Source organism: Eggerthella guodeyinii (assembly GCF_009834925.2).
Taxonomy (GTDB): Bacteria; Actinomycetota; Coriobacteriia; order Coriobacteriales; family Eggerthellaceae; genus Eggerthella; species Eggerthella guodeyinii.
This window is the reverse complement of the sequence record NZ_CP063310.1, coordinates 57672-113371: the sequence shown is the minus strand read 5'-3', so window position 1 is coordinate 113371 and position 55700 is coordinate 57672. Positions and strand designations below refer to the sequence as shown.

Annotated in this window: 53 protein-coding genes and 4 tRNA genes (2 of these 57 cut by a window edge); 24 read left to right on the top strand and 33 right to left on the bottom strand. The window is 62.7% G+C overall.

Translation table 11 applies throughout. The features are described from left to right. A protein-coding gene (locus GS424_RS00520) for a DMT family transporter (protein WP_160940748.1) crosses the window boundary here: on the bottom strand, window positions 1-537 show its 5' portion. 414 nt of this gene lie to the left of the window's left edge; 537 of the gene's 951 nt are visible here — the first part of the coding sequence; it begins with the start codon at window positions 535-537; its stop codon lies off the left edge, out of view. A gap of 214 nt (window positions 538-751) precedes the next feature. After that, the gene (locus tag GS424_RS00515) at window positions 752-2755 is read right to left on the bottom strand and encodes a DUF2207 domain-containing protein (RefSeq protein WP_160940749.1); all 2004 of its coding nucleotides are present in this window, start codon (window positions 2753-2755) and stop codon (window positions 752-754) included. Window positions 2756-2819: 64 nt separating this feature from the next. Between GS424_RS00515 and GS424_RS00510 the strand changes: the two genes are divergently transcribed. Beyond that, window positions 2820-2910 (top strand) — tRNA-Ser (locus GS424_RS00510). Window positions 2911-2940: 30 nt separating this feature from the next. On the opposite strand, the gene GS424_RS00505 is transcribed toward GS424_RS00510, so the two are convergent. From GS424_RS00505 to GS424_RS00495, 3 genes are all read right to left on the bottom strand, one after another. After that, on the bottom strand, window positions 2941-3306 hold the full coding sequence (locus tag GS424_RS00505; RefSeq protein WP_160940750.1) for a guanylate cyclase: 366 nt from the start codon (window positions 3304-3306) through the stop codon (window positions 2941-2943). A gap of 108 nt (window positions 3307-3414) precedes the next feature. Then, a complete protein-coding gene (locus GS424_RS00500) occupies window positions 3415-5397 on the bottom strand; it encodes a hybrid sensor histidine kinase/response regulator (protein ID WP_160940751.1) in 1983 nt (660 codons plus the stop codon). Between the two features lie 172 nt (window positions 5398-5569). Next, on the bottom strand, window positions 5570-6124 hold the full coding sequence (locus tag GS424_RS00495; protein ID WP_101721164.1) for a LemA family protein: 555 nt from the start codon (window positions 6122-6124) through the stop codon (window positions 5570-5572). Between the two features lie 207 nt (window positions 6125-6331). On the opposite strand from GS424_RS00495, the gene GS424_RS00490 reads away from it, so the two are divergent. Continuing rightward, window positions 6332-6895 carry a DUF308 domain-containing protein gene (locus GS424_RS00490; RefSeq protein WP_154332679.1) on the top strand — a complete coding sequence of 188 codons (564 nt, stop codon included), beginning with the start codon at window positions 6332-6334 and terminating at the stop codon, window positions 6893-6895. Between the two features lie 24 nt (window positions 6896-6919). On the opposite strand, the gene ispE is transcribed toward GS424_RS00490, so the two are convergent. The 3 genes from ispE to GS424_RS00475 are packed head-to-tail and all read right to left on the bottom strand — an operon-like array spanning window position 6920 to window position 9463. Beyond that, window positions 6920-7945 carry a 4-(cytidine 5'-diphospho)-2-C-methyl-D-erythritol kinase gene (gene ispE / locus GS424_RS00485; protein ID WP_160940752.1) on the bottom strand — a complete coding sequence of 342 codons (1026 nt, stop codon included), beginning with the start codon at window positions 7943-7945 and terminating at the stop codon, window positions 6920-6922. Further along, the gene (locus GS424_RS00480; protein WP_160940753.1) at window positions 7942-8445 is read right to left on the bottom strand and encodes a nucleoside deaminase; all 504 of its coding nucleotides are present in this window, start codon (window positions 8443-8445) and stop codon (window positions 7942-7944) included. The genes ispE and GS424_RS00480 overlap by 4 nt, the downstream gene beginning before the upstream one ends. Then, window positions 8438-9463 (bottom strand): LysR family transcriptional regulator, encoded by a 1026-nt coding sequence (locus GS424_RS00475; protein ID WP_244977627.1) that lies wholly within the window; start codon window positions 9461-9463, stop codon window positions 8438-8440. The genes GS424_RS00480 and GS424_RS00475 overlap by 8 nt, the downstream gene beginning before the upstream one ends. Before the next feature lie 212 nt (window positions 9464-9675). Here GS424_RS00475 and GS424_RS00470 point away from each other — a divergent pair, with 212 nt between their 5' ends. Further along, window positions 9676-11253: an FAD-dependent oxidoreductase gene (locus tag GS424_RS00470; protein WP_160940754.1), complete on the top strand. Its 1578-nt coding sequence runs from the start codon at window positions 9676-9678 to the stop codon at window positions 11251-11253. Window positions 11254-11413: 160 nt separating this feature from the next. Continuing rightward, a tRNA-Ser gene (locus GS424_RS00465) sits at window positions 11414-11501 on the top strand. 63 nt (window positions 11502-11564) lie between these two features. On the opposite strand, the gene GS424_RS00460 is transcribed toward GS424_RS00465, so the two are convergent. The 3 genes from GS424_RS00460 to GS424_RS00450 form a co-directional block, all read right to left on the bottom strand. Further along, entirely contained in the window at window positions 11565-12380 is an 816-nt protein-coding gene (locus GS424_RS00460) for a GSU2403 family nucleotidyltransferase fold protein (protein WP_160940755.1), read from the bottom strand. Continuing rightward, window positions 12377-13468: a type IV toxin-antitoxin system AbiEi family antitoxin gene (locus tag GS424_RS00455; protein WP_160940756.1), complete on the bottom strand. Its 1092-nt coding sequence runs from the start codon at window positions 13466-13468 to the stop codon at window positions 12377-12379. Before GS424_RS00455 ends, GS424_RS00460 begins: the two co-directional genes overlap by 4 nt. A gap of 548 nt (window positions 13469-14016) precedes the next feature. Continuing rightward, window positions 14017-15363, bottom strand: coding sequence for a citrate/2-methylcitrate synthase (locus GS424_RS00450; protein WP_160940757.1), 1347 nt, complete (start codon window positions 15361-15363; stop codon window positions 14017-14019). Window positions 15364-15671: 308 nt separating this feature from the next. Here GS424_RS00450 and GS424_RS00445 point away from each other — a divergent pair, with 308 nt between their 5' ends. From GS424_RS00445 to GS424_RS00425, 5 genes are all read left to right on the top strand, one after another. Beyond that, window positions 15672-17267, top strand: coding sequence for an ABC transporter permease/substrate-binding protein (locus tag GS424_RS00445; protein WP_244977626.1), 1596 nt, complete (start codon window positions 15672-15674; stop codon window positions 17265-17267). 1 nt (window position 17268) lies between these two features. Then, window positions 17269-18036 (top strand): ATP-binding cassette domain-containing protein, encoded by a 768-nt coding sequence (locus GS424_RS00440; protein ID WP_160940758.1) that lies wholly within the window; start codon window positions 17269-17271, stop codon window positions 18034-18036. Between the two features lie 215 nt (window positions 18037-18251). Then, window positions 18252-18890, top strand: a complete 639-nt coding sequence (locus tag GS424_RS00435) for a TetR/AcrR family transcriptional regulator (RefSeq protein WP_160940759.1) — start codon at window positions 18252-18254, stop codon at window positions 18888-18890. Continuing rightward, entirely contained in the window at window positions 18887-19807 is a 921-nt protein-coding gene (locus tag GS424_RS00430) for an ABC transporter ATP-binding protein (protein WP_160940760.1), read from the top strand. Before GS424_RS00435 ends, GS424_RS00430 begins: the two co-directional genes overlap by 4 nt. After that, window positions 19800-20597, top strand: coding sequence for an ABC-2 transporter permease (locus tag GS424_RS00425; protein WP_160940761.1), 798 nt, complete (start codon window positions 19800-19802; stop codon window positions 20595-20597). The genes GS424_RS00430 and GS424_RS00425 overlap by 8 nt, the downstream gene beginning before the upstream one ends. 46 nt (window positions 20598-20643) lie before the next feature. Here GS424_RS00425 and GS424_RS00420 read toward each other — a convergent pair whose 3' ends face one another. The 3 genes from GS424_RS00420 to GS424_RS00410 form a co-directional block, all read right to left on the bottom strand. Further along, the gene (locus GS424_RS00420) at window positions 20644-21072 is read right to left on the bottom strand and encodes a protease inhibitor I42 family protein (protein WP_160940762.1); all 429 of its coding nucleotides are present in this window, start codon (window positions 21070-21072) and stop codon (window positions 20644-20646) included. 60 nt (window positions 21073-21132) lie between these two features. Beyond that, a complete protein-coding gene (locus GS424_RS00415) occupies window positions 21133-21672 on the bottom strand; it encodes a protease inhibitor I42 family protein (protein ID WP_160940763.1) in 540 nt (179 codons plus the stop codon). A 165-nt stretch (window positions 21673-21837) separates the two neighbouring features. Then, complete coding sequence (locus tag GS424_RS00410; protein ID WP_160940764.1) at window positions 21838-22314, bottom strand: protease inhibitor I42 family protein; 477 nt, start codon at window positions 22312-22314, stop codon at window positions 21838-21840. Between the two features lie 246 nt (window positions 22315-22560). Here GS424_RS00410 and GS424_RS00405 point away from each other — a divergent pair. The 3 genes from GS424_RS00405 to GS424_RS00395 all read left to right on the top strand — a co-directional run bounded on the left by GS424_RS00405 (window position 22561) and on the right by GS424_RS00395 (window position 25581). Then, window positions 22561-22637 (top strand) — tRNA-Arg (locus GS424_RS00405). Window positions 22638-22907: 270 nt separating this feature from the next. Next, window positions 22908-24260 (top strand): magnesium transporter, encoded by a 1353-nt coding sequence (locus tag GS424_RS00400; RefSeq protein ID WP_160940765.1) that lies wholly within the window; start codon window positions 22908-22910, stop codon window positions 24258-24260. 4 nt (window positions 24261-24264) lie between these two features. Then, entirely contained in the window at window positions 24265-25581 is a 1317-nt protein-coding gene (locus GS424_RS00395) for an Nramp family divalent metal transporter (protein ID WP_160940766.1), read from the top strand. Between the two features lie 50 nt (window positions 25582-25631). Here GS424_RS00395 and GS424_RS00390 read toward each other — a convergent pair whose 3' ends face one another. Continuing rightward, entirely contained in the window at window positions 25632-26105 is a 474-nt protein-coding gene (locus tag GS424_RS00390; RefSeq protein ID WP_160940767.1) for an RrF2 family transcriptional regulator, read from the bottom strand. A 316-nt stretch (window positions 26106-26421) separates the two neighbouring features. On the opposite strand from GS424_RS00390, the gene GS424_RS00385 reads away from it, so the two are divergent. Together GS424_RS00385 and GS424_RS00380 are read left to right on the top strand one after the other, a co-directional pair. After that, on the top strand, window positions 26422-27081 hold the full coding sequence (locus GS424_RS00385; protein WP_244977625.1) for a 5-formyltetrahydrofolate cyclo-ligase: 660 nt from the start codon (window positions 26422-26424) through the stop codon (window positions 27079-27081). 103 nt (window positions 27082-27184) lie between these two features. Beyond that, complete coding sequence (locus GS424_RS00380; RefSeq protein ID WP_160940768.1) at window positions 27185-28612, top strand: helix-turn-helix transcriptional regulator; 1428 nt, start codon at window positions 27185-27187, stop codon at window positions 28610-28612. A 32-nt stretch (window positions 28613-28644) separates the two neighbouring features. Here the strand turns inward: GS424_RS00380 and GS424_RS00375 are convergent, their stop codons facing one another. From GS424_RS00375 to GS424_RS00320, 12 genes are all read right to left on the bottom strand, one after another. Beyond that, entirely contained in the window at window positions 28645-30192 is a 1548-nt protein-coding gene (locus GS424_RS00375; protein WP_160940769.1) for an FAD-dependent oxidoreductase, read from the bottom strand. A gap of 625 nt (window positions 30193-30817) precedes the next feature. Continuing rightward, window positions 30818-32476 carry a Na+/H+ antiporter NhaC family protein gene (locus GS424_RS00370; protein WP_160940770.1) on the bottom strand — a complete coding sequence of 553 codons (1659 nt, stop codon included), beginning with the start codon at window positions 32474-32476 and terminating at the stop codon, window positions 30818-30820. A 191-nt stretch (window positions 32477-32667) separates the two neighbouring features. Further along, window positions 32668-33669: a YdcF family protein gene (locus GS424_RS00365; RefSeq protein ID WP_160940771.1), complete on the bottom strand. Its 1002-nt coding sequence runs from the start codon at window positions 33667-33669 to the stop codon at window positions 32668-32670. Window positions 33670-33866: 197 nt separating this feature from the next. After that, window positions 33867-35405, bottom strand: a complete 1539-nt coding sequence (locus GS424_RS00360; protein WP_160940772.1) for a sodium:solute symporter family protein — start codon at window positions 35403-35405, stop codon at window positions 33867-33869. A 126-nt stretch (window positions 35406-35531) separates the two neighbouring features. Continuing rightward, window positions 35532-35726 (bottom strand): hypothetical protein, encoded by a 195-nt coding sequence (locus GS424_RS00355; protein WP_160940773.1) that lies wholly within the window; start codon window positions 35724-35726, stop codon window positions 35532-35534. Window positions 35727-35774: 48 nt separating this feature from the next. Continuing rightward, the gene (locus GS424_RS00350; protein ID WP_160940774.1) at window positions 35775-35918 is read right to left on the bottom strand and encodes a hypothetical protein; all 144 of its coding nucleotides are present in this window, start codon (window positions 35916-35918) and stop codon (window positions 35775-35777) included. A gap of 115 nt (window positions 35919-36033) precedes the next feature. Beyond that, window positions 36034-37275 carry a phenylacetate--CoA ligase family protein gene (locus tag GS424_RS00345; protein WP_160940775.1) on the bottom strand — a complete coding sequence of 414 codons (1242 nt, stop codon included), beginning with the start codon at window positions 37273-37275 and terminating at the stop codon, window positions 36034-36036. Window positions 37276-37485: 210 nt separating this feature from the next. Then, window positions 37486-38472 carry a diguanylate cyclase domain-containing protein gene (locus tag GS424_RS00340; RefSeq protein WP_160940776.1) on the bottom strand — a complete coding sequence of 329 codons (987 nt, stop codon included), beginning with the start codon at window positions 38470-38472 and terminating at the stop codon, window positions 37486-37488. 94 nt (window positions 38473-38566) lie between these two features. After that, window positions 38567-39163 (bottom strand): indolepyruvate oxidoreductase subunit beta, encoded by a 597-nt coding sequence (locus GS424_RS00335; protein WP_160940777.1) that lies wholly within the window; start codon window positions 39161-39163, stop codon window positions 38567-38569. Further along, a complete protein-coding gene (locus GS424_RS00330; protein ID WP_160940778.1) occupies window positions 39156-41141 on the bottom strand; it encodes a thiamine pyrophosphate-dependent enzyme in 1986 nt (661 codons plus the stop codon). The genes GS424_RS00335 and GS424_RS00330 overlap by 8 nt, the downstream gene beginning before the upstream one ends. Before the next feature lie 350 nt (window positions 41142-41491). Then, window positions 41492-41962, bottom strand: a complete 471-nt coding sequence (gene purE / locus GS424_RS00325) for a 5-(carboxyamino)imidazole ribonucleotide mutase (RefSeq protein WP_154332655.1) — start codon at window positions 41960-41962, stop codon at window positions 41492-41494. 61 nt (window positions 41963-42023) lie between these two features. Continuing rightward, window positions 42024-42662 (bottom strand): TetR/AcrR family transcriptional regulator, encoded by a 639-nt coding sequence (locus GS424_RS00320; RefSeq protein ID WP_160940779.1) that lies wholly within the window; start codon window positions 42660-42662, stop codon window positions 42024-42026. A 161-nt stretch (window positions 42663-42823) separates the two neighbouring features. Here GS424_RS00320 and GS424_RS00315 point away from each other — a divergent pair, with 161 nt between their 5' ends. The 3 genes from GS424_RS00315 to GS424_RS00305 all read left to right on the top strand — a co-directional run bounded on the left by GS424_RS00315 (window position 42824) and on the right by GS424_RS00305 (window position 46386). Then, a complete protein-coding gene (locus GS424_RS00315) occupies window positions 42824-43000 on the top strand; it encodes a twin-arginine translocase TatA/TatE family subunit (RefSeq protein WP_160940780.1) in 177 nt (58 codons plus the stop codon). 260 nt (window positions 43001-43260) lie between these two features. Next, entirely contained in the window at window positions 43261-46212 is a 2952-nt protein-coding gene (locus tag GS424_RS00310; RefSeq protein WP_160940781.1) for an EAL domain-containing protein, read from the top strand. A gap of 98 nt (window positions 46213-46310) precedes the next feature. Further along, window positions 46311-46386 (top strand) — tRNA-Phe (locus GS424_RS00305). A 120-nt stretch (window positions 46387-46506) separates the two neighbouring features. On the opposite strand, the gene GS424_RS00300 is transcribed toward GS424_RS00305, so the two are convergent. Together GS424_RS00300 and GS424_RS00295 are read right to left on the bottom strand one after the other, a co-directional pair. Next, on the bottom strand, window positions 46507-47748 hold the full coding sequence (locus GS424_RS00300; protein ID WP_160940782.1) for a tyrosine-type recombinase/integrase: 1242 nt from the start codon (window positions 47746-47748) through the stop codon (window positions 46507-46509). A 33-nt stretch (window positions 47749-47781) separates the two neighbouring features. Beyond that, on the bottom strand, window positions 47782-48939 hold the full coding sequence (locus GS424_RS00295; protein ID WP_160940783.1) for a hypothetical protein: 1158 nt from the start codon (window positions 48937-48939) through the stop codon (window positions 47782-47784). A gap of 158 nt (window positions 48940-49097) precedes the next feature. Here GS424_RS00295 and GS424_RS00290 point away from each other — a divergent pair, with 158 nt between their 5' ends. From GS424_RS00290 to GS424_RS00280, 3 genes are read left to right on the top strand one after another with little or no spacing between them, the layout of a single operon-like run. Further along, window positions 49098-49307, top strand: coding sequence for a helix-turn-helix domain-containing protein (locus GS424_RS00290; RefSeq protein ID WP_160940784.1), 210 nt, complete (start codon window positions 49098-49100; stop codon window positions 49305-49307). Continuing rightward, window positions 49300-49500, top strand: a complete 201-nt coding sequence (locus GS424_RS00285) for a helix-turn-helix domain-containing protein (protein ID WP_160940785.1) — start codon at window positions 49300-49302, stop codon at window positions 49498-49500. The genes GS424_RS00290 and GS424_RS00285 overlap by 8 nt, the downstream gene beginning before the upstream one ends. Beyond that, complete coding sequence (locus GS424_RS00280; RefSeq protein WP_160940786.1) at window positions 49497-50510, top strand: IS110 family RNA-guided transposase; 1014 nt, start codon at window positions 49497-49499, stop codon at window positions 50508-50510. Before GS424_RS00285 ends, GS424_RS00280 begins: the two co-directional genes overlap by 4 nt. A 250-nt stretch (window positions 50511-50760) precedes the next feature. Here GS424_RS00280 and GS424_RS00275 read toward each other — a convergent pair whose 3' ends face one another. Next, the gene (locus GS424_RS00275) at window positions 50761-51372 is read right to left on the bottom strand and encodes a hypothetical protein (protein WP_160940787.1); all 612 of its coding nucleotides are present in this window, start codon (window positions 51370-51372) and stop codon (window positions 50761-50763) included. A 301-nt stretch (window positions 51373-51673) separates the two neighbouring features. Here GS424_RS00275 and GS424_RS00270 point away from each other — a divergent pair, with 301 nt between their 5' ends. Then, window positions 51674-52600, top strand: coding sequence for a hypothetical protein (locus tag GS424_RS00270; RefSeq protein WP_160940788.1), 927 nt, complete (start codon window positions 51674-51676; stop codon window positions 52598-52600). A gap of 35 nt (window positions 52601-52635) precedes the next feature. Here the strand turns inward: GS424_RS00270 and GS424_RS00265 are convergent, their stop codons facing one another. Further along, window positions 52636-52866, bottom strand: a complete 231-nt coding sequence (locus GS424_RS00265) for a helix-turn-helix domain-containing protein (protein WP_160940789.1) — start codon at window positions 52864-52866, stop codon at window positions 52636-52638. A gap of 157 nt (window positions 52867-53023) precedes the next feature. Here GS424_RS00265 and GS424_RS00260 point away from each other — a divergent pair, with 157 nt between their 5' ends. Together GS424_RS00260 and GS424_RS00255 are read left to right on the top strand one after the other, a co-directional pair. Further along, complete coding sequence (locus tag GS424_RS00260) at window positions 53024-54004, top strand: hypothetical protein (protein ID WP_160940790.1); 981 nt, start codon at window positions 53024-53026, stop codon at window positions 54002-54004. Between the two features lie 11 nt (window positions 54005-54015). Then, window positions 54016-54450, top strand: a complete 435-nt coding sequence (locus GS424_RS00255) for a hypothetical protein (protein ID WP_160940791.1) — start codon at window positions 54016-54018, stop codon at window positions 54448-54450. 57 nt (window positions 54451-54507) lie between these two features. Here GS424_RS00255 and GS424_RS00250 read toward each other — a convergent pair whose 3' ends face one another. Both GS424_RS00250 and GS424_RS00245 read right to left on the bottom strand, forming a co-directional pair. Then, complete coding sequence (locus GS424_RS00250) at window positions 54508-54696, bottom strand: hypothetical protein (protein ID WP_160940792.1); 189 nt, start codon at window positions 54694-54696, stop codon at window positions 54508-54510. Window positions 54697-54912: 216 nt separating this feature from the next. Next, the gene (locus GS424_RS00245) at window positions 54913-55368 is read right to left on the bottom strand and encodes a hypothetical protein (protein ID WP_160940793.1); all 456 of its coding nucleotides are present in this window, start codon (window positions 55366-55368) and stop codon (window positions 54913-54915) included. Window positions 55369-55633: 265 nt separating this feature from the next. Between GS424_RS00245 and GS424_RS00240 the strand changes: the two genes are divergently transcribed. Next, a protein-coding gene (locus tag GS424_RS00240) for a transporter substrate-binding domain-containing diguanylate cyclase (RefSeq protein WP_160940794.1) crosses the window boundary here: on the top strand, window positions 55634-55700 show its beginning. The gene runs 2441 nt beyond the window's last position; only the first 67 of its 2508 coding nucleotides appear in the window; it begins with the start codon at window positions 55634-55636; its stop codon lies off the right edge, out of view.

Genomic DNA, 55700 nt, shown 5'->3' with positions numbered 1-55700 from the left:
CTTCGACACGTACACGATGTGCACCGCGAACAGCAGCGCCGACACGAGCGTCATGAGGTCGCCGTAGCCCATGCTGAGCTCGGCGAGCGAACCCTGCAGCGACACCATCCCGATGCCGGCCACCGCCATGACGGCCGCGCCGATGTTGAACACCGTCGGCCGCTTGCGCGCGATGACCCACCACGCGAACGGGACGATCACGCAGTACGTGGCCGTGAGGAACGCGTTCTTGCCGGGCGTCGTGTTGTCCAGCCCGATGGTTTGCACCCAGAACGCGAGGAAGCACAGCACGCCGAGGACGAGGCCCTTTACCAGGTAGTCTTTCGTGAACGCCAGCCGCATGCGTCGCCAGAACACCGCCGCCAGCACCGCGCCCGTAGCCAGGAAGCGGAACCCGATGAGGTACGCCGGCTCCAGCACGTCCACCGCGTCCTTCATCACGACGAAGCTGAGGCCCCAGATGACGGTAGCCACGACAAGCAGCAGCTTGTACACGCTCGCGGGGATGCTCCCGGCTCTGTTGGAAAATCCGCTCATGGCGAGTCAGTATAGCGCCCGCCGCAGGCTGGCGTATCGTTAATCGGTGAGTATCTTGGGGAAGAACGCGCCTATGTGCCGCGAACGAATGTTTCACGTGAAACATTTTGACAGCGGCTGCGGCCTTCTCGCGCGGGAGCGCGGGCGCGCGATCGGCGCGACGCAAGGCGCGGGGCGCCCCGAAGGACGCCCCGCGCGCACAAGGTGAGGTTGCTTATCGAGCGCCGCCTCCGCCGCCGAAGCCGCCTCCGCCGCCGCCGGAGAAGCCGCCGCCGAACCCGCCGCCGCTCGAGAAGTTGCCGCTTGCGCCCGAGATGGCCGCCTGGGCCGTCGACATCGTGTTCGCCATCGACGTGTGCAGCATGTCGCCCACCGAGGGCATCGCGGCGCCGGCAGCCGTGTGGCCGCCCGTGTACCAGAACCACCACGGCATGTACGTCATGCCCATCGAGCCGTCGTACTCGAACAGCTGCGGCATGGTGGTCTGCAGCTGCTTGATGGCCTGGTCGGCCACGCCGAACAGGTAGGCGTACACCATGAACTCGCCCCACACCTTCACGTCGGTGGGAGGACGCTCGTCAAGCGACGAGAAATCGGTCAGCCAGTTGCGCAGCGCCTTGCTCTTGGCGGTCAGCTCGTTGCCCTTCACGCTGCGGCGCGGCATGTAGTTCCCGATGACGCCCAACGCGATGGCCGTGGGAATCATGAAGATCAGCGGGATGAAGTTCGACATGAGCAGCCAGATCGCAACGCCGGCCACGGCCACCACCACGGCGAGCGTGATGAGGTAGCCCTGGTAGCGCCTGCCCTTCGCCTCGAAGAAGTCCTCGCGGTTCGTTGCCGCCGACAGGGCGCCCTGCCAACCCTGCATCGCGTCGACGAATTCCTGCGGGTTGTCCTCGCCATACTTCTTGATGGTGCCGAACCACAGCGCGTCGGCGCCGTTGGCGAAGCGGCCGAACAGCAACCCGAGCGTCTGCTGATCGATCGGATCGGTCACGTTGTCGGCAGCCGGCAGCCTCGTGAGGTAGTAGTCGTCCACGGTCTTCGTGCGGCCGAACACGCCGGGCTCCTCGTAGCTGCCGGAGTCGATGCGGATCGCGCCGATGTGCGCGAGGTGCATGAGCGTGGCCGTGAAGTCGTCCTGGCTCTCGCGATCCCAGCGCCACAGACGGCCGATGGCCGCCGGATGAACGGACGGATCGGGCACGTCGCGCCAGTATTCGCCGGTGAACGAGGGTTTGTATTCGCGTCCGTACTTGAAGTACGCGCGCAGCGCCCATGCGATGAGCAGCACGCAGATCACGCCGCAGCCGATGACGAACGCCAGCGACAGCATGCGGTTGCGGTTCGCCTCGTCGGCCCACGACTGCTCCTCTTTCAGCACCTCGTCCAGGCGGTTCTGGCCCTGGTGCAGCGCCGCGCTCTCGGCCGACAGGTTCGTCAACCACTCCACCGGGAACACGACGCGCGCCTCGGCGTACTGCCCCGCCGCCACATGGGGCACGGTGTACGTCACGGTGCCGTCGGCGTTCACGGTCACCTTGCCGTCGAGCGGGCCGTGGCCCCAGGCGCGCACGTTCTCGCCCGGCACCACCTCGGTGCCCTGCGGCACGGGCAGCGCCAGCGTCATGGTGACGTTGTCGGAATCTTCCTGCCATTGCGAGCCGATGTACTTCCAGTACACCTCGCCCACGTCGTTGTACGCCTGCGCCCCGTTCTCCACCGTGTAGTCAAGCTCGATGATGCGCCGATCGTCCGAGGCGTTGAAGAACACGTACACGCTGTTCATCGGCGCGTCGAACGAGTAGGAATCGTTCCCCGGGCCGCCCGAGTCGCGCCAGCTCAGCACGAACGACTCGCTGGGCAGCGTCGTCCAATCGCCCACCACCGCGCCGTCGGCATCGACGTTCGCCATGCGCACGCCGTTGATTTTGAGCGTCGCGTTCGACGGGAGGCCGTCGAACGTCCACCACACCGCGGTGAAGTCGCCGTCGAAATCGAAGGTGCGCTGCTCGGTCACCTGCAGCGCGCCGTCGGTTTCCACCTGCGCCTGGATATCCACCTTGGGCATGGTGTACGACTTCGCGTGCGCCTGCCCGGGGGCGAGCGCCACGAGCGCGCACGCGAGCGCAACGAGGACCGCGCAGACAAGCGCGGCGTTTCGCCGGGAAAAAGCGAAGGATTCGCGGAGTTGCGAACCGCTCATGTTTTGCATGATCATGCTCCTTGCAACTTGGAGGTGGTCACGGTATCATAGCAAACCGCACCTATTATACCGTGGAGAGCTGACCGAGAGGCCGAAGGTGCTCGCCTGCTAAGCGAGTACACCCCAAAAGGGTGTCTGGGGTTCGAATCCCCAGCTCTCCGCCACCGCATTTCAAACCCTCGCAAGAGGGTTTTTCATTTTCTGCGCCAGCGCTTCACGCGGGAGCCGGGCGTGGTCGTTTTCGCAGCTTTGATGCGGTACGCAGGGTTGTGCCGCAGGAACACGGCGCGGCAGATGCGCGTGACGACGAGCCCGATCAGCGCGGTCAGCAGGAAGCTGAACGCCAGGTCGAACACCGCCTCGTTGCGCTCGAGCCACGCGTACGCGCACACCAGCAGGAAGAACGCCGACACGCCGCCCGTGATGGCCGTGAACATCTTGATGAGCAGTTCCTTCGCCCGGTTCGGGGAGTAGCGCCACGCCGCCACGATGTACACGACGGCGGCCACCACGGCCAGCACGATGAGCATCGGAACGATACGCGACAGTCGAGCGATCACGTAGGGCACTCCTTTCCCAGGTCGGGATGCACGAGCATCCAGCAGCTTGCATTGTCCGCATCATACCAGACCCGCGCGCGCCGACGGCGCATCGACGCGAACAGCCATCTATTCGTCGCTCTTCTCGTCCACGAACGTCGTGAAGAGGTGGCACACCTCGCCCTTCCCGATGGGCTTCACGGCGAACCCGTCCATGCCGGCGTCGAACGCGCGCTGGCGGTCCTCCTCGTAGGCGTTCGCGGTGGTCGCAATGATGGGCGGCCGCACATGACCCGCCGCCCGGTAGCGCTCCACCACGATCTGCGCCGCCTCGAGCCCGTCCATGCCGGGCATCTGGATATCCATGAAGATGAGGTCGAAGCGATCCTCGGGCGCATCCTCCAGCAGGTTGACAACCTCCAGACCGTTCCAGGCGCGCTCCACCGTGGCCCCCGTCGACATGATGATCTCCTCGGCGATCTCGCCGATGATCTCGTTGTCCTCGGCAAGCAGCACGTGCACGTTCGGCCAGGTGCAGGGCTCCTCCGCCGCGACGGCGGCCGGGCTCTCGGCTTCGAGGCTCTGCTCCAGCCGCAGCTCGCACGCCTGGCCCGCGCAGGATTCGAACGGCAGCACCAGCGTGAAGCGCGATCCGCGGCCGCGCTCGCTTTGCACCTGCACGGTGCCGCCCATCAGGTCGGCCAGGTTCTTCACGATGGCCATCCCCAGACCCGTGCCTTCCACGGAAAACCGCGTGGGGACGTCTTCGCGTTCGAACGGGTCGAACATGCGCGACATGAATTCCTTCGACATGCCGATGCCGTCGTCCTCCACGATGAAACGGATCAGGCGCACGCGCATCTCGAAGCCGTCGTGATCGCTCGGCAGCAACGATATGCCGTGCTCCGCGGCGAATCCCTCGCGCTCGTCGCCTTCAAGCTCCTCGACGCCGAAATTCACCAGGCCGTTCGGTTCGGTGTACTTCACCGCGTTGCCCAGCAGGTTGATAAGCACCTGGCACACGTGCATCTCGTCGCCCAGCACGAGGCCGTCTTCCACGTCGACGTGCGTCACGCTGAACGTGAGGTGCTTCGAATCGGCCTGAGGACGCACGATGGAGCCGAGCGTTTCCACCACGCCGCGCACGTCGAACGGCTTGGACACCAGGTCGATCTGCCCGCTTTCGATCTTGCTCATGTCCAGCACGTCGTTCACGAGGTTGAGCAGGTGGTGCGATGACAGCTGCACCTTCTCCAGGCTCTCCATCACGCGATCCCGCTCGTCGGCGTGCTCGAGGGCGATGTCCGTCAGGCCCATGATGGCCGTGAGCGGCGTGCGGATGTCGTGCGACACGTTCGACAGGAAGCGCGATTTCGCCTCACTCGCCTCCTGCGCCGATTGCACCGCGCGGCGCAGGCTTTCCTGCAGCTCTTCCTGCTGCCGGTTCTTGCGCCTGATCACCACGAAGAACAGCACGAGCGACACCATCACGGCGGCCATGAGCACCGTAGCCGTGAATATGGCGTCCTGGCGCGTATCGTTGACCGTCGTGTACAACCGGTCGAACGACTGGGAAGCAGCGTCGATGATCTCGGTGTTGAGATCGAGCATCTCGTCGATGCGCGGATTCACGGCGGTGGCAAGGAACTCGGCGACGGTTTCATCGCTCGCATCGCTCAGGCTTATCGCGATGAGCTGCTCTTGCTGGGTGCAGAACTCCTTGTAGCTGCTGGCCAGCTCGTGCGCCTTGTCGGGGTTGCCGCGATGGCGCTGCTCGATCACCTCAATCGCCTGCCGCAGGTCCTGGTCGATGGAGGCGAATTCCGATTTGACGCTGGCGATGGTCTCGGGCGTGCGCGCGAACGCCAGGCGGTCGTCCAGCGTGCGCACCTGCATCAGCAGCGTTTCGGATCGGCCCGCCGCAACCGTCACCGCGTAGGGATGCTCCTTCAAGTCTTCCGTTTTCGTGTCGATGGCGTTCATGTTCACCAGCAACACGGCGTAAAACGACACGAGCAACGCCATGAGCACGAGGGCCGCGATGAGGTAGACCGGATCCGAATCGAGCACGCGCCCGAACCGGTCGTGCTTCCGCGATGAAACCTTCTTCATGAAACCGCTCCGATATACGGGCGCAGAGTCCACGGCAACGAGACGCCTCCGAGGCGAGCCGCGCGCGCATCCTTGCCCGCATGGTCCCCCATCGAGAGAGCGCAGCGAATCCTACGCGAAAGATTTTCACACGAGCGCCGTGCGCACGGACGCCGGCGCTCGTTGAGCATGCTTAGAACTGCACCTTGGGAGCGACTTCCGCACCGGCCGTCGCGTCGAAGCTGTCGCGCTCCTTGAAGCCCATCATGCCGGCTATCAGCACGGCGGGGAACGTCTGGATCGCCGTGTTGTATTTCATGACGGTGTCGTTGAAGCTTTGACGCATGTAGCTGATCTTGTCTTCGGTGTTGGAAAGCTCGGCCTGAAGCTGCTGGAAGTTCGTGTTCGCCTTGAGGTCGGGGTAGGCCTCGGCCACGGCGAACAGGTTCTTCAGCGCGCCGGTCAGGATGCCGTCGGCCTGCATCTTTCCCTCGGGCGTGGGCGCGTTCATGACGGCGGTACGCGCCTTGGTGACCTCTTCGAGCGTGCCGCTCTCGTGGGCGGCGTAGCCCTTGACGGTTTCGACGAGGTTCGGAATGAGGTCGAGGCGGCGCTGCAACTGCACGTCGATCTGCGCCCAGGCGTTGTCCACCATGTTGCGCAGTTTGACGAGGTTGTTGTACAGCCCGATCACGGCCACAACCAACACGACGACGATGACGAGGATGATGATCAATGGGATGCTCATAGCTCTCCTTTGCTATTACGTAGCTAGCATTCTACCATCGCACAAGCCTTTGAGGAAATACGCAACTATTCGGTAAACCAAACCGTAACACTTATATATCATCCCCCTGACGGAAGCTGCGCATTTCGAGGGTCTTCCCCCTGTTCGTGCTAGGTTCAGCGTACCACGTCGCACGCTCGGCGCGCATCCTCAATCGAAAGGGTCGCAATGTCCACCCCTCATATCGTCACCTCGTTCAAACAACGCAGCAGCGCCGCCAAGGTGTCGGTGGTGGCGTTGTTGCTGCTGCCGCTCATCGGATTGGGCTGCGTGCTGTTCCCCGGCGACATCGTGCGGGCGCTGCCCTACCTGCTGGGCGTGGTCATGGCGGTGTCGGGCGTCGCGAGCATCGTAGCGGGCGTGCGGACCAGGCGCATCGAGGGCGGCAAGCACAGCATCGGAACAGGGCTGGTCATGAGCGTGGTGGGCGTGGTCGCGTTCTTGCAGGGAAGCGACTCCATCAGCTACATCGGCGTCATTTGGGGCGTGTTGGGCCTGCTGAAAGCCGCGCACGGGTTCGACGACACGCTGCGCCACGCGGCCGCGCACGAGCGCTTCGCCTTCATCTTGGCGTTCGCCGTGTTCAACCTCGTGGTGTCGGTGCTGCTCGTGCTCAACCCGTTCGGGAGCATCGACCACCACATCATCGTGCTGGGCGTGGAGCTGCTGGCCTACCCCTTCCGGCTCGTGCTGACGAAGCGGGGCATGCGCGTGGAGGCGGACGCCGCCTAGCCCCCCCCCGCGATCGGCGGCGCGTTAGCGGTTCGGCACCACGGCCGCGCGCGTCGGGCCGAACGTCGTGGCGCGCGCCCACCAGCCGCGCATGCGCGCATCGGCGGCCACGCGGCCCGCGTCGGCGAACGAGGGGCACTGCACGAACACGGCCGAACCGCTGCCCGACATGAGCACACGCTGCACGTCGGCGCGCGCGGCGGCCCACGTGCGAATGTCCACGAGCTCGGGAAGCAGCTGCTCGGACACGGGCACCAGGTTGTTGCACAGCGGCACGTCCGCGGCATGCGTCGCGGCGAGGGCGGCGTCGCGGCTGGCTTCCGGGATGATCGTGGGATGCTCGTCGAACGCGCGGTACGCGGCGGCCGTGGACACGCCGCCCTCGGGCTTCACGAGCACCACATTCGTGTTCATGGGTGTCAGCGCGTGCGCGAACACGTCGCCCACGCCGGTGAAGCACGCGCAGCCTCCGTGCAGGAAGAACGCCACGTCGGCGCCCAAGGCGCGCGCCGCTTCCTCGATGCGCGGGTCGTCGGCCGGCACGCCCCACAGGTGCGCCGCGCCCAGCAGCGCCGCGGCGGCGTCGGAGGAGCCGCCGCCCAGGCCGGCCTCGGCGGGGATGTGCTTCTCGATGCAGGCGACCACCATCTCGTCGTTCGCGCGGCCCAGCTTGTCGGCCAGCAGGCGCACGGCCTTCGCCACGATGTTACGCCCCACGGGCACGTCGAGCTGCGCGAGCCCTTCGCGCGCGACGCACGCGAGGTCGAGCGACAGCCCCTCGCCGCGACCCGGCGCCAGCTTCATGCGCAGCACGTCGTGCAGCATGAGCGCGTGCATGATGCTGACGGCGTCGTGGTAGCCGTCCGGGCGCTTCGCGCCGATGTCGAGGAACAGGTTCACCTTCGCCGGCGCCACCAGCTTGACGGCGTCGGGCCCGGTGAAGCCTGCGATGTCCACACCCTGCGCGCGGCGCGCCACCTCCAGCATGTCCACCGCGTGCTCGTCGTTCGCCAGGCGCTCGGCGCGTCGTTCATCGCTCGTCAGCGTCATGAGGCAGTCCCCCGTTTCTTCCTTTTCTTCGCGAAGAAATCCCGCAGCAGTCCGGCGCACTCGTCGCCCAACACCTGCGGCGTCGCTTCGAACGTGTGGTTGAGGCGCTCATCGGCGTTGACGGCGTACAGCGTGCCGAGGGCGCCCGCCTTCGGATCGGCGGCCCCGTACACGCAGCGGTCGACGCGCGCCTGATGCATGAGGCCCGCGCACATCACGCACGGCTCCAGCGTCACGTACACCGTGCAGCCGGTCAGCCGCCAGACGCCCAGATGCTCGGCCGCCTGCTTGAGCGCGATGAACTCGGCGTGCCCGGCGGGGTCCTGCGTCGTCTCGCGCAGGTTGCACGCGCGCGCGATCACCTGCGGCTCGGCCAGGGAGCGGCGCGTCGCGGGGTCGATGGGCTCGTACACCACGACGGCCCCGATGGGGACCTCGTCCAGCTCTTCGGCGCGGTGCGCCTCCTCGATAGCCATGCGCATGTAGTCTTCATCAGTCATGCGGCTTATTATAGGCCAAAAAAGCGTCGAGCTCGTCCTCCTTGCCGTACGGAGCCAGCAGCTTACGCGCCACCGTACACGCCATCGGGCGCAGCGCAGGGCGAAACACCAGCATGGAATCCATCTCTATGGGAGCATTGATAAGAGGGCGCATACAAACCTGATCGGTGACCAGCGATTTCGCGTATTCCGTTTGAATGATGAAACAATCCTCGCTGGTAGACACCTGGGCAAGCATGAGGTTCTTATCATGAACGAGCAGCTCCACGTTGATGCCGCGGTTTCGAAATGCCGTCTCGTACAGCCGGCCTTTGTAGGGACTTGTTTGGATGACGGTTTTGCCCTGCAGATCCGTCTCGAAGTCGACGTATCTCTTTCGCGCCAACGGGTCGCTGGCCGCCAGCAGGATGGACAGGCCGTCGTCGAGCAGCTTGATAGCCGGGATTCCCAATTCTTCAGGCGGCTTGATGGAAAACGCAAGCTCCATCTCGCCTGCGGTGATGGCTTCCCAAAACGCATCGTGATCGCCGTCAACCACTTCGATCCTTATACGCGGGTCGTCTTGGAAGCCGGCCAACAACTCCCGTTTCTGATGGTATCCCACGTACATGCTTAGCAATCCAACGCGCACCAGCTCGGGCTCCGTCCGATCAACCGCGCGAATATCGGCCACGCACGCATCCCACAATCGATCTTCCTCATGCAGATAGCGCAACAGAATTCTTCCCGCCTCGGTAAGCTCGACCCCTTTCTTGCCGCGAACGAACAGCTGCACATCCAGTTGCTTCTCCAAGCTGTTCATGCTTTTCGACAGCCCCTGCCTCGACAGATAGAGCAACTGAGCGGCTTGCGTAATGTTGCCCGCCGAGCAGAGCGTGCAGAAATACCTTCTCTGATCGATATCCATACGGAACTTCGCCATCATCATCTCCCCCGCCCGCAGCGTCCGCGCATCCCCGCAGCCGACCTCGCACCACGCAGCGGCACGGCCGGCCTCCCCTGGTTCCAGTATAGGCAAAGTGCTTGCTCTTGGAGCTGGCGAGGTTTCGGCCCGTGTGGCGAAGGGCTGATACTGCGCAGTCAACAATGCTCTGACGTGGGATTATGCCTATGCGCCGACTGAGGGTTGACGCATTGCGGCATGCAAGAGTTTCTTTTCGTCCCCGCACGCCGAACGTATAGTGCCCGTAGCGGGCGGGGAGCCCGCACCACACGAGGAAGGGGATCATCATGGGGAATCTCACACGGAGGGATCTGCTGAAAGGCTTGGGGCTCGGCTCAATCGCGCTCGCTTCGGGCGGAGCGCTTGCCGCATGCGCGCCCGCAGGCAAGGCGGACGAAAGCGGCACGAGCGCTCCCTCAGCAAGCACGGGCTACCAGTTCGCCAAACGCATGAGCGACCTCAGGGATATGACGCAATCCGAGACGGACGTGCTGGTCATCGGCGGCGGCGGAGCAGGCCTCTGCGCTGCACTGAGCGCTGCCGAGCAGGGAGCGCAGGTGGTTCTGTGCGAGAAGATGAGCGTGCTGGGCGGGGCCACCATGCTTTCAAGCGGGAAGATTCCCGCCGTGGGCACCAAGCAGCAAACAGACATGGGCGAAAGCGACAGCGTCGGCGCGTGCGTCATCGACATCATGCGCCCGAGCAATTACAGCGTAAGACCCGACCTAGTCCACACCGTGACCGAGCAGTCGAAGGACATCGTCGAATGGACCGAGAAGCACGGTGCCGTTTGGGGCATCGACGAAGCCCTCTACTACGGCCAAACGGCGCACCGCATGCATACAACCGTCGATGCCGGCAAGGGGCTCACCGACGCGCTCATCGCGAGCATGGACTCCGACAGCCGCATCACCCAGATGCTGTCATGCGAGATACAGGGCCTCGTGCTTGCGGACGACGACGATCGCATCGTGGGCGCATACGGAAAGAGCGGCAAGAACAACCTGGCCATCATTGCGAACAACACGGTGCTGGCGTCAAGCGGATTCGCCAACAACCCCGACATGCTGGCACAGTACTGCCCCGAAGCCGTGGACTCGTTCAAAATGGTAGCTCCCGGCGCTACCGGCGAGGGCATCCTATGGGCACAGGAGCTGGGAGCCAACCTGCAGAATATGGGCGCCTACCAGGGTCACGCATTCCACGGCGTAGACAACGACCAGACGCTCGAGCAGGGCGTAGCCAACAACGGCGGCATCATGGTGAACCAGGAAGGAAACCGGTTTGCCAGCGAATACACCGGCTATTCCGAGCTGTCGCCCCACGTCATCGCGCAGACCGACCACATCGCCTACCTCTGCTTCACTGACGTGCAAATCGCAAAGAGCGCAAAGTACGCGGAATGGGAGGAAGCCGGCATCGTGCTGAAAGGAGCAACCGGCAGCGAATTGGCCGCAGCGATCGGCGCAGATGCCGCGACACTAGAAAAGACGATCGCCGAATACCAGACCGGCATCGAAAAGGGCGAAGACAAGTTCAACCGAGCGCATCTGCCGGAAAGCTTCGACGGTCCCTACTATGCAGTAAAGGTCACCGGCGAGATTCGCCACACGCAAGGAGGCATGGCAACCGATGTGGCCGGCCATGTGCTTCGCGCTGACAAGAGCCTGATCAAGGGACTGTACGCAGCCGGAGGATGCACGGAAGGCTTTTCTTCCCGCGGCGGGGCGGCGTACATGAGCGGCAATGGGCTCATCCAGGCGCTCGTTTTCGGCAAGCTGGCCGGAGCAGCAGCCGCAACGGAAAGCCCCGATTCCGCAACCCTTGCAACGTGGACCAAAAGCGAGAAGGACGCGTACAAATAGGCAAGTCGAAGCGGAGGGACCATCGCGCGCCGAGGCCCCTCCGCCAGGGAACGCCTCAGCGACATGACGAGTCGACATTCGCTGCTCCAACATTTTCTTGTCGCATTGCGAATTGCCGCATGCTATTCTAACTGCTGCGCATCTATGCGCTCCTCTATGCGGAGGCGTGGCCGAGTGGTTGAAGGCGGCAGTCTTGAAAACTGTTAAGCCGCAAGGCTTCGTGGGTTCAAATCCTACCGCCTCCGCCAGAAACGCAACGCGCCCGGCAGCCAATGGCTCCGGGCGCTTTTCTGATTCGTGCGACCTCGCGATCATTCCCCAAGCGAATCAACCAACTGGGCCATGGCAAAATGCGCATAGTGCCTGAACTGATCATCGTCCATGGTCGGATAGGTTGTCTGGGGTTTCTGGGAGAGCAGGAGATCGACGCCCTCGGAGTCCATCGAGGAGAAGCGCGGCGTCAGATACCCGCAAGCCTTCTTCCCCAGGCTCTCGTGAGCTCTCGCCAAATCGCGTACTTCCCCAAGCGATGCCTCTTTCCATGCGGGAAACGCATCGAGCACGTAGAATACGTAGTACAGATCCTTGGCCGTTTTTACCCGCTGGCGTCGTCGAGGTGCCGTCAGAACCTTATGAAAGATGTACGCAGCCGGCCTCGGAATGCGCACGGAACGCCCCGAGGCGTATCCCAACTCGCTCAGAGAAATTACCCAGGGATCGTCCATCAAGAGGCCGACATGCCGTAATGCCTGCGCGTTGATCGAGCCTATTTTCTTCGTCTCCTCGCGATTGCCCGGCTCGTCCGTGATGAACTCTATTTCCGCCCTCGCACCGCGAGGCAGCTCCTTCACGTACTTAACGACCGGAGGATTATGCAGAGACGCGAACTCGAGGTCGAACCCCGCATCCAGTATAGCGTCGTTCAAGGCAAGACCCTCCTCGATGAACCGGCGACGCGGCACTACTGCATCGAAATCGTACGTCATAAGCGGCTCTTGGAGAGCTCGGCCGTCGTATATCTTTCCATACAGATACGGCACCCAACCGCCAGCGATAACCAGCTGATCGAGATAGGGGCCCAACGTAGTAAGGCACTCCTCGAGCACGACGTCCATTATCGAGCTCATGCTGAATCTCCTTCGACGATAGGAAGGATCTTCCGTTCGAACAGATGCTCGGCGGCTTCGAGCCCTCTTTTCTTCTCGCAGCGCACATCGAGATAAAGCTGTATGTCCGAAGCAACGGGGACGTCGTCTACGCAACGGCTTCCGTAGAAAGAGGAGATCGAATAAGGGGGCTGAATGAGATTGATGTTCGCGCCTCGCTCGACCGGTTTGGCGCCCATACGCTCAAATGCATCCGCAACCGCTTGCCGGTCATTAGCAAGTACATCGATCGAATCGAACAAAGCGTAGGGATCGACGAGATAGGCTCCGGCCCGGCCCGTGATCACTCCTCGATCAGCCAGCCTTGGCCCCATTTCCCGCGCAAGATCCGCCATGTCGGCTGCGGGATAGTACCACCCCTCCTTGGGTGCTCTCGCATGTACGCGTCGATACGAAGCGACCCACTCCTCAAGGAACAATGCCCTGTCAACCAGCCTCACACCCTGATCATCCCGCTTTGCATAGCACTCTTGAACAAGGGCGGCGACCACCTTCGATACGTATCCGGGCGTAAGGCTGAACCCTTGCTCGTCCAATAATGCGCTTATCTCGCGAACGCCCCGCTTCTCCCCCGGAAAAAGCAACCGGGAAACCAACGTGGCTTTATCTGCGAATACATTTTGCGTTTCCTTTTTGCCGATCGAGCGATCGGGCCGATAGCCTCTCCTGTCGATAAGGATCGTATCGGTGTCGATCCACGCATTGCCCGCACCATCGATGAATCCGATGGAGCCCTCTCGCAGCATGGCTTGCATATTGTCGGACAAATACGGTGCCAGAAGCAGCATCGCATGGCGGTCGCCTTCAGGAAGCGGCACCTGTTGAAGATAAGCGATCGCACCCTGCAAAGCGGCGAGACTAGGCGTATGCTCTTTGATCTCGAAATAAGCGGGGAAACCCCTCTCCCGTCCGAAAGACACGTATCCTTCAGCATCGATTCTGAACGATCTTGCCTTTTGAAGAGGCTTTTCCAGGAGAATGTCCGTCACTTTACCATGAGGCAGAGCGCGGGCAACGTACTCTTCTATGATGTCGATAGTATCTTTCATAGATGTTTCCTATTTCATAGATGTTTCCTATTTTAGAAACATACTATCACAGGAAACATGCTGCTGTGATCCCCGTTTAAACGATTTGACAGCGCGCCCAAATAAGCGACATCTGGGCACGCGAGCAGCAGTGCGCATCGCATTAGCGCGGTTGCATTGCCGCGGCGGCGTTGTCTTCGCTACCGCCCCATTCCGCGCTTGCACGGCATACCTCGCACCTACTTTTAGCAGTCGAAGCCACGCTCATCCCGAATATTTCACGTGAAAACATTCGTTCGGGAGAGCCTGCGACGCGTCATCCGAACGTGCACTTGATCTCTTCAAGCTCGTTTCGACGCTCCACCCGGTTTTCCCACCGACATGACGCGCACGATATTGCGCGACCCGCATTTGGGGCAACATCCCACGCTCTTCATCGCTGCCGCCCTTCTCGCTTCGATCGGCTTCCCAAAAAAGCACGCTCCTCGCCCATCGGGGAGAGGAGCGCGTTCCATCGGACGCACCCCGAATGTTTCACGTGAAACATTCGTTCGCTGCGGGCGTGCGGTCTAGCGCTCGCTCATGGCGACGTAGTCGCGCTTGCCGCTGCGGATGCTCTTGTAGGCGGGGCGGATGATGCGCTTGCCGGAGACGATCTCCTCGAAGCGATGCGCGGCCCAACCGGACATGCGCGCGCACGCGAACAGCGGCGTGAACAGGTCCTCGGGGATGCCCATCATCGAGTACACGAAGCCGGAGTACATGTCGATGTTCGCGCACATGTCCTTGTTCGTGCCCTTCTCGCGCAGAATCACCTCGGGAGCGAGGCGTTCGATGCTCTCGAGCAGGCGGAACTCCGCCTCGTACTCCGTGCCCACGGCCAGCTTCTCGGCGAACTGCTTGCAGATGATGGCGCGCGGGTCGGACTTCGTGTACACCGCGTGACCCATGCCGTACACGAGGCCCGTGTTGTCGAAGGCCTCCTTGTTGACGATCTTCGCCAGGTAGTCGGCCACCTGGCCCTCGTCGGACCAGTCGGCCACGTTCTCCTTGAGCTCCTTCTGCATGGCAAGCACCTGGTGGTTCGCGCCGCCGTGCTTCCAGCCCTTGAGCGAGCCGATAGCGCCGGCGTACGTGGAGTACGGATCGGTGTCGGACGAGGTCAGCACGCGCGTGGTGAACGTGGAGTTGTTGCCGCCGCCGTGCTCGGCATGCAGGCACAGCATGATGTCGAGCATGCGCGCCTCGTCGGCGGTGAACTGGCGGTCGGGGCGCAGCATGGACAGGATCGTCTCAGCCGTGGACTGGCCGGGGATGAAGCGGTGCATGATCATGGAGCCGTTGTTGAAGCGCGCCTGCTTCGCGTAGTAGGTCAGCACCATGATGCGCGGAAGGCGCGAGATGAGCGAGATGGCGGTATGGATCTCGTGCTGCGCGGAGCGGTCTTCGGCCTGGTCATCGTAGGCGTACAGCAGCAGGATGGTGCGCTGCAGCATGTTCATGATGTCGGGCGGCGTGTCGCGCATGATCATGGAGGCGGTGAAGCCGTCGGGCAGCTCGCGCTCGGCGTCGAGGGCGGCGATGAAGCGATCGAGCTGTTCCTGCGTGGGCAGCTCGCCCATGAGCAGGAGGTACGCAACCTCTTCGAAGTTGAAGCGACGATCGGCGGCATCGGCGCCCAGCAGATCGTACACGTCGTAGCCGCGATAGCGCAGCATGCCCTCGTCGGCCACCTTCTCGCCGTCGGACACCACGTAGCCGTGGACGTTCGCGATGTTCGTGAGCCCCGCGATGACGCCGGTGCCGTCGGCGTTGCGCAGGCCGCGCTTCACGTCGAACTGCTCGTAGCTTGCGGGATCGATGGAGTTGATCGCCTTGAAGTTCTCGTATAGAGCGATCTGCTTTTCACTAGCCATGGCGCATCCTTCCTGCCGCGCGAGCGCGGCCCCTCTTCCGAAATGCCGAAATGTACGCGATGACCGCCCTTGGATGTGCGGCCTCTGGTGGATATGGCGAATGGGAAAATACGTCTCTCTTTATTATGATAAAGCGCAGCGGCCCTCTGCGCAATGAACACACGTGAGTTACTCGGCGAAAACCATACGTTGGCTGCCCAAGAACTTGCCAACCGATGACGGTTGGGCAACGCGCGCGGCCCCTCGTCATCGTCCGAAGATACTTGCCTACAATGAAGGGGAACGCGTGCGAAAGCGAGGAACACCCCTTGATCGAGACTATGTTCGCCTTGCTCGTCGAAAAGCGCGCTTGGTTTTTCGACTTACTTCTCCAGCATATCGGCATCTCACTCATATCCATTGCGCTGGCTGCCCTCATCGGGCTTTCGCTGGGCATCGCCATCGCCGCGTGGCGACGAGGGGCGAAACCGGTGCTCGCGCTGGTGAACTTCGTGTACACCATCCCGTCCATCGCGCTGTTCGGCTTCCTCATCCCCGTCACGGGCATCGGCGACCTCACGGCCATCGTGGCGCTCACCGTGTACGCGCTGCTGCCGATGGTGCGCAACACCTACACCGGCCTCACCACCATCGATCCCGCCATCATCGAGGCGGCGCGCGGCATGGGCTCCACCGACCGCCAGCTGCTCTACCGCATCGAGCTGCCGCTGGCCGCGCCCATCATCATGAGCGGCATCCGCAACATGGCCACCATGACCATCGCGCTGGCCGGCATCGCCAGCTTCATCGGCGCGGGCGGCCTGGGCGTGGCCATCTACCGCGGCATCACCACAGGAAACGTGGCCATGACGTTGGCAGGCAGCGTGCTGATCGCCTTGCTGGCCATCGTGGTGGACCTGCTGCTGGGGCTGGCCGAGAAGTCGACGCGCCGCCACCTCGAACCGTCGAGCGCGCGGCGCCGGAAGCGGTCGGAAGCGCGGCGCGGCGCATCCCCGGGCGCGCGACGACGCACGGGCGCCGTCGTGGCCGCGGGCGCGGCCGTCGTGCTGATCGCGGGCGGCGCCTTCGCGTTCGCGAACCGCGGCGGAGGCGACGACGTGGTGAACATCGCGACGAAGCCCATGACCGAACAGTACATCCTCGGCGAGATGCTGAACACGCTGATCGAGTACGATACCGACCTCACCGTCGAGCTGACGCAGGGCGTGGGCGGCGGCACGTCGAACATCGAGCCCGGCATGGAGAAGGGTGATTTCGACCTCTACCCCGAGTACACGGGAACCGGATGGAACGCCGTGCTCAAGCACGACGACACCTACGACGAGTCGATGTTCGACACGATGCAGCAGGAGTACGAGTCGCAGCTGGGCCTCACCTGGGTGGGCATGTACGGCTTCAACAACACGTTCGGCCTGGCCGTGAGCAAGGACGTGGCCGAGCGCTACAACCTGCGCACGTACTCCGACCTGGCGAAGGCGGCCGGCGAGCTTACCCTCGGCGCCGAGCCCGACTTCTACGACCGCCAGGACGGCTACCCCGGCTTGCAGGAAGCGTACGGCATGAACTTCGGCAGCACGCGCGACATGGACATCAGCTTGAAGTACCAAGCGCTGTTCGAGAACAAGGTGGACGCCATCGTCGTGTCCACCACCGACGGCAAGGTGGCGGACGATCGCCTCGTGGTGCTCGAGGACGACCAGCACTTCTACCCCTCGTACCTGTGCGGGAACGTGGTGCGCCAGGACACGCTGGAGAAGCACCCCGAGCTGCGCGACGAGCTGCTGAAGCTGCAAGGCGCCATCACCGACACCGACATGGCGCGCATGAACAACGCCGTGGAAACGCAGGGGCAGGAACCGAAAGCGGTGGCCGACGCGTTCCTGGCCGAGAAGGGGCTGATGTAGCATGGACGGCATGGAGCAAACCGGCACGCCCGCCGTCGCGTTCGAGCACGTGACCAAGCGCTTCGGCGATGCCGTGGCCGTGAACGACGTGAACCTCAGCATCGACGAGGGGGCGTTCGTCACCATCATCGGCAGCTCGGGCTGCGGCAAGACCACGCTGCTGAAAATGGTGAACGCGCTGGTGATGCCCGACGAGGGCGACGTCCTCGTGCACGGGCAGGCCACGTCGAGCGTCGACCCCATCGAGCTGCGCCGCAACATCGGCTACGCTATCCAGGGCAGCGTGCTGTTCCCCCACCTCACCGTGGAGCAGAACATCGCGTACGTGCCCACGCTGCTGAACAGCGGCGACAAGGGCCGCACCGAGGCGGCCGTGACGAAGTGGATGGACATCATCGGGCTGCCGCGCGACATCATGGACCGCTACCCCGCCGAGCTGTCGGGCGGCCAGGCGCAGCGCGTCGGCATCGCCCGCGCGCTGGCGGCCAGCCCCGACATCCTGCTGGCCGACGAGCCGTTCAGCGCCGTGGACGCCATCACCCGCAGCAGCCTGCAGGACGAGATCAAGCGCATCCACCAGCAAACGGGCATCACCGTGCTGTTCGTGACGCACGACATCGACGAAGCGCTCGACCTGGGCGACAAGGTGCTGGTGATGGAGGCCGGCCGCGCCGTGCAGTTCGCGCCGCCCTGCGAGATCCTGCGCGCCCCCGCCACCGAGTTCGTCGACCGCCTGGTAACGAGAAAGCGCACCGTGTACGCGCGATAGCGTCTGCGGGACCCTGCGGTGTTTCACGTGAAACACCGTCCACGCAAGAAGCCTGACCATCGGTCGTCAGCAGAGCCCCGCACCCGACACCTCGAAAGAGGAAATTTCCCTTCTCGCCCCCTTCTAAAAAATAGTCAACGGGGTAGCATGGTTTCCAATCCATTGACCGGCCGGTCAATAGGAGCAAGACGGCAAGAGGAAGGGGGGGGGCGGCAATGGACGACCGGCATTCCACATTCGACAAATTCGAGAACCTCCCCGAGGAGCGGCGCGAGGCCATTGTCAGCGCCGCCGTGGAAACGTTCGGCAAGAACGACTACAAGAGCGCCTCGACCGAAACCATCGCACGGCGGGCAGGCATCTCGAAGGGCCTTCTGTTCTTCTACTTCAAGAACAAGAAGGAGCTCTACCTGTATCTCATGGAGCACCTGATGGACCGCGTGTCGCAGCTCGTGGTGGACGATGCGTTCTACGAGGTCGACGATTTCTTCGAGCTGATGATCTACGCGGCGAAAAGCAAGCGCAAGGTGTTCGAGCGCTTCCCCTACCTGATGGAATTCTCCGTCCGAGCCTTCTACCCAGAGCACAAAGACGTCAAGGACACGATGGATGGCTGGACGCAGCGCCAAATCGACCTGATGTTCACCACGTATTTCAAGAACGTGCGGTTCGACCGGTTTCGCGACGACGTCGATCCGCGGTACGTGCTCGACCTGCTGATTTGGATGGCCGACGGCTACATGCACCAACAACGGGCGCTTCACCGACGCATCGACATGGATGCGCTGATGAACGAGATGTACCGCTGGTGCGACGTGCTGAGGCCCTACGCGTACAAGGAGGAATACCAATGAGCGATCCCGTGATCGAACTCAAGGGGCTCAAGAAAGACTACGGCAGCGGGCGCGGCGTGTTCGACGTGTCGTTCGCCGTGGAGCGGGGCGAGGTGTTCGGCTTTTTGGGGCCGAACGGCGCCGGCAAGACGGTGACCATGCGCAACCTCATGGGCTTCATCCGCCCCGACGCGGGCACCGCGAGCATCGACGGCCTGGACTGCTTCGGCCAGCGCGCCCGCATCCAGGAGCGCCTGGGCTACCTGCCGGGCGAAATCGCCTGCATGGACGAGATGACCGGCGCGGCGTTCCTGGAGTTCATGGCGCACATGAAGAAGCTGCGCGACCGCACGCGCATGGAGCAGCTGATCGAGTACTTCGAGCTGGATCCCGCGCGGCGCATTCGCAAGATGTCGAAGGGAACGAAGCAGAAAGTGGGGCTGGTCTGCGCGTTCATGACGTCGCCCGACATCCTCCTGCTCGACGAGCCCACGAGCGGCCTCGACCCCCTCATGCAGAGCCGCTTCATCGACCTCGTGCTGGAGGAGAAGCGCCGCGGCGCCACCATCCTGCTGTCATCGCACCTGTTCGAGGAAGTGGAGCGCACGTGCGATCGCGTGGCGTTCATCCGCGCGGGCAAGCTGGCGGCCGTCGAGCGCATGGACGACGTGCGGAAATCGCGCAAGCGCGTGTTCGTCGTCACGTTCGCCGACGAGGCCGCGCGCAACCGCTACGCGGCGGCCCACGCCGACGCCGGCGCCGACGTGCAGAAGCAGGGCGCGACCAGCGTCGAAGCGGCCGTGGCCGGCAACCTCGACGCGTTCGTGAAGGATCTGGCCGCCTACGAGATCACCGACCTCACCGCGCGCGAGCAAACGCTCGAGGAGCTGTTCATGCACCTGTACGGCACGATGGAGAAGGGAGGCTCCCATGAATAGGACGCTGTTCGCCAAGGAGCTGCGCGCCAACCTGTTCGTCAGCGGCATCATCGCCGCGGTGCTGGCCATGTACATCGGCATGATCGTCAGCATGTTCGACCCCAAGCTGGGCGAGAGCCTCGATCTCATGATGCAGAGCATGCCCGAGATATTCGCCGCGTTCGGCATGGCGACGCAGGCCACCACCCTCATCGACTTCATGCTGAACTACCTGTACGGCTTCCTGCTGACCGTCTTCATCCTCGTGCTCATCCTGATCATGGCGAACAAGCTGATGGTGCGCTACCTCGACCGCGGAGCGATGGCGTACCTGCTGGCCACGCCGAACAGCCGCACGCGCATCGCATGCACGATGATCGGCGTGATGGTGGCCATCCTCGCCGGGCTCATGGTGGTGGTCACGGCGCTTGAAGCGGGATTCGCCGAGGCGCTGTTCCCCGGCGAGCTGGACATGCAGGCGTTGTTGCAGGTGAACGCGGGGCTGTTCGCGCTGTGGCTGGCCATCGCGGGCCTGTGTTTCCTGTCGGCTTGCCTGTTCTCGAACGCCACCGCGGCGCTGTGGGCGGGCGGCGGCCTCAGCATCCTGTTCTTCCTCATGCAGATGGCGTCGAAGGTGGGCGACAAGTTCGAGTTCCTGGACAACGTCAACCCGCTGACGCTGTTCGACTACTACGGCCTGGCCGCAGGCGACGCGTCGGCGGTGGGCGGCGCGATTGCGCTGGCCGCAGCCGCGGTGGCGCTGTTTGCCGCGGCGGTGGTGGTGTTCGACCGCCGCAACCTCAGCATCTAACGAATTCGGGGAGGGACGGCGCGCGGCCGCACCCTCCCCCTTCGCGCTACGCCTGCTCTTCGACCTGGGCGAACGTGCCGTTGTCAGCCGCCACGTGAAGCATCACGGTTTTGTCGTCGTCCGATGCCTCCCACGAGCGCGCGTAGGAGAACGTGATGGTAGCCTCGCCCGTCCCGTCGGCCTTGAAGTTGAACGTGTGCACGCCGCCTTCGCCCGTCTGCGCCTGGTCGCCGTCGCTTGCAGGGACGAACTCGTCGCCATCGGGCTGCACGCCCGTTCCCTCGATCTGATAGGTCCACTCGTACCCCGTCGTGGGGTTCGCGTCCAGCTTGACCTCCAGGCTGCCCTGGCTGAACAGCGCCGAGCCCTGGGTGATCTCAACCGACGATCCCTGTGCAGTGGTGCACCCCACGGCAAGCGCGACGAAAGCCGCCATGCATGCCCCGACCAGCGCGAGTTTCAGATGCTTCCTCATAGCGTTGCTCCCTTCGTCGTGCTTTCCGTCCGTGCGTTCCTGCATTATACGGGCAGTGTGCTATTCCTGGACGCTCACGCTGGTGAAAGAGCCATTCTCCACCGTTGCCTTCACCACGACGGTCGCTTTCACGTCATCGGCGTTCGTCGTGTTGGCCAGCTTCATCGTGATGGTGGATTCGCCGTTGTTCTGAGCGTCGGCCAGGAAGCCGAACGTGTGCATGCCGGCCGAGCCCACCACGTCGTCCGCGTTCTGGTCATTGTAGGTGGAAGACGGGATGTCGGCGTCGGTGTCCTTCAACACGGTGTCGCCGTGCACGTCGGCCGTCCACTGGTACTCGACGTTCGCGTCGGAGTCGAGCAGCACGAGCATATCGCTCTGGGAGTAAGCCACCCAGCCGTTCGGAACCTTGAGCACGGTTCCCTCGCCGATGCCGCTGCCGTCGCCGCCGTTCTCGACGCTGGGGCTGGCGATGTCGGAGTTGTTGTCGTAGTTATCGGTGTTGGCGGCATTGTCGCTCGAGCAACCGGCAACGGCGAACAACGCCACCGCCAGGGCGGCGAACACGCCGATCATCGACCACTTTGCAGTCTTCGTCATGATGTCCTCGCTTTCTTTGTTGGATTCGGGATGCGCTACGCCCCATCGTATGCGCACACTTCCTCCCCGAAGCTGAGCAAACCGCCCTGTAAACACCCTGCAACAGGAACGAATGTTTCACGTGAAACATGCAGGGAAGGGCGCGGTTTTGTCCGGCCGCGAGACTCAGAGCTCCTTCGAGATCGCTTTCGTGAAAACGCCGTCTTCGACCGTCGCGATGATGACGATACGCGCATCGGGTTCGGAGGCCCCTTCGCCGCGCGAGCACGTGAGCGCGATCATCGCCACGCCCGTTCCGTTCGCCTTGAAGGAGTACGCGTGGGAGCCTTTGTCGCCGGCCAGCTGCAGGGCGGGGTCTTCGGCGTTCTCGGATGCGTCCGCATGTTCGTCGCCCTCTAAAGCCACGCACCATCCCAGGATCGAGCTGTCCCACCGGTCGCCCGTCATCGAGTCCTCGGACAGCAGAACCAGCATCGCGTCGCCGAGGTACAGCAGCGATCCCTCGGAGAAGTCGAGCGTACCCATAGGACTGTCGCCGCCAGAGAACTCTTGGGGCTGCTGCATGTCCGCGCAGCTGACAACCAGCGCCAGCACGACCGCAAGGCAACCCGCCACGATTAGGAGCTTGTAATTCCGTTGCATGCCATCCCCGTCCCCATCCTCGGTTGCATACTCCCGATGCTCCCATTCTACCGATTCGGGCTCGCTTCTGAAAGAAGGCCCGGATGCCGACAACGGGGAGGTGCACAGGTTGACCCTGGCAATCGCACCATTTCTGTTATAAAACCCCAGTTCACCAACCAACTTGGTGCACTTTTTCAAATTCTCGGAAAAAGACGTTGACAGTATGGGCCATTACCGGCATAATAACTTTTGCTGTTTCGACGTGCGCCGTTACCTCAGCTGGATAGAGGGACTGACTACGAATCAGTACGTCGGGGGTTCGAATCCCTCACGGCGCACCATTTCAGCTTTTAATTCCGCAACGACTGGCAGCAGCACGTGCGGATTTTTTATTGGTCAGGGAAAGGAACGTACTTGAAGGTTCGAAAATCGAAACCTCACAGTAAGTAGTTCTTCCTTCGTCTTCCCTTACGTCGGCAGTCGAAGGACGACTGCGGCGGCTCATGGTTTTACAGAAAACGGTTGCGACGTGCGTCGGCACGTGTTTGCGCACGCAGCGCGCTTCGCGTTTTCTCGTGAACCCTTGGGCATGAAAGTAAGGGATTATCATCATGCTCTACCTCTCTCAAATGATGGGGAAACCCGTCGTCGACACACAGGGCGAGAAGATCGGCACCATTTCCGATCTCGCCATCTCCACCGGCGAAGTGTTTCCGCGCATCACCAGCCTCGCTTTCCAGGGGCCCGGCAAGGTTCCGTTCATGATCTCGTGGCGCAAGTACGTCGACACGTTCGACGAGGACGGGATCACCCTCAACGCCGAAGCTCACGACATCCGCTTCAGCTATCTGCAACCTGACGAAGTTCTGTTGGCACGCGACCTCATGAACCGTCAGATCGTGGATACGCAGGGCATGAAAGTCGTGCGCGTCAACGATCTCAAGCTGTCCGTTTCCGGCTCGCAGCTGCGCCTGCTGGGCGCCGAGGTGGGCACGCGCGGCATCCTGCGCGGCCTGGCCCCTTGGCTCGAGCGCGCCGTGGTGGCCGTGGCGAAGCTGTTCGGCAAGAAGATCGACGAGCAGATCATCGCCTGGAACTACATGGACCTGCTCGACCGCGACCTGTCCGAGGTGCAGCTGTCCGTCACGCACAAGCGCCTCGACGAGCTGCACCCCGCCGACGTGGCCGACATCCTCGAGCAGCTGGACCCGCAGCAGCGCGCCAACGTGTTCCAGCACCTCGACGACGCGCAGGCCACCGAGGCCATCTCGGAGATGGACGACGAGTACCAGGCCGACTTCATCGAAGACCTCGACGACGCCCGCGCCGCCGGCCTGCTGGGCGACATGGACCCGGACGACGCGGCCGACATCGTGCGCGACCTGTCGTACGAGAAGGCCGAGACGCTGCTGCGCCTCATGGGCGTGGAGGACGCCACCGAAATCCGCCGCCTGCTGGGCTACAAGGACGGCACGGCCGGCGGCATGATGACCACGCAGTTCGTATCCGTGAAAGCCGACAACACCGTGGGCGAAACCATCGAGGTGCTGCGCGAGCTGGACGAAGACCACCCCACCGTGCACTACGTGTACGTGCTGAACGACTACGACGAGTTCGTGGGCGTGCTGTCGCTGCGCACCCTCGTGCTGACCGACGACGCCAAGCCCGTGCGCGAGGTCATGTTCGACGACGTGATCTCCGCTACGCCGGACGAGACGGAAGAGGACGTGGCCGCCGACATCTTCAAGTACGAGCTGCCCGCCATGCCCGTGGTGGACGAGCACGGGGTGCTGCTGGGCATCGTCACCGTCGACGACGCGTGGGACGCCATCGAGGAGGACGTGAGCGGCGACAAGACGAAGGTCACCCTGCTCAAGGTGGTGGGTGGCCTCGTGGCGTCCATCCTGTTCCTCGCGCTGTACACGCTCGTTCTGCTGCAGATCATCGGCTACGCCGGGAGGTAGCGCCATGATGATGAAGAACGAGAAGCTCGAGCTGCGCGAAGTCGAAGCCGTCGAGTCGACCGAGCTCGTCGAGGCGCCCGCCGCGCTCGAGAAGAAGCAACCCAAGAAGATCTGGCTACTGCTGGCCGCCCTCGGCCCCGGCATCGTCACCGCGATGGCCGGCAACGACGCCGGCGGCATCTCCACCTATTCCACCGTGGGCGCGAAGTTCGGGTTCGCCACGCTGTGGGTCATCCCCATCATGTGCGTCCTGCTCATCGTGGTGGAGATGACGGCCGCGCGCATGGGCGCCGTCACCGGCAAGGGTTTCGCGGCGCTCATCCGCGAGCGCTTCGGCATCCGCCTGACCGCGCTGGCCATGCTGGCGCTGCTCATCGGCAACGTGGCCACCACGTTCTCCGAGTTCGCCGGCATCGCCAGCGGCATGGAGATGTTCGGCGTGTCGAAGTACCTGGCCGTGCCCGTGGCCGCCGCAGCCGTGTGGCTACTGGTGGTGGGCGGCAGCTACAAGCGCGTGGAGAAGGTGTTCCTCATCCTGTCGCTCGTGTTCGTCACGTACATCGTGGCGGCGTTCATGGCCGAGCCGAACTGGGAAGAAGCGCTGACCAACACGGTGGTGCCGCACATCGTGAACGACCAGAGCTTCGTGTCGCTGGTCATCGCGATGATCGGCACCACCATCGCGCCGTGGATGATGTTCTTCAACCAGAGCAACGTCGTGGAAAAAGGCGTATCGGTGAAGGACCTGTTCTCGCAGAAGGTGGACGTGGTGGCCGGCACCATCGCCGCCTGCCTCGTGGCGTGGTTCATCATCGTGACCACGGGATCGGTGCTGTTCCCGCAGGGAATCGAGATCGAATCGGCAGCCGACGCGGCGCGGGCGCTCGCACCCTTCGCGGGGCACTATGCCGAGGCGCTGTTCGCCATCGGCCTGATCGCCGCGTCGTTCTTGGCTGCCTGCGTGCTTCCGCTGACCACGGCGTTCGTCATTTGCGAAGCGTTCGGTTGGGAAGCGGGAGTTTCGTTCAAGTGGAAAGAAGCGCCGCTGTTCAAAAGCATTTTCACGTTCGTGATCGCGTTCTCGGCCGTCGTCGTGCTGGTGCCGAACATCGATCTCATGGGCGTGATGCTGACCGCCCAGTTCGTCAACGGCCTCGTGCTGCCCGTGCTGCTGGTGTTCATGGCCATCATCGCCGCGGACAAGCGGGTTATGGGCGCGTATCGCTCGCGCATCGTGTCGCGCGTGCTCATCTGGGTCACCGTCGGCATCGTCACCATCCTCACCGCCGTGCTGCTGGTGATGCAGGTGCTGGGTATGTAGACCCTTCGCCGGGGCCCAAAAAGGAGTGCAGCCGCCGGGCTGCGTTGACGCTAGTTGGCGTCAACCAGGCGGCGGCTTTCGTCCTTGAGTCGTTCGGCCAGGAACAGGCGGCTGTCCTCGGCGTTGCGGGCGCAGTCAAGCAGCATCTGCACCGTCAAGCTGGACAGGTACGCGTCCATGCTTTCTTCGATGAGATCGTACGCCTGCTTGATGTCCTGCACCATCGCCCCGCCCTTGCGGGCGTCGCGCTTCGCGCGCGTGGACTGCTTCGCGTCGTCGTCGAGCGCCTCCATGATTTCCAACACGTTCGTGTCGGCCGGGTCCTTCGCCAGGCGGTACCCGCCGTGCTTGCCCGGACGGGCTTCGATGATTCCCGCGTTGCGCAGCAACTGGGCCAATTGGATGAGGTAATCGCGCGGGATGGACATATCCTCGGCGATATCTTTTGAGGAGCATGTGGTACCTTGCGCAGCCAAGTACAAGATGGCGCGCATACCGTAATCAGTGGATGCCTTGAGTTGCACTGCTGTCTCCTAACTCTACATCGCTCGGCATGCATGATGCCTGGTGAGCGACCTACTTATATATGCCTGTCGGTCAAATTTTCCTTAGAAAACAACAAACGACGCATTCGCAGCGTCGTCTGAGTTCGTGCACCCTTGCGGCTGCGAGGGAACCATCTAAGGTGGTTCGAGTGTACCCAATGCAAAACGATTATAGCAAGGTCAATGATGGGTTTGCAGGTCAAATCGAATTGAAACGGTTACGTATGCGCTAACTCCCCACACCTACGCCATTATCGCGCAACGGCGCCGTTACGTCGATGCTATACTGCGGCCTATGGAGACGAAAGAACAACTGCGCTCGCGCGTGCTTGCACGGCGCGACGCGCTGCCGGAAGACGTGCGAACGCGCAAGAGCGCGGCGATTTGCACGCGGTTGGAACGGGTGCTTGCCGACGCGTTCGCGGATGCGGGCGGCGGCGCGGGCCCCGACGCGGGCGTGCAGGAGGCGCCCACCGTGGCCGTGTTCGCGTCGATGCGGAGCGAAGTGGACACTCAACTTTTCGTTGAATCAGCGTATGCGCGAGGCTGGCGCGTGTGCTTCCCGTGCATGGTGCGCGGGGGCCGCGAGGACGGAAGGCCCGGCGAGTCCGAAACCCCGTCGAGGATGGCGTTCTATCGCGTGGAACCCGAGCAGCTGGAAGCGGCGCAAGCGGGGTTCCTCGGCGCGCCCCTGCGCTGCCTTGCGTGCGCGGCGCTCGAGCGCGACGGGTTCCACCCGGTTGCGCCCGACGAGCTTGACGCCGTCGTGGTGCCGCTCGTGGCGTTCGACGATGCCGGGCGCCGCCTGGGTTACGGCGGCGGCAACTACGACCAGCTGCTCCCCCGCCTGCGCGCCGATGCCGTGGTGGTCGGCGTGGCTTTCGACGAGCAGCGCGTGGAAGCCGTCCCCTGCGAGCCGCACGACGTGCCGCTCCCCCGCGTGGTGAGCAGCTAGGGGCGGCCTCCCGCAGGCGCGCAGGCTTCCGCCGCTCTGCGCGCGATTCGCGAAGGTGCGCTATAGTGGGGCGCGTCCGTTCCGCGCACTCAGAAGGGGATCGATGAACGCGCACGCTTCCGACAAAACGCGAGTCCTCGCCCTCGCGCTCGTGGCCACCCTCGGGTTCGGCCTGCTGCAGGGCGCACGGCTGCTCGACCTCAACACGGGGCCGTACAGCCCCAGCCCGTACGCCATCGTCGGGCTCGCCGCCGACGGCCTCACGTTCATCGTCGTCGCCGTGCTTTCGTACCTCGGGCGCATCGATCGGGCGAAGCCGCTGTTCATCGCAGCCGTCGTCGTCAGCTCGCTCTATGCCGCGCTCGTCGTGTCCGGCAGCACGAACGATGCCGCGCTGATCGCCATGCAGGTGACGGCGGGCATGGGCTGGTCGCTGTCCATCCTGTGCTGGATGGAGGTGTTCACCAGCTATCGGCCGCGGATCTCGCTTCCCCTGATCGCCGCGGCGTACCTCATCGACACGCTGCTTCCACCGCTGACCAGCTCGCTGTTCCCGGGCGGGCGCAGCGTCATGTTGCTGGCATCGTTCGTTCTCTCCACCGTCGCGCTGTTGTGGTGTTTGCACAACAATGCGTTCGTCGCCCAGCAGATGAAAGAGCCTACGGCGCCCGCCACCTCCATGGCCGAGGCGCTGTCGCGCACGAAGCGCGCGGCGGTCGGCACGTTCGCGTTCTCGCTGATCTGCGGGTTCGTGATCGAGCTCGACATTCACAACAACCTGCAGTACGCGCAGACCGACCTCACCGGCCTGTTCGGCATCATCGCGGCCGTCGTCATGCTCGCGGTGCTGCTGGTGGCGAAGCCGCGCAAGGCGAACATCGACTACATCACGCCCATCACCGCGCTGTGCCTCGTCACCATCCTGCTGTACCGCAGCCTCAACGTCGCGGACGGGCACGTGGCGGGGTCGCTGATGACCGCGTTCCTCATCTCGTTCTACGTGCTGCTGTGGCTCATGTTCATCAGCGAGGCGAACGAGCGCAAGCTGCCCGCGTTCTTCCTGCTGGGCCTGGCCCTGGGCGTCGCGCGGCTCTCGGTGGCGCTCGGCCGCTTCGCGGCGCAAACGCTGCTGGAGCACACGGGGGTCGATCCGCAGCTCGCGCTGGTTGGCTCGGTATGGCTGCTGGTGGCCACGCTGGCGCTCATGTTCTGCAGCTACCTTCGATATGCGGCGAAGCGGGGCGCGGCGGAGGCAGGAGCGAGCGACGAGGCGTCCGTGCCCGCCGTGCACCTGTCGGCGGTCGGCGCGCTCGCGCAGATACGGGATACCTACGGGCTGACCGCCCGCGAGTTCGACGTGATCGAGGAGTTCGCGGCGGGCCGCAGCGCACGCGCCATCGCCGAACGCTTCACGCTGTCGGAGCACACAGTGAAAACCCACCTGCGCCACGCCTACGCGAAGATGGACGTGCATTCGCGCCAGGACCTGCTCGACCTCGTGGAAGAGACGAGTGCCGCCAAGAGGGGCTGACCCCTCCGGCGGCACCGTTTCCCCACGTCGGCCTACGCCGTGGCGAGCGCGGCGCCCGTCAGGCGGCCCATGGTGAGCGCGCTCGAGTTGGAGCAGTGGCGCACGAAGCTGCGGTTGTACATGAAGCGGTGCGTGGCCTCGCCCACCGCGAACAGGCCGGGGATGGGGCTGCCGTCCTCGCCGAGCGCCTGGCAGGAGGCGTCGGTTTTCACGCCACCCATCGTGGCCACGTAGGACGGCACGAACTTCACCAGGTAGAACGGGCCGTCGCCGTAGGCCGCCAGCATGTCGGCTTTCTTGCCGAACGCCTCGTCCGCGCCTGCAGCCGCCGCCTGCTGATACGCCTCGAACGTGGCGGCCAGCTGCGGAGCTCCCGCAACGTCGGCCAGCTCCTCGATCGAGCTCGCCTTCAGCACGTCACCCGTGGACAGCCCCTTCTCGATGACGGCCGTCACCTCGGCGTTCGCGCTGTCGAACAGCACGCGGTACGGGCCCGCCTGGTTGTCGGTCATGGACGTGGCCAGTGCCGTCACCGGGGCCGCTTCGTTCACGAAGCGCGCGCCCGTGGCATCGACGAGCATCTTCGACGACGTTGCCGCGCCCTCCATGCCCGTGTCGCACAGCTTCTTGAAGCCTGCGTCGGCCTTCGTCAGCGCGCGCGTGGGCATGATGACGTTCGGGATGACCCACGGATCCTCGTACAGCGCGGCGCCGATGGCGGAGGCCATGGTCATGCCGTCGCCCGTGTTCATGGCGTTGCCCAGGTACTGGAAGCCCATCTCGTTGATGGCGGGCACCAGCTGGTCGCAATAGTCCGCGCTGCCGCCGAACCCGCCGGTGGCCAGCACCACGGCCTTCGCGCGCAGTTCCTGGGAGCCGTCGGGGCCCTGCACCTTCACGCCCACCACGGCGTCGCCGTCCTTGACGAGCTCCGTCGCCTCGGTCGAAAGCATCGTCTGCACGCCCAGGCGCTCGAACTCGGCCGCAAACACGTTCGCCAACTGCACGCCCGCCTCGGTGGCGGGATCGGCGCTGACGTCGGGCTTCACCGTGTCGGTGCCCACCATCTCCTTCGTGAACGACTTCTCGAACGTGATGCCCAGCTGCTCGACCCACGCGATGGTGGCGCAGCTTTCCTCCATGAGGTGCTGCATGCGGCCGTAGTCGGGATACGGGGCATCCACCTTCCCGATTTCGGTGAGGTCGCGATAGCGGTCGACGAACTGGTCCATCGTGTCGGGCGCATCGGAGTCGTAGCGCCAATCGGCCTGGTTCTCGGCGACCTGGGCGATGGACACGTTGCCCTTGGACGTGAGGAACGTCGAAGTGAGGAACGGCGCCTTGTCGACGAGAATCACGCGCGCGCCGTTCTGCGCCGCGGAGATGGAGCACGCCGAGCCCGCCAGGCCCGAACCGATGACGATGATGTCGGCTTCCGCCGCCTCGGCTGAACCGGGCGCGGTGGCTGCGCCGTTCTCCTTCTTGGGCTCGGATTGCGGGCTGCACCCGGTCAACGCGAGCGACCCGCCCAGCACCATGGCCCCCACAACGAACTGCCTTCTGGTGAACATGCTCCCCATTGCTCTCTCCTCTCGTAGATAGGCGGCCGAGCCGCCTCGAACGACCGCACTATACGACGACCGAGGAGGCGCACCATCGCACGAATGGGTGTACCTTTTGATCGCACGAAACGAGGGAGGGCCTTCGACCTGGGGATTCACCTAAAGCGCCGGGAACCGTGCCAGTGCCGAGCAAAGTCCCCGAGTTGTGCACCCTTGTGGCATTGAAACACTCCGAAAAGCGCCCGGTTCTCGAGTTGTGCACCCTCACGAAGCTCCGCGCACGGCGGCGCGGCGGCGCGGACGAATTCCGACCTGGGATTATTCCGCGCTTCCGCGCACAAGATACCCTACGAGAGCCGATCGAGCCTGTCACGAGGGCGCATAACTCGAGAACCGAGAGCTGGGCAGTTCGGTAGCCACGGGGCACCCGACCGAGGGAGCGCATTCGCCGTCTTTTAAAGAAGGTGTTTCACGTGAAACACTTGTACGAGCCGCGCCGTTTGCCGGAATCGAAGGATGCCAATGGGAGGGATTGCGCTCGCTCAGGATGGCTAACACGCGCTCGATTTCGCACGCAAAAAAGCGCCCGGGACGCTTTCGTCCCGGGCGCTTGCCGCGTCGCTCGCTCGCCTGCCTGCTCGCGCTACGCTTTCACCGCTCCGTACTTCGAGCGGTTCAGCACGAGAATCGCGGCGATCATCATCACGGCGCCCACGACCAGCGCAATCCACGGGCTGCCCGTGAAGCCGGCGACGATGTAGCCCACGATGCACACGGCGGCCACCACCGACGCGTACGGCAGCTGCGTGGCCACGTGGCGCAGGTGGTTGCATTGCGCGCCCGCCGACGACAGGATGGTCGTGTCCGAAATGGGCGACACGTGGTCGCCGTACACCGCGCCGCCCAGCGTGGCGCCGATGGCCACAAGGAACAGCGGATCCTGCGCCGGGAACACGCCGATGACGATGGGCAGAATGAGCGCAATGGTGCCCCACGACGTGCCCATGGCGAAGCCGATGAACGCCGCCACGATGAAGATGACGGCCGGCAACAGCGCCAGCCCCACCCCAATGCTGTTCAAGAAGCCGCTGACGAACTCGCCGGTTCCCAGCAGGTAGCGGCACGTGCCGCCCAGGCTCCACGCCAGCACGAGGATCATGATGGCGCCCACCATGGAGCGCACGCCCTCGGCCACGCCGTCCATGTAGCCCGACAGCGTCATCAGCTTGCGCGGAAGGAACATGGCCGCCGTCACCACGAGCGCCACGCACACGCCGATGCACAGGCCGAACACCGGGTTCTCGCCCACCGCCGTGGCGAAGTCGACGCCCTGGAAGAAGCCGCCCGCGTACAGCATGCCCAGGATCGAGAAGATGATGAGCACCACGATGGGCACGATCAGGTCGAACACGCGGCCCTTGTCCGAGATGGACATGCCCTTGAATTCCTCGGCGGCAATCCTCGCCGCTTCGTCGAGCTCGTCCTCCTCGGCGATGACCGTGTCCATCTTCAGCGGCAGCGCATCGGCCGCGTGCGGGTCGGAGATGCCCACGGTGGACATCGACTCGAGCGCGCTGTCCTTCGGCGGAATGCGGTGCTGCTTGTCGGAGGGCTGCTGCACCTCGGCCTCGGCAACGCGCATGGGGCCGAAGTCCTTCTTGGTGGCGCACATGAAGAAGACGAACACGATGGTGAGCAGCGCGTAGAAGTTGTACGGGATGGACTGGACGAACGTGGTGAAGCCGCCCTCGCCCAGGTAGCCGCCCACGGCCACGGCCCACGACGACACGGGCGCGATGATGCAGATGGGCGCCGCGGTGGAGTCGATGATCCAGGCCAGCTTCTCATGGCTGATGTTGAAGCGGTCGGTGACGGGCCGCATGACCGCGCCCACCGTGAGGCAGTTGAAGTAGTCGTCCACGAAGATGATGATGCCCAGCACCGCAGTCAGCACCTGCGCCATCTTCGCGTTCTTGATGTGCGTGGACACCCATTCGGCGTACGCGCGCGAGCCGCCGGCGGCCGCGATGACCACCACGAGCGCGCCCAATAACGCAAGGAACAGCAGCAGCGCCCCGTTGCCGGCTATCTGCTCGGCCATCATCTGCGGCACCATGGTGAACGAGTCGACGAGCGGCTCGACGCCCACGCCGTTGAGCGAGAACTGGTAGATCACCATGCCGATGAACACGCCGATGGCAAGCGAGGAGTACACCTCCTTCGTGATAAGCGCCAGGCCCAGCGCCAGAATCGGCGGTACGATTGACCATACCCCCGTGCTGATGAGGTCGAATCCTTCCATATGATCCCCTTCGTCGTGCAATTCGCCGAACGGCATGCACGTGGTTCCGCCTCCACCCTCGCCGCGCTTCTCCGGACGCGATGCTTGAGGACGCAGGCCGAATCGCCGCCGTTCGGCACCAGTCGCTTTAGTATACAAGCACGCATGACGAAGGGGCTAGAAAAACGCCGATGTTTTTGGTTCGCGACCCGTTACAGCTGGAAAAGGGCGATGGCGGCGAAAGGCAGCCAGAGGACGAAGATCACCACGAAAGGCCAGCGATGGGCATTGCTTACGGCCACGAATTCGCGGATGAACGCCGTGGGCCAGAAGTAGCTCGCGGTCTTACTGCCCACGCCGTCGGCGGCCAACCCGATCTTGTGCGCGTACTCGGCCGTGCGGAACACGTGGTAATCGCTGGTCACCACGGCGGCGCGATACGCGCCCGCGCCCGAGCGCGCATCCATGATGGCCTTGGAGTTGCGCAGGTTCTCCATCGTGGTGGTCGACCGGTCCTCCTCGATGATGGCGTCGGCGGGCACGTTGCGCTCCTCGATGAGGTACGAGCGCATGGCCGCGGCTTCCGACACCGCCTCGTCGGCGCCTTGGCCGCCCGACGCGATGATGACCGCGCGGCGCCCGTCGGCCTCCCAGAGCTCGACGGCCTTGTCGAGGCGCGCGGCCAGCAGCGGCGTGGGCTTCGTGCCCGACAGGCCCGCGCCGTGCACGACGATGTAGTCGTAGTCGCGGCGCTTCGGGAGCCGGCGGTACAGCCACGAGTACAGCAGCAGCGCCGCGAACGTGAACGCCACGTACGAGCCCTCCATGATCACGAGCAGCGCCAACGCCAGCACGATCGGCGGCATCTGCATGAGCAGGAACAGCGGCGCGGCCACGCACACGAACACGATGCACAGCGCGAACAGCCCCGGCAGCAGGTGCGACAGCGACAGGCCCTCGCGCTTCACCACCACGAAGGTGTTCGCCAGCAGGAATACGACGAGGGCCACCGTGCCGAACGGAATGGCCGCCAACCCGATGAGCACGAGCCACGGCAGATCGAACTGGATGGACAGGCCGTACAGGCCGAACAGGCACAACAGCAGGAAGTACAGCGCGTTGCGGAACTGCCGCGGCTCCTTGCGGAAGTTCTTGACGAACAGGAGCCCGAACACGAGCGCCGGGAAGTATATGAGGAGCAGCGTGAAGAACATGGATGGACTTTCAACGAGGTTGCGAGGAGGCGAACACGATCACCCGACAGTATAGCGTTCGTCGCACCGCCGTCGCCAAACTGTTCCTTTGGGCGGGCGCCGCGCGGGATGGCAGCGCCCGCCTCCGGCGAACGAGTGTTTCACGTGAAACACTCGTTCGCGCGGCGCGGGGCCGGCGGGCGCGCCCACGCGCGTCCCTATTCCGCTTCCAGCTCCTGCTCGAATTCGCGATCGATGGCGCCCTCGGCGTGCGGCGGATCGACCTCGAAGTCCACGCGCTTCGTGAACAGGCTCACCACCGGCACGATGATCAACGACAGCACCATCGCGATGGCGCCGCAGTTGATGGGCGACGCGATGGACGCCGTGCCCACGAACCCGGCGATCATGTTGCCCGTGGTCAGGCCCACGCCCACGATGAAGCTGGCCCACACGGCCGGCTTCGAGATGCGCTTCGAGTACAGCCCCCAGAAGAAGGGCCCCAGGAACGAGCCGGCCAGCGCGCCCCACGAGATGCTCATGAGCTGCGCGATGAACGTGATGGACGAGTTGTACTGGATAAGCGCGATCACCGCCGAGATCACGATGAACACCACGATGAGCACGCGCATGTAGCTGAGCTGCTTCTTCTCGCTCATGTTCTTCACGAGGTTGTCTTTGATCAGGTCGAGCGTCAGCGTGGACGACGACGTCAGCACGAGCGACGACAGCGTGGACATGGATGCGCTCAGCACCAGCACGATCACGATGCCGATGAGCAGGTCGGGCAGCGTCGACAGCATGGTGGGAATGATGGAATCGTACACCGGCGTGCCGGCGGCCGTCATCTCAACCTGCCCGCCGTACAGGCGGCCGAATCCGCCCAGGAAGTAGCTGCCGCCCGCCACGATCATGGCGAACACGGTGGAGATGATGGCGCCCTGCTTGATGGCGGGACCGCTCTTGATGGCGTAGAACTTCTGCACCATCTGGGGCAAGCCCCACGTGCCCAGGCTGGTCAGCACGATGACGCCTAGCAGGTCGGGCAGGTTCGGCCCGAAGAAGCTGACGAAGGGGCCGGCCATTTCGGAACCCTCGGCCGGGATGAGCGACAGCGTGGTGAGGGCCTCGGTGAAGCCGCCGTTGTTCACGAGCACGGCCACGATGACAGCCACAATGCCCAGCAGCATGACGATGCCCTGGATGAAGTCGTTCATGACCGTGGCCATGTAGCCGCCCAGTACCACGTACACGCAGGTGATAACCGCCATGCCGATGACGCACACCTCGTACGGCAGCCCGAACGCCATGCCGAACAGGCGCGACAGGCCGTTGTAGACGCTGGCCGTGTACGGGATGAGGAACACAAAGATGATGGCCGCGGCCGCGATGCGCAAACCCTTCGACTGGTAACGCTCGCCGAAGAACTCGGGCATCGTGGACGCGCCCAGGCGGTGCGTCATCTCGCGCGTGCGCGGGCCGAGCACCCACCAGGCCAGCAAGCTGCCGAGGATGGCGTTGCCGATGCCGATCCACGTGGCGGCGATGCCGTATTTCCAGCCGAACTGGCCGGCGTAGCCCACGAAGATGACGGCGGAGAAGTAGCTCGTGCCGAACGCGAACGCGCTCAGCCACGGCCCCACGTTGCGGCCGCCCAGAATGAACCCGTCAACGCTTCCGGTGTGTCGTCGACAGTAGATGCCGACGCCCACCGCAACGCCGACGAAAATGAGTACCATGCATATCTTCTCGATCATGGAGTGCATCCCTTCCTTGTTTGCATACAGCGAAACGGCCCCTCGCGCGAAGGACCGGCAGCGGCGCACACGACAATCCGCTTCGCCGTGTCGTCGGACGACGACAGGCGCGCAGAGCCCCGTGTGCTAGAGGTATCGATAGGAATAGTAGGAGATGGCGCGGTAGGCGGTCGCGTCGGCGGCCGAAGAGGCCGGTTGCGCGGCAAGCGTGGCCACAAGCGAATCCGCGGGGCGCGGGGCGATGGATCGGCACACGGCCGCGACGGCGAGCTGGAGTCGCCAGCGCTGTTCAACGGCAGTATGTCCCTTCGCAGAATGCATGGACATACTTTACCATAGTGGAGCATGCCGGTGAGGTAAAATTTCCGCCTAGGCCGATACCGTCGCCGCCAGGCGCCGCACGGCTTCGTCGCAGCACGCCACGAAGAACGCGGCGCGGCCGCGGTTGCTTTCGCGCAGCAGCGGTTCCTCCGAAAGCACTCGCTTGTCGAAGGCGATCAAGCTCGCGCTCATCGCACTCATCGCGGTGCAGTGCGCGGACGAACGAATGTTTCACGTGAAACATTCGGCCCAGGCGGCGCGGGCCCGCCTGTGGAAGCAGCGGGCCGCGCGGGGGTTTCGGGGCGGTTTAGTACCGGCTGTCGAAGATGCGCTTCGTCTTCTTTTCGCTGCGGGGCAGCTCGCCCATGGGGACGCCCTTGGCGTCGGGGGTGCAGCCGCACTTCGCCTTGAAGATGAGTGCCAGCTCCTCCTCGGCGCGCTGTTTCGCCTCGTCGTGCAGCGGAGTTTCGAACAGCACCGTGAGCACGTCCTTGCCGCTGATGTTCTCGATCATCACCTGGTACTCGCTCGAGGTGCCGTCGGTGGCGGCGATGACTTCCTCCACCTGCGCGGGGAAGATGTTGCAGCCCTTCACCTTGAACATGTCGTCGGTGCGGCCGGTCAGCGTGTCGATGCGCGGGTGGCGATGGCCGAACGCGCACGCGCAATCGCCCGGGATGATGCGCGTGAGGTCGTGCGTGCGGTAGCGGATGAGCGGCGCACCCTGCTTGCGCAGCGTGGTCAGCACGAGCTCGCCCACTTCGCCGTCGGGCACGGGAGCGCCCGTGTCGGGGTCGACCACTTCCACGTACACGTAGTCGTCCCAGATGTGCATGCCGTGATGCTCGTCGCACGAGATGCCGATGCCGGGGCCGTACACCTCGGTGAGGCCGTAGATGTCGTAGATCTCCACGCCCAGCTCGCCGGCGATGCGCTGGCGCATCTTGTCGCCCCACCGCTCGCTGCCGATGACGCCCTTGCGCAGGTGAATCCGATCGCGAATGCCGCGCTCGGCGATCTCCTCGGCCAGCAGCAGCGCGTAGGAGCTGGTGGCGCACAGCACGGTGGACTTGAGGTCCTGCATCATGCGCAGCTGCTTCTCGGTGTTGCCCGGCCCCATGGGGATGGCCATCGCGCCCAGGCGCTCGGCGCCCAGCTGGAAGCCGATGCCCGCCGTCCACAGGCCGTAACCGGGGGTGATGTGGATGCGGTCGCGGTTCGTGATGCCCGCCGTCTCGTAGCAGCGCGCGAACTGGATGGCCCAGTCGGTGACGTCCTGCTGCGTGTAGGGGACGATGACCGGCGTGCCCGTGGTGCCGCTGGAGCTGTGGATGCGCACGATTTCCTCGTCGGGCACGGCCTGCAGGCCCAGCGGGTAGGCGTTGCGCAGATCGTCCTTCTCGGAGAACGGAAGCTTCTCGAAGTCTTCCTGCGTCTGCACGTCGGCGAGGTCGATGCCCTCGAACTTGCTCGCGTAGAACGGCGAGCGCTCCTTGAGCGTTTTGAACTGGTTTTTGATGAGTGCGAACTGATCGCTGGTAAGCTGCATGATGGTCCTCCCGGGGACGATGGTCTTCTACAGGGTACGAAGATGCTTCAAGCCCGCAAGCGCGAGTCTTGAAGCTAGAGCCATCGACCTGCCGAAACCACGGCTGTGATGGGAAGGGTGTCGTTCGCGTGTTCCATGCGTCCATTCTAGGCGAAGCCGCCGCGATTGCAAACCCGCAACTTCGCAGGTGCGTGCAGCCGGCACGCGCGATCACCAGCTGAAGCGCGCTTTGCCCTTTCCCTTGCTGGCGTACAACGCCTGGTCGGCCGCGCGGTAGATGTCGAAGAACGTGCGCCCGCGCACTACCCGCACGATGCCCACCGAGCACCCCAGCTCCACCTCGCGTGCGGCCGAGTGCGCGCCCCACGCCTCGATGAGCTGGCGCGCCTTGTCCTCGGCGTCCGCAACGGAAAGCGGGCAGGTGGAGAACACGGCGAACTCGTCACCGCCCATGCGGCCGATGAGCGCGTCGCGCGGGAACGCCTGCTGCAGCACGTCGGCGAACTCCGCGATGACCCGGTCGCCCTCGGGGTGGCCGAGCGTGTCGTTCACCGTCTTGAAGTCGTCGAGATCGATCATGAAGAAGGCGTTGCCCTCGCCGCCCTCGATGAGCGCGGTCGCCACGTGCTTCTCGAATGCGGCATGGTTCAGCAGCTCGGTCATGGAGTCGAGCTCGGCGCGGCGCTCCATCGCTTTGGAGTGCTCGAGCGCGGCGTTCGCCTGCTCGGTGGCCGTTTTCGGGTAGTACTCCTCGCGGCGCTGGTCGATGTTGGGCGTGGAATGGTGCAGATGCGTCAGCAGCAGGCGATCGCCGTCGCGGCGGAACACGAGCGTGAAGCGCGTATCCATCTCCACGAGCAGCGGTTTGGGCTGGTCGGGGCGCTCGCGCACCCACAACGTGCCGAACACGAGGCAGGAGTCGACGCCGATGGGGCGCGGCTCGTAGTACTCGTCGAGGATCTCGAAGACGACGTCCTGGGCTTCCTCCTGGTCGCGCTCCAGCCCCGTGAAGAACGACGCGAGATCGGCGTAGAACTCGTGCTTGCCCGTGCCGATGAGCGAGAGAAGCTGCGGGTCCATGGTGTCCACGATGAACTGGACGCTGTCTTCCGACGGCTCGATAAGGTACGCCTTCCACAGCTCGCGCGCCAGTTCCACCGCTTTCGCCAACCACGCGCGGTCCATCGTCTCCTGCACGGCGTCCTCGCCTTCTATTGCCCATACCAACTGGGCAATCAGTATATCAGCATCCGTGCGCGGCACCTACGGCAGGGGGGATGTTCTTTCAGTTTTACACCCCCGCGACCGCGTCGACGGCGGCCAGGTTAAGGGCGACGAAGCGGGGTTTGACGCACTCCTCGAGGGCGCGACGCAGGTCGTCGAGGTCGAGCGGGATCGCCCCGACGCTCAGCGCGCTGGCCAACAGCACCGAGTTCAGCACCTTGCGGCTGCCCACCGCGTCGGTGAGCGCGACATCGTCGACGGCGACGAAGCGCGCGTCGGTGCTGGCCAGCGATCGCTCGATGCGCGCGACCACGTCGTCGGCGCGATAGGGCCGGTCGGACAGCGCCGCCGTGACCGGCTGGATGGCCGTGGTCGCGGTGACCAGCAGGCCGTCGGGCGCAAGGAACGGCAGCACGCGCGCAGCCTCGGCCGGCTCGAACGCGATGATAAGGTCGGCCGTGCCCTCGGCCAGCAGCGGCGCGAACACCTCCTCGCCCGCATCGCCCATGCGCACGTGCGACACCACGTTGCCGCCGCGCTGCGCCATGCCGATCGTCTCGGCCGTGCGCACCTGCCAGCCTTTATCCTGTGCGGCCTGGGCCAGCACTTTCGCGGCCAGCACCGTGCCTTGGCCGCCGACGCCCGCCAGCATCACGTTACGCATGGGAGCCTCCTTCCGACGCCGATCCGTGCGAAGGTGTTTCACGTGAAACATTTGTTTGGTCGGCAGTCGTCATCGAAAGCGCGTTGAAGGGGCACACCTGCGTGCACAATCCGCAGCCGTTGCAGAGGCTGGCATCCACGAACGCCTGGCCGCGCTCTTTGCTGCGCGCGCCGCGCGCGTCGGCATCGAAGCCGACGGCCGGGCACCCGATCTCGGTGATGCACTTCTTGCAGCCCGTGCAGGTTGCGGGATCCACGACGGCCGGCGCGCCCGGCTTCACCAGCTGGATGCACGGAGACTCGAACAACACGGCCGACGGTCCCTCGTAGTCGAGCGCCTCGCGTGCGGCAGCCACCGACGCGTCCAGGTCGAGCGGGTCGGCATGCACGATGCAGCCGAAACCGAGCGCCTCCAGCACGCGCGGGATGGAAAGGGGCTTGCGCTTCGGCCCCATGAGCGTGACGCCGGTGCCGGGATGCGGCTGCGAGCCGGTCATGGCCGTGGTGGCGTTGTCCAGCACGCACACGGTGATGTCGTGACCGTTGTACGCGGCGTTCGCGAAGCCCGGCAAGCCGCTGGCGAAGAACGTCGAATCGCCCACGAACGCGACCGCTTTCTTCTGCGGCTCGGCCACGGAAAAACCCTGCGCCATCGTGATGCCCGCGCCCATGCACAAGCACGTGTCCACCGCGTCGAGCGGCATGGCGTTGCCCAGCGTGTAGCAGCCGATGTCGCCGCACAGCACGGCGGGCGTTTTGCCCAGCGCGCGCTTCACCGCGTAGAAGCTGCCGCGATGGGGGCAGCCCGCGCACAGCACGGGCGGGCGCACGGGCAGCGGATCGTCTTCGGCAGCGTAGGCGGTGGGTGCAGCCGTCGGCGCAGCAGCATCGGGGATGCCGAGGAAGCGCGCGATGCGTTGGGCGATGTCGTCCACGTCGTTCTCGCCGCGGTCGCGCGCGTCGCCGGTCAGGCGGCCGCGCACCTCGAAGGCGGCGTGCGTGCGACCCGCATGCACGAGCAGCGCGTCCTCCAGCACGTGGTCGAGCTCCTCCAGCACGAGCACCTGGTCGAGGCCTTCGACGAACCGCGCCGCCGTTTCCTCCGGGAAGGGATAGGGCGTGCCCACCTGCCAGAAGCGGTACGCGGGCACCTCGATGCCCCGCTCGGCCGCGCGCGCTTCCACCATGCGCAGCGCCTCGCGAGTATAGGCGGCCGACACGCCGCCCGCCACGATGCCGAGACGCGGCGCGGAGGGTTCAAGTCCCCCTCCGACTATCGGGTTGAACGCCGCAAGCGCCGGCTCGACGGCGAAATCGTGCGCGATCGCCACCAGACGCTCGTTGATCTCGCCGTGCGCCTGGTAGGCGCGGCGCGGGAAGATGACCCACTTGGGATCGCGCTCGAAGCCTTCTTCGGGCACCGGGCGCGCCTCGGTGGCATCCGCCACGTCGAAGAACGTCGAGGCATGGTTGATGCGCGTGGTGGGACGCACGATGACGGGAGTATGGTAGCGCTCGGACAGGTCGAAGGCGGCCTGCATCATGGCGAAGCCCTGGTCGGGCGTGGCGGGGTCGAGCACGGGCAGCTTGGCGAACGACGCGAAGCGGCGCGTGTCCTGCTCGGTCTGCGACGAGATGGGGCCCGGATCGTCGGCCACGAACAGCACCATGCCGCCCTTCACGCCCACGTAGTTCAGGCTCATGAGCGGGTCGCTGGCCACATTGAGGCCCACCTGCTTGCAGGTGAACAGGCAGCGAGCGCCGGTGTACGACGCGCCGGCCAGCAGCTCGAGCGCGCTCTTCTCGTTCGTGGACCACTCCACGTGGATGCCGCGCGCGGCCCCGTCGGCATGCAGCTTCGCCACCGTCTCGATGAGCTCGGACGACGGCGTTCCCGGGTAGCCCGCCACCACGCGCACCCCGGCCTCGAGCGCCGCGTGCGCGAACGCCTCGTTCCCCATCAGCAGTTTCTTCGTCATGTTCTCGCCTGCCCCATCACGTACGAATGTTTCACGTGAAACATTCGGCTCTTGCGCTTACGCTTGAGGTTCCATGATAGCGCACGGACGCGCCCCTCGCGCGGTCGTATCCGCGAGGGGCGCGAGGGGCCAGGGCTTACAGCACGGAAATGCGCCCCCGCATGCGGGGGCGCAGAAGACGCGAGGAACCGGCGGCGCAGAAACAACGCGTCCACCACACCAGCGAACGAATGTTTCACGTGAAGCATTCGGCTGGCTGCGCGGCGCGCAATCGCAGCACGCGGGGCGCGCAGCGCAAGGGGCAGCGCGCGGCGCAGCCGCGCCACCCGCCACGCCACCCAGCGCGCCGTTTACGCGTCGGCCATGCCTTGCTTGAAGTCGATGATCTTCTGGCGGGCGCCGTCGCAGCCGGTGCCGAGGATCTGCACGGCCAGGATGGCCGCGTTCTTTGCGCCGTTGATGGCGACGCAGGCCACCGGCACGCCGGAGGGCATCTGCACCATGGACAGCAGCGAGTCCAAACCGCCCAGGTCGCTCGTCTTCATCGGCACGGTGATCACGGGGTTCGGGGTGTACGCCGCCACGACGCCTCCCAGGTGAGCGGCCTTGCCAGCCGCCGCCACGATCACGCGGATGCCGCGCTCGTGCGCCGTGCTGGCCCACTCGTGCACCTCGGCCGGCTTGCGATGCGCGCTGGCCACCTTCACCTCGTACGGCACGCCGAACTCGTCGAGCTGCTTCATGCAGGGCTCCATGGCGGGCATGTCGCTCTCGGAACCCATGATGATGCCGACCACGGGGCTGTTCTGTTCGCAGGACATTCGCTCTCCTTCTGTTGCGCTGATTGGTTGCACTCAGTGTAGCGAACCGAAGCCGGGCGCGCTATCCCACAATACGCCTGATCACCGCTTCTACGTCGCACGCCCGGGGCAGGCCCGACGCCGGGTCGTCGGCCACGCGGTACAGGGCGAACTTCGCCGCCTCAAGCGCCTCGGACACGACGATGTTCGCCTCCTCGGCCACGCTCAAAGCGTCGGGGCATGCGCGCACGGCCGGGTTCGCCTCGAGGTACGCGCCCACGATCTCGCGGAAGTCGCTGACGAAGCCGAACGTGTTGTCCAGGAACAGCCGCATGAGCGCGGGCGTGTCCTTGACGAGCGCCACGCGCTGCGCGGCGACGTCGCTCTCCCAATCGAACGAGTCCACCACCTCGAGGAACAGCGACAGCGCGGCATGGAACATCGAGCACGGCATGAGGCGGTCGAACGCCGCATGCACCGAGGCGACGTCGAGGTCGTACTCGCCGATGCCCACGATGGCGGCGTCCTTCGTGGGGAAGTAGTTGAAGAAGGTTCCCTGCGACACGTCGGCACGCTCGCAAATGAGGGCCACGGTGACGCTGTCGTAGCCCAGCTCCCCCACCAGCGCGATGGCCGCGCGCTCGATGGCGGCGCGCGTCGCGCGGCGCTTGCGTTCGCGCAATCCTATCTTTCGCCCGCCGTCCGTTTGTAGCTGTGCCATCGCTCGCCCTCCGCGCTTCCCTGTGCCGTGTACTCCGCATTATACGGGTCGCGGGCGCTTTACGTCGAAATTGTCAGTTTTACTACAAAATTATAGTCACTTCAATTTTGAGGTTGCTATAATGCTCGATGCCGTTAACGGGAAGCTGGAAGGAGCGCGCTATGAGGATATTCGGAATGGGCATGCCTGAGCTCATACTAATCATGGTGGTGGTGCTCATCATCTTCGGGCCGAAGAACCTTCCGAAGCTCGGCGGCATGCTGGGTCGCGGCGTCAAGAAGATCCGCGGGCGCGTCGAGGACGACGACGTGGACGCCGACGCCGCCCAAACCGCGTAGCCCGACGGCCCTCGGCCAGCCAAAATACGTCCCTGCTCATATCTCTCATTCAAGCTGCAAGACGGGTCTTGCGAGAGCATGCCCAAAGTTAGCACCCCCACTTTACCGCATCCGACCCCCAGACTATAATCCTACGATATTACTTTGCTTTAACGGAACGGCAGGGCGCCAAGCGAATGCGAGCCTCCCCGCCGAAAGGAGCTCCTTTCTTGGGCGCGACAGCAGCAGTACCGCGGGAGGCTGCACACGACGATCGTGCCATGCGCGCTCGCTTCCACCAGCTCATCGCTTCCGGCGAGCCATTCGGCGTGCTGGCGTTCGGGGTGGACAACTTCGACCGCATCAACAACCTGTTCTCGTACGAGTTCGGCGACCGCGTACTCGAAAGCATCGCCGCCCTGATGACGGAGCTTGCCCCCGACGGAGCGGAGACGTTCCGCTTCGACGGCGACTGCTTCGGAACGGTGGTGCCCCTCGTCGCCGACGCCGCGGACCTCCAAACGCTGTTCGATCGCGCGCTGGCCTCCACGTGCGCGGGCTTCACCATCGACAGCGCCTCCATCGCGTTCAGGATCACCGGATGCGCGTGCCTCTACCCCGCCAACGGGCGCAGCGCCGAAGAGCTGTTCCGCAACGTGCACATCGCCCTCATCGACGCGAAGCGAAGCGGCCGAGCCACGTGCATCACCTGCACGGACACCCTGTGCGCCGCGTCGCGCAAAACGCTGCTGCTCATGGAAACGCTGCAAGGATGCATCGCTGACGGATTCAGGGGCTTCTCCGTTCGCTACCAGCCGTTCGTCGACACGCGCGACGACGAGGTGCACGGCTGCGAAGCGCTCATGCGGTGGAACGACGAGCAATTCCCCGAGGGCGTGCGGCCCTTCGAGTTCATCCCCTATCTCGAGGAAAGCGGGCTGATAACCGCGGTCACCACCTGGCTCATGGACGTGACGTTCGAGCAGGCGGCGCGCTGGGTCGAGAACGACCCGACATTCGTGATGAACATCAACCTTTCCAAGTACGTGCTCGACGACCCCGACTTCAAGTTCTGCATCCTGCAGGCGGCGAAGAACCACCAGGTGGATCCGCACAACATCATGCTCGAGCTCACGGAGAGCGGCACGATCACCGACGCGGCCGGGCTTGGAGACACGTTCGATTTCCTGCGCAGCCAGGGGTTCGGCGTGGCGTTCGACGACTTCGGCACCGGCTACGCCTCGCTCAACCTGTTCCGCGTCATCGCCGCCGACGAGCTGAAGATCGACCGCACCTTCCTCGACCGCATCACCTACGACGTGAACGACCAGCGCATCGTGTCGCACATCATCGACCTCAGCCACAGCATGAACCTCAGCGTGTGCGTCGAAGGCGTCGAGACCGAAGAGGTGCTCGCCATCATGCACTCGATGGGCGCCGATTACATCCAGGGCTTTTTCTACGATCACCCGCTGGACGCGGAGACGTTCGAACGCCGCTACCTGCAAGGCGAGACGCAGATCGGCGAGGAACGGGAACCCGTGACGGGCTCCATCGTTTACGCCCACGCGCAACCGGTGCAGCCGCTGTCGCCCGGCGCGCTCATCGATCGCGCGCACGCGGGCGTGTTCCAGGTGGCCATGGACGAGAACTTCACGTTCATCACCTGCAACGAAGGGTATCGGCGCATGCTAGGCTACACGGCGCCCGAGATCGAGACGAAGCTGGGAAACCGCGCGCTCGCCATCGTCCATCCGGACGATATGGCGTACGTCAACGAGGAGATCCGCCGGCAGCTGGGCCAGGGCGACACCGTGCTCATCGAGTTCAGGATCGTACGCGCCGACGGGCAGGTGCTCTGGATCACGGGCACCGGGAACGTGGTGAGGCCGAAGACCGGCACCCCGTACCTCGTCGTGGTCATCGTGGACACCGATCGCTTCAAGCGCGAGGCGCTTGCGGACGCCGAGGAGCTGGCGCTGCTGCGCCACATCCTGGACAACGCTCCCGTCGCCATCAAATGCCTGAGCTACGACGAGCACTTCACCATCAAGCACCTGTCGGGAACCTTCCTGTCCACCATCGGCTACACGCCCGACGAGATCCGCAGCCGGTTCGGCAACCGCTACATCAACCTCGTTCATCCCGACGACATCGCCCCTACCGTGGCCCTCGTGCAGGAGAAGGCGCAGCCGGGGCGCGTGTTCCACCTGCGCTATCGCCTGCGTGCCAGCGACGGGCGCATGTTGTGGTTCAACACGAAGACGAAGCTGTGCGAACCCGACGAGCACGGCGTGAGCGATTTCGTGTCGGCGGTTGTGGAAGTGGAGGGGCCCGGAGCGCTGAGCGAGGGGCTGATGCTGGACAACCGCTACCAGATGGCGTCGAAACGCTGGGGCGACGTGCTGTTCAACCTGTACCTGGATACGGGCGAGGTCGAATTCACCGACAACTACGAGGGCGAGCTGGGCGCGCCGCCGCGCGCGACCATCGCCGAGCAGCTGGCGCTTTCGCCCGCAAGCGATCGCGACGTGATCGTCGCGTGCATCGAGCAGGCGATGAGCGGGCTCGTGCCCGCCCCCATCGAGATGCGCATCGCGCCGCGCGGCGACCAAGACTATATATGGTGCTCGCTCTCGTTCAATTGCGCGGAAACGTCCGAAGGGAATCCCGTCGCCATTTTCGGGCGCATCAAGAACATCGACGTCGAGAAGCGTGAGCGCGACGAGCTGCTGCACGACTCGCAGACCGACCCGCTGTGCGACGTGCTCAACAAAATCACCGTCGAGCACGTGGTGGAGGAGGCGCTGCGCACCGCGTCCCCCGAAGAGCACTACTCGTTCGCCATCATCGACATCGACAACTTCAAAGGCGTCAACGATACGGCCGGGCACCTCGTGGGCGACCAGATGCTCGTAGCCGTGGCGGGCGCGCTCAAGGCGCTCGTGACGGAGCAGGGCGTGGTCGGGCGCATCGGCGGCGACGAGTTCATGGCGTTCCAGCCCTGCGACCCGGACTCCCAAAAGCAACTCGCGTTCGGACAGCGCATCATCGACCGGCTCGCCCACGCCGGCACGTTCGACGACGAAGCCGTGCGCCTGCGCACCAGCGTGGGCCTTGCGAGCTATCCCGAAGACGGAACCAGTTTCTACGAGCTGTTCAAACGCGCCGACGCCGCGCTCTATTTGGCGAAGGAACGCGGCAAGAATCGCGCGTGTCTGTACCGGGAGTAGGGAGCGTGCGGCGCGCCGAGAAAACCTGCGCTTTTCGCTTGACCCCAGGCCGCGCGACCGGTACAATATCGTTCCACGTCCTCACGGACGTCTGATGTGGTCGGGTAGCTCAGTTGGTAGAGCAGCGGACTGAAAATCCGCGTGTCGAGGGTTCAAGTCCCCCTCCGACCACCATTGAAAACTAGGGAGTGTTTGTGCTGATCAGGATGGGGATTCTGGGATAGCGCAAACACTCCCTTTTCATTTACGCAACCTGTCGTGTACGAAACGTGTACATGGTTGCTCGAAAATGCTTTATGCGGTCGCGAATTCTGCGGCCGAGACAGTGCCTCGTTCGTCAGGGCGGGCTTCCGTTGCCTCACCGTCTCCGTAGATAACATTGGCGATCTTGAGCGTCGCACGCTTCTCGTTCTCGATGTTGTGGTGCGTGTACAGCTTCATCGTGAACGCGGCATCGGAATGGCCGATGAGCGACTGAACGGACTTGGGGTCTGCTCCCTCTCCGACAAGAACGCTCGCATAAGTGTGACGGAACTGATGAAGCGTAAAGTCTCCAAGGCCAAGCTCTGCACGGTGCTTTCGCCACCACCTATTAAGATTCTCGGGGTGCATGAAGCCACCTACTCCACTCGTAACCACCGGAGTATCGACCGTTGGCTTTATGCGAAGCTCGGCAAGACGCTTCTCTTGCAAGGCCTCCCAGCGGCGAAGCTTATCCATAAAACGTGCGTCAACAGGCACGGTACGCTTTCCGCTCTGCGTCTTCGGCTCCTTGAGGGTCATGCCGTCGCTCGCGAGACTATGCCGCACATGAATAACCCCAGCGTCGTAGTCAACATCCTGCCAAGTGAGGCCAAGCACTTCGCCGCGTCGCATGCCCGTATTGAGAGCGAGAGCAACGGCAACGACGTGCGCATCAAGCGGCATCTGTTCGAGCGCCGCATTTGCCCGAGACAGCTCCTCCGGTGTGAGCGCGCGCTTCTCTTTGGTGTCACGTTTGGGAGCCTTGAGCTTGTCGCACGGGTTGTTGGGGATAAGTTCGTACACAAACGCCTCGTGCAGTATTTGCTTAAGCGTGATGAAGATACCGTTGCACGTCGTGCCGGAGAGAGACTTCTGCAACAGAGACCCGTTGTTTCGGAGCTTCACAAGCATGTTGCTAATAAGGCGCGGGTTTAGCTCCTGAAGATTGATATTCCCTAAATAATTATTTAAGGTTCGGACATGAAGCTCCTCCTTCCGCAACTGCCCGATGCTCAGTTCCTTCGAGGAGCGCCGACGCTCGTGCCACCCCTTCGCAAACTCGGCGAACGTAGGCACCTCGTTTCCCGTGGCAAGCCCGCTCTCGATGTGGCGTACAAACTCCCGCAGCTTCTCTTCTGCCTCTTGTTTGGTTTTGCAGCGCACCACCTTGGTCTTAGTGATGTACTTGTTGGTCACAGGGTCGCGGCCAAGAGCCACCCGCATCTGATACCGCGTCAGGCCGTCCGTCTTCCCGAGCTTCCTCAGCTTCCCGCTCCCGCGTACTTTTGGCATGGCAGGTCTCCTTTCGTTTGTATGCCAACATGCCTATTCCAAAGCGCCCGATGCGCTTGTGGACTCATAGTTTTCGTACCATCTCTCGATACTTTGACGGTACTGCTCACCTAGTTCACTCACTGCATCCTCGACTGGAACGCCACTCACCACCAGCTGTTCCACGCGGGTTTTCCGACGTGTACTGGCAGTTGTCTTGCACGAGCCGACATGGCAGACCTTCGACGGTGTTCCCCGGTCTTTATGAGTGAGTACGGGTCGTGAGCACACCTCGCAAAGGATGGCATTATCGTCCAGCAAAATCTTCTTTGCGGCTTGTGCAATAACTTGGAAGATGGTTGCCCCCTCATCGGTGACGGCTTTCCCGTTGATGAAGCGCAAGGATGCTTCACCGAATCCTATGCGAGCCAGAACAAAGCACGCGAGCGTTCCGCATGCTTGCCGCACGGCATAGCTCCGGTCTTCATCGCTTAATGCCAGCGTCGGAGCGAGGTCGAACACGAACACGCGGACGCGATTTGATAAATCGGGGGCATTGCGCGAACAACCCGCTGCCTCGGAAAGCCGCTGCCGTTCGGCAAGGGCTTCTGCTTCGGGAAGCTGGGAGAAATTGCCATCGTCCGTGAAGAACAGGGTACGCATATCGTCTTCGGCCAGCTCTTCGGGCAAGGTGATGTAAACCGGGCACGCCATGCCCGGCTCTTCCCCCAGCTTGAGGATGGCGCGCTCGCCAACCTCGGCAATCCCGTCCCCGTTGTGTTTATCGTTGGCGATAGCTGCGAGGGTTAGTACGAACGGAAACAGCCGGAGGTACTTGAGCATCTGACGTGTTTCGATGACCCGATAAGGATATACACCTCCATGAACGCACGTGACGAAGGAGTTGTAAATAGCGTTGGCCTCGTCACCGTGTATATCGGAAGAAAATCGGTCGAGGTATTCCACACCCTCGAATGCGTCTGCCGCACTGACGAGGTTGCCCTTAAGCATGCCCGTTGCGCTAGCTATGCCATGTCCTGTAGACATAGAGAACGCGCCCACCTTCTTGTTAAGGAGAGGTTCGAAGCAAAGCCCGTCGCCGTACTTGTCGCAGAGTACCACGAGGTCTTTCCACGTGCGCAGATTGTTGACCTCCTCAAGAAGCTCCATCCCGTCTACGGGAGATAAGGGCTTATGCGGCTCGTTAAACACGAACTCGTACTCGTTTGCATATCTTAACTGCGACATAACAATCTTTCCGCTAAACATCTCTGATTATTAATTTACAGTAAAAATTATTTATCAGTAAATTCTATTGTCAGAATAACGCCATGAGGTTGTGAGGTCAATACCCGAGGAAGGATTTTTCTATGACTATTCGACTGACGCTTGAAAGAGAGGCGCAGGGCCTGAGTCAAACCAAGCTCGCACAGCGCGCGGACATTAGCCCCTCGATTCTCAGCCGCATCGTGACGGGCAAGACGCAGGTATGGCCCAGCTGGAAGACAAGGCTGGCGCGCGCTCTCGATTGGGAGGGAGACCCGGATGAGCTGTTCGAGGAGGTGACAGACGATGAGTAGCGAGATTCTTGGATTGCAGGAGTACCCGCCCGTCCTTACCGTGCGACAAGCTGCCGATATTTTACAGGTGTCGACCAAGACTATCTGCGAGCTGTGCCGCGTCGGGGCATTGGCTGGACGCAAGATCGGTCGGCTCTGGCGTATACCCCGCCCGGCTTTAGCCGAATTCCTGAGCGACGAGGTGATGGCGTGAGCGCGCGAATCGCAGTTGGACTTGATGTGCATACACGCAGTATCGTTGCGCACGCAGCCGATATCAGCACCGGGGAAGCATTAACTCGCACATTTGGAGGCGGCGACTTTATGGGATTACTCGCTTGGCTCGAAGCCCTCCCCGGACGGTGCGAGGCAGTATACGAGGCCGGATACTGCGGCTTCTCGCTCGCCCGCTTCCTCATTGACCACAGCGTGCCTTGTACCGTTACGCAGGGCTGCACGCTCGGGCGAGGACGGGCCAAGACCGACGCGATGGATGCCGAAGCGCTTTCAAGGTTGTTGATAGCGAGCAAATTGCGGCCGGTCTTCATCCCGACCGAAGAACAGGAAGCACAGCGAGAAGTGGCGCGTCAGCGATACGAACTCGCACAGCAACGCAAAGCAGCGAAACACAGGCTTGCGGCCTTTTCTCATAGACACGGCTTGCCCAAGAATATAGCGGTTGATTCGCGGACACGCGCACTCGCCTCCCTGAATCCTGGCGACCGCCTGTCGTTCGAAGCGCTGACGGCTCAGCTCGAAAACGCGGGCCGCGAGATTGCACATCTTGAAAAATTTATGAACCGCGAAGTGAAGCGCGACCCCGCCATGAGAGCATTGACGTGCATCAGTGGTATCGGCCCCGTTGTTGCGTTCACGGCGACAGCAGAAGCCATGGACTTCATGCGCTTCGACACGGCACGCGATTACGCGAGCTTCCTTGGCCTCGTTCCCATGCCGCATAACTCCGGAGGCAAATCAGCGCGGCTTTCCAGCGAGAAGCGCACCGCGTCGGGCGATTGCTTCTACAGCGCTGCCACGACGGTCATGCGCGTGGGCGGCCTGTTTCAAACAGGAGGGTTGGCCGACCCCGAGAACGACGCAATACGCGAGTGCCTGGCTTCGCTCGATGGCTCCCCGTGCGAGCGCAGGAAAACTCACCGCGCGGCCATCATGGCTCGTTGCATCGCCGAGCAGACATGGGCGCTAGCCCACCGCCTCGACTAGACATAACCCAAGGAAGGAAAACCTCACCCGATTGTCGCGCCCCGGAACGGCGCAACGTACATGGCCTAGCCGCAACCTATCACTTTCCGTTCCGGGGTCGAGATACGACAACCTGATTTGCGCGCCCGTGCGCGCCGCAACCGACGGACGGCAGGGTTTTCCTTCGAGACCTACGTAAAAAGCAAGCTGAGACCCACGGGCCTTGGCTTGCTGTTCTCTGTTACCCGAGTAGCCAACATACCTGTACAGTTCACGAGGGCAGCTCAAGACCGTCCTCTTCGATAATACCGGCTTCTTGCAGCTCTTCTCGGGTGCGTGTCCTTCCCAGTTTCTTTATGTCCTCGACGCATTGGGCCATGCAATCAGCCGGAGGTTCCCAGTCAGGTTCCAAAGATTGACCGATGACAGCGTATTCGTTCGCGTCCCGCACGACCGCCCCGAGCTGGCCGGGGGTCAAGTTGGCTCGCAAAGCCTCACCGTACGCGGCCAGCACGGCGTAGAACTGGCGCGCATTCCTGTCCGGTGCAGCCACGCCCGAAGCCTCGTTAAGGCCTTGTAGCGCCCGCTGCTCCTTCACCACATTGAGAGCCAACCGGAAGTCGCCCACCTCGACGGCTTTGCCGTACAACGCCTCAAGGCGCGCTTCGGCGAGGGCACATTTCGCTTCCGTATCCTTCGAGCAGCCCGCCTTAATGCGCTCTCGCGCTGCCGCGATATAGCGGTCAACCTGCCCGACACTCACGCCCCATCGCATCTTTAGCGCATATTCGCATATCTGGGCACGGCTCCGCCCTTCTATCAGTAGTTCGGCTACTCTGGTCGTGCGCAGCTCAACCGTCGCTGCTGTCGATTTCTTTCCCATGCTAGCACCTCCGAATATGAGGCTACATCAGGCAAGCACTGATTTCTACGGTGGCAATATCGAAGTCCGCTGGCAAATGAAGCGTATAATTTTCTTAATGTGGTCTGCTGGGAAGTTGGAGCGGTTATGCAGCCGAGAAGTATTAGCAAGCGACTGATGTTCAGTACTGTAATAATAGAAACTGCGTTGGGGTTGGGAGCAAGCTCTTCTCGTTCGATTTATGCGGGAGAGGTTGACGCTTCTTTCGTCGATATCATGCAACCAGATGATCGGTTAGTGAACTCGAAGGAGCTTTCTGGGTATGGGACAATATGATTTTAGCTATTCGATTCCCTCCGGCTTTGATAGTCGTGTGAGACAATTGTTGCAACAATTGTATTCGAGTGGTGACTTGGCGGATGCACTCGAACGTTGTCGTTGCGAGCGCGAGGATTTGGGTAATGCATATTACGCTGGCATGCGAGGCGATAACTGGAATAAAAAGGCATTGGATTTTACAATCGAAGGCCCGCAAAAATCCATTGCGGTCTTAAAGAGCAATAATGACATTCTCAAAAATGCCATGTCAAAAGCATTAAGGTCTTCTGAATCGGGTTTTCTTTTGCGAGATATTGTATTTCTGGTTGCAGATGATATCGACTCTTTTCCTTCGACGAACGAGGAGCGATTGAACGCCGACATCGAAACCGCCCGAGTTGTATTGGCAGATATCATCAAAATTGGCGAACGGCTAAGTTTAAATGTTTCATACAGAGAGAGCAGCACCGAGAACAGCATAAACGATTATTTGCGCGATGCATTGTCTGTCATGGGCTATAACGAAGTTAAGGATCAGACACGCCATGGCCTATCAGTCAGCGGAAAAGACGCTGGAGAAGTAGACATTTTGATTTCTAAGGCCGGAAAAGAAGTCGCAGTAATTGAAGGATTGAAACTGTCCAGCGTGGATTCTGCGTATATTGACAGCCATATAGCCAAGGCAATATCTAACTACAACGCTTTAGGCACGGCAACTTTCGTCATTGCCTATATTTGCTCAACCGATTTCGGATTATTTTGGGAAAGATATTCAACTCATTTGCAGGGCTATGCTTTTCCATTGCAGGTGAAAAAGGAGTTTCGGATTGAATCATACCCGAATGCAGCGGCAAGAATTGCCTCAATGGTGCTTTCTCGTGATGGTTTTGATTTCCCTGTATATTTCATTGCGTTGAAGCTGAGCAGATAGAAGTACTGTTCGGCTAAATAAATATTTAGCCGATGCTATTTGTCGAATAATTCCGAGTCGAAGAACTCAGTCAAGGTCACGTCGAGGCCATCCGCTATTCGTTCAAGGTTCACGAGCGACATGTTGCGTTTGCCCGTCTCCACCTCTGCGAAGTACGTTCTCGCCATCCCGATGCCCCACGCAAAACTCTCTTGGCTTAGACCCGTCTTTGCACGCAACTCCTTGATACGAAGTCCCGTTTTCATCTTTATATCCAGTTCCGTCATGCGTGAGCCTTTCTCCGATAGGCTCACATCGTTCCCTATAGACCTATATGAGTTACACCCTAATCAGTGACAATCTGCGATATAGTATCTGCGTATCCGTTGATAGGAGGGTTCGATGCGTCGATGCGTAGGGCTGGTACTTGGAGTGGTGCTTGCTATGTCGTTGACAGGATGTGCGCAGCAAGAGGCGACCGAAGCAACAAGCGAAGAGGCTTCGGCGGTTCAGGAGAAAACAGCGGATGATTATGTGCGCGAGGGTAACTTCTCGACCGATTGTCCCATAAACGGGTCTACGGCAGGTGCAATCTGGTACGACAGCGGCTATCAGGCTAAAACGATGGATGGGACGCTAATTGAAAGTGATGTGCTGGTTGTCGAAACTGGCCTAACTGTGAAAGCAAGCTCTCCGAATACCGAATGGGGAATAGGCTTCTGCGTGGCGTTGCTCGATGGTAGCGGAAACTATCTATGCAGTTATGGCGACTGGAAGAACGGCCCGACCGGCTCACGAGAAGCAAGCATCGTTTGCGAGAATTTCAGCCAATTGGTTGAAAATTACGGCATGCCGCAGAGATACGAACTATACGTGACGAGGTGCTACGTCGGCGAAGGGAATTGGTGGGGGTTCAGTGACGCGGGACAGCTTTTCGTAACGGCCACTGAGCCAGTGGGCTACGAAGCGGTGAAGAAAGCTGGGAAGCTCATAGGCGAGGGGAGTATCCAGCGTAGCGGGGATGCAAGCGGCAGCGTTGGGGGCAGCGTCTCTCCTGACTCTTCTTCGGTCGAGCGCTACAGGCAAAACAATTCCGACAACGCCGCGCCCGTAGAAGAGCAGCAATTGAAGCTATATCGCGCACTGGACGATGTGGTATATACGCTGAGCATCAGTTCTTCTGAATGGAGTATCGGAAGTCAAGTCATGAACGGAAATGGCGGCGGCGGTCTGGTGCTGCGGGGTACGGTAGAGAACGGGCTGCTTGTTGCTGAGACTGGGGCTGTTTACCAGATGGATAGCTCGGCTAATAGTACGAAAGTCGCATGCGTTGATAAAGCTGACGATACGGTGGTCTTTATGGAAGGGGACTACTCGGAAGACAAAGGCAGAGCCGACGAAGCGGCTCTGAGCTACATACGATAAGGAGGCCGAGTATGGGAAAGAAAGCAACAGACCATAAGCGTTTTTGGACACCGGGTATGATAGCGACCCTTGTGGCGCTGACTCTCGTCATTCTTTTCGTCGGAACGTTCGCGGCCTCGGGGATTTCCAGCTGTTCGAAGGATGCGCAGGGTCTATCTGGCACGTGGTACGCGCGGGCTACGGATGTTGTCGATGGGAGCGAGGTATGGGCGAATCTCATCCTCGATGGAGACAGGTGGGAGGTAACGGGAGATTTTGCTATGAGCGGTAAGCTCAAGAAGGATGGAGACTCATACCAATTCTTCAAGAAAGATGGCACTACTCTAACAGCAACGGCTTCAAAAAGTGCCGACGGTCAGAGGTTAGTGTTCGATAGAAAGCTTATCGGCTTCACAGGGGAAGAGGTCTTCTATAGTTCCAAAGCCGACGCAAAGACAAGTTCGTGAGCAAATCGGCTCGCATTTATTCAAGTAGCAGAGGCTCCGATAAGGAGCCTCTGTCTATTACATCCCCTGTTTCAACGAGGTGCAAACGGCTTCAAGCTCACGTCTTGCCACAACAACCGCACCAGCATATAGATCCCCTTCGTTTTCAAGCGCATCCCCCACAGCGAGCAATAGGCTAGCTAAGTTGAGCAAATCGTTATACAACGGCTCCAGTTCAAGATTTAAGACGGTTGCATACTTCTCCATTGATGGCCCTCTCTGTAACGTGTACGAATTCTGTACATGACTACAGGGAGTTACGGGGTCTTACAAGCCCCTCTGTTCCCCTCGGTTGTTCGTAAATGACCCATCAAGGTTTCATAAGTTTGACCAGGCGTTACATGTCGAGGGTTCAAGTCCCCCTCCGACCACCATGTGCATGCAAAAGCGCTCCCTTCGGGAGCGCTTTTTTGTTGCCAAGTCTCACAGCGGAAGCGGCCGCATGAGCGCGTAGAGGCAGAACGCGACGGGATACAGGATGAGCAGGAACGCGTAATAGGCGGTGAGGGTGCCGGACACCGTGAGCGCGTCGATGTGCGCGTAGGCGCGGTTTCGCGCGTCGCCCGAAACGAGCAGAACGGCGCACAGCGCCAGCGATGCGATGCTGTACACGACGAACGGGGTGACCAGGAACCAGGCCATCTCGCCCTTGTTGCACAAGCCGCCGGGAGTGGCCAGCAGAAGCGCGAGCACCATCACCACGTTGATCACCGACGCCGGCATCACGGCAACGACGAACGCCCGCGCCGCGCCGAACTGCACCTGTTTGATCCAGAACCGGAATGCAACGAGCGAAACCGCCAGCACGACGAGCATCACGATGATAGCCGCCGTCGATCCCAACCACGCCCCCACGCCCATGCTGTTCGTATAGCCCACTTGTCCCCATGCCCTGCACATCATTTATCACCGCATTCGAGGATACCCTATCTGGTGTCCTCGAACTGGAACCCCTCGTGTTCATCCGTAAAGCTTCGTTGAAATTCGCGCGTTCCCCGAGCACGTCAAATAAACTACCCTCCCCCGCCTTTTCCACACGGGAGGGGCTATACTGGTAACTTATATGCCACACACGGAACCAAGATGAGGCCACGTGATTACCAGGGGATCACAACCGATATCTCTGCTCGCCCTCACGAGAGCGTTGCTTTCGGCTTTGCTGGTATGCGCGCTCTTTCCCGCCGCCGCGTTCGCCCAAGATTCCGACGCCG

Excerpts from the sequence above, each read along its gene's own strand:
- GS424_RS00515 (WP_160940749.1), bottom strand. The coding sequence starts at position 2,755 with ATGCAAAACATGAGCGGTTCGCAACTCCGCGAATCCTTCGCTTTTTCC.
- GS424_RS00500 (WP_160940751.1), bottom strand. The coding sequence starts at position 5,397 with ATGAAGAAGGTTTCATCGCGGAAGCACGACCGGTTCGGGCGCGTGCTC.
- GS424_RS00495 (WP_101721164.1), bottom strand. The coding sequence starts at position 6,124 with ATGAGCATCCCATTGATCATCATCCTCGTCATCGTCGTCGTGTTGGTT.
- GS424_RS00490 (WP_154332679.1), top strand. The coding sequence starts at position 6,332 with ATGTCCACCCCTCATATCGTCACCTCGTTCAAACAACGCAGCAGCGCC.
- ispE (WP_160940752.1), bottom strand. The coding sequence starts at position 7,945 with ATGACGCTGACGAGCGATGAACGACGCGCCGAGCGCCTGGCGAACGAC.
- GS424_RS00480 (WP_160940753.1), bottom strand. The coding sequence starts at position 8,445 with ATGACTGATGAAGACTACATGCGCATGGCTATCGAGGAGGCGCACCGC.
- GS424_RS00470 (WP_160940754.1), top strand. The coding sequence starts at position 9,676 with ATGGGGAATCTCACACGGAGGGATCTGCTGAAAGGCTTGGGGCTCGGC.
- GS424_RS00460 (WP_160940755.1), bottom strand. The coding sequence starts at position 12,380 with ATGAGCTCGATAATGGACGTCGTGCTCGAGGAGTGCCTTACTACGTTG.
- GS424_RS00455 (WP_160940756.1), bottom strand. The coding sequence starts at position 13,468 with ATGAAAGATACTATCGACATCATAGAAGAGTACGTTGCCCGCGCTCTG.
- GS424_RS00450 (WP_160940757.1), bottom strand. The coding sequence starts at position 15,363 with ATGGCTAGTGAAAAGCAGATCGCTCTATACGAGAACTTCAAGGCGATC.
- GS424_RS00440 (WP_160940758.1), top strand. The coding sequence starts at position 17,269 with ATGGACGGCATGGAGCAAACCGGCACGCCCGCCGTCGCGTTCGAGCAC.
- GS424_RS00435 (WP_160940759.1), top strand. The coding sequence starts at position 18,252 with ATGGACGACCGGCATTCCACATTCGACAAATTCGAGAACCTCCCCGAG.
- GS424_RS00430 (WP_160940760.1), top strand. The coding sequence starts at position 18,887 with ATGAGCGATCCCGTGATCGAACTCAAGGGGCTCAAGAAAGACTACGGC.
- GS424_RS00425 (WP_160940761.1), top strand. The coding sequence starts at position 19,800 with ATGAATAGGACGCTGTTCGCCAAGGAGCTGCGCGCCAACCTGTTCGTC.
- GS424_RS00420 (WP_160940762.1), bottom strand. The coding sequence starts at position 21,072 with ATGAGGAAGCATCTGAAACTCGCGCTGGTCGGGGCATGCATGGCGGCT.
- GS424_RS00415 (WP_160940763.1), bottom strand. The coding sequence starts at position 21,672 with ATGACGAAGACTGCAAAGTGGTCGATGATCGGCGTGTTCGCCGCCCTG.
- GS424_RS00410 (WP_160940764.1), bottom strand. The coding sequence starts at position 22,314 with ATGCAACGGAATTACAAGCTCCTAATCGTGGCGGGTTGCCTTGCGGTC.
- GS424_RS00400 (WP_160940765.1), top strand. The coding sequence starts at position 22,908 with ATGCTCTACCTCTCTCAAATGATGGGGAAACCCGTCGTCGACACACAG.
- GS424_RS00395 (WP_160940766.1), top strand. The coding sequence starts at position 24,265 with ATGATGATGAAGAACGAGAAGCTCGAGCTGCGCGAAGTCGAAGCCGTC.
- GS424_RS00385 (WP_244977625.1), top strand. The coding sequence starts at position 26,422 with ATGGAGACGAAAGAACAACTGCGCTCGCGCGTGCTTGCACGGCGCGAC.
- GS424_RS00380 (WP_160940768.1), top strand. The coding sequence starts at position 27,185 with ATGAACGCGCACGCTTCCGACAAAACGCGAGTCCTCGCCCTCGCGCTC.
- GS424_RS00375 (WP_160940769.1), bottom strand. The coding sequence starts at position 30,192 with ATGGGGAGCATGTTCACCAGAAGGCAGTTCGTTGTGGGGGCCATGGTG.
- GS424_RS00370 (WP_160940770.1), bottom strand. The coding sequence starts at position 32,476 with ATGGAAGGATTCGACCTCATCAGCACGGGGGTATGGTCAATCGTACCG.
- GS424_RS00365 (WP_160940771.1), bottom strand. The coding sequence starts at position 33,669 with ATGTTCTTCACGCTGCTCCTCATATACTTCCCGGCGCTCGTGTTCGGG.
- GS424_RS00360 (WP_160940772.1), bottom strand. The coding sequence starts at position 35,405 with ATGATCGAGAAGATATGCATGGTACTCATTTTCGTCGGCGTTGCGGTG.
- GS424_RS00355 (WP_160940773.1), bottom strand. The coding sequence starts at position 35,726 with ATGCATTCTGCGAAGGGACATACTGCCGTTGAACAGCGCTGGCGACTC.
- GS424_RS00350 (WP_160940774.1), bottom strand. The coding sequence starts at position 35,918 with ATGAGCGCGAGCTTGATCGCCTTCGACAAGCGAGTGCTTTCGGAGGAA.
- GS424_RS00345 (WP_160940775.1), bottom strand. The coding sequence starts at position 37,275 with ATGCAGCTTACCAGCGATCAGTTCGCACTCATCAAAAACCAGTTCAAA.
- GS424_RS00335 (WP_160940777.1), bottom strand. The coding sequence starts at position 39,163 with ATGCGTAACGTGATGCTGGCGGGCGTCGGCGGCCAAGGCACGGTGCTG.
- GS424_RS00330 (WP_160940778.1), bottom strand. The coding sequence starts at position 41,141 with ATGACGAAGAAACTGCTGATGGGGAACGAGGCGTTCGCGCACGCGGCG.
- purE (WP_154332655.1), bottom strand. The coding sequence starts at position 41,962 with ATGTCCTGCGAACAGAACAGCCCCGTGGTCGGCATCATCATGGGTTCC.
- GS424_RS00320 (WP_160940779.1), bottom strand. The coding sequence starts at position 42,662 with ATGGCACAGCTACAAACGGACGGCGGGCGAAAGATAGGATTGCGCGAA.
- GS424_RS00315 (WP_160940780.1), top strand. The coding sequence starts at position 42,824 with ATGAGGATATTCGGAATGGGCATGCCTGAGCTCATACTAATCATGGTG.
- GS424_RS00310 (WP_160940781.1), top strand. The coding sequence starts at position 43,261 with ATGCGCGCTCGCTTCCACCAGCTCATCGCTTCCGGCGAGCCATTCGGC.
- GS424_RS00300 (WP_160940782.1), bottom strand. The coding sequence starts at position 47,748 with ATGCCAAAAGTACGCGGGAGCGGGAAGCTGAGGAAGCTCGGGAAGACG.
- GS424_RS00290 (WP_160940784.1), top strand. The coding sequence starts at position 49,098 with ATGACTATTCGACTGACGCTTGAAAGAGAGGCGCAGGGCCTGAGTCAA.
- GS424_RS00285 (WP_160940785.1), top strand. The coding sequence starts at position 49,300 with ATGAGTAGCGAGATTCTTGGATTGCAGGAGTACCCGCCCGTCCTTACC.
- GS424_RS00275 (WP_160940787.1), bottom strand. The coding sequence starts at position 51,372 with ATGGGAAAGAAATCGACAGCAGCGACGGTTGAGCTGCGCACGACCAGA.
- GS424_RS00270 (WP_160940788.1), top strand. The coding sequence starts at position 51,674 with ATGGGACAATATGATTTTAGCTATTCGATTCCCTCCGGCTTTGATAGT.
- GS424_RS00265 (WP_160940789.1), bottom strand. The coding sequence starts at position 52,866 with ATGACGGAACTGGATATAAAGATGAAAACGGGACTTCGTATCAAGGAG.
- GS424_RS00260 (WP_160940790.1), top strand. The coding sequence starts at position 53,024 with ATGTCGTTGACAGGATGTGCGCAGCAAGAGGCGACCGAAGCAACAAGC.
- GS424_RS00255 (WP_160940791.1), top strand. The coding sequence starts at position 54,016 with ATGGGAAAGAAAGCAACAGACCATAAGCGTTTTTGGACACCGGGTATG.
- GS424_RS00250 (WP_160940792.1), bottom strand. The coding sequence starts at position 54,696 with ATGGAGAAGTATGCAACCGTCTTAAATCTTGAACTGGAGCCGTTGTAT.